Source organism: Kluyvera genomosp. 2 (genome assembly GCF_036759865.1).
Lineage (GTDB): Bacteria > Pseudomonadota > Gammaproteobacteria > Enterobacterales > Enterobacteriaceae > Kluyvera > Kluyvera ascorbata_B.
The window spans coordinates 1-57671 of sequence record NZ_JAPKIA010000020.1; the positions used below are offsets into that span (position 1 = coordinate 1).

The following is a 57671-nucleotide window of genomic DNA, read 5'->3' on the forward strand; positions in this document are numbered from 1 at the left end:
GCGCTCCGGATGAATATGATGATCTCATATCAGGAACTTGTTCGCACCTTCCTTAACGTCCGGGTGAACGGCAAGTAATTCCGGCCAGATATAGCCACTAAAACTTTTGGTTTCAACAGAAGTGTAAATCACTGGAACATTGAATATTTTCCCAGCCTTCGCTAGCGCTACGGTGTTATTTTTCAGCGTCTGACGATCGATATTTGCCACGCCAAAAGACATTTGCGGCTGATGGTCAATAAAGATAAGCGTAGAGTTGGTTGGATTAATCAGTTCCCGAATAGACATAACATACCTTCCTAATCAATTAGTTAGTGGCAATGAGCTGTAACTGCCGTGAGCAGGCGGATCCTGAATCAGAAAGCTTGTTGAGTATAGCGGGAAATTTCTAACGAGTTATTAAAGAAAATTTACCATCCTGTGACGGGATTATTTTCTAATTGTGGAACATCAACATCTACATCAAAAAAATGCGAATGTTATATCTAATTTATTCACTGGCATTATTTCGGCCTATTCGTTAAAACTGACTAATTAATTTTTAAGGATATTTTAAGCTCATGCGCATAAATCTGGATGTTTTGCTGATCCTCGACGCTCTCGACAAATACGGTACTTTCGCCGCCGCCGCCGAATCACTGTTCAAGACCCCAGCCGCGCTGAGCTACATGATCCAGAAGCCGGAAAGCGATCTGAGCATTGAACTGCTCGATCGCTCCGGACACCGGGCCAAATTCACCGATACCGGACGCATGATGCTGGAGAAAGGCCGTCTGCTGCTGAACGCGGCAAAGGATTTGGAAAAACAGGCGCAACAGCTCAGCTCCGGCTGGGAAAAAGAGCTGGCGATCGCCCTGGATGAGTCGTTTCCCTTTTCGGCGCTGCTGCCGCACATCGAGGCATTCTACGGGCTGAACAAGCAAACGCGCCTTAACTTCACCCACCATACGCTGGCCGGTTCCTGGGAAGAGCTAACACACAACGGTGCCGATATTATTCTCGGCGCCATCAACGAGCCGCCCACTTCCGCCGCCTGGTCGTACCGTATGCTGGGGACGCTGGACAATGTTTTTGTCATCTCGCCCAATCACCCGCTGGCTGACGCTCAGGAAGGCTTATCCAACGAACAGCTGTGCCTGCATCGGGCGGTGGTGATAAGCGACAGCGCCCGCCATTGCCACCCGCTGCAAACCAACCTGATGGATGAACAGCCGCAGATTCGCGTTGATGATTTTCACAGTAAAGTGAAGCTGTTGCTCGCCGGGCTCGGCTGCGGTTTTCTGCCGCGCCACATTGTCAGCCCATGGCTGGCGAGCGGCGAACTGGTGGAAAAAACGGTTATCTCATTTCGTCAGAAAGATGTTGCCTACATTGCCTGGCGCAACGGCAGCGATGGGCTAGCACAGCGCTGGTGGCGGGAAACCCTGCTCGCCAGCGCTGAAATTGCGCACCTCTATCAGTGAGTGGTCCACACCGTTGCGGAGATTGCTGCCAGGGTCAGCGTGCGTTCAGCAAGCTGGCCTTCCCCTTCCCGCCGTTGCCAGCCGCTCACGGCGAGCAGCGGTGAATCCGCCAGCGTGACCTCTGCCGCATCGCCACGGTTAATCGCCACCAGCACACGTTCTGCGCCAAGGACGCGCAGGAAAATGACCACATCGCCTTCGGCATACAGCACCTGACACGCGCCGCAGCGCAATGCCGGAGTCACCTTGCGCAACGCCGCCAGCCGCTGATACAGCGCCAGCAGCGCGCCGTCCTGCTGGTGTTCATTCCACGGGAACGGCTTACGGCACATCGGATCGTTATCGCCATCGAGCCCAACCTCATCACCATAGTAGATGCACGGCACGCCGGGCCAGCTGAACAGCCAGACCACCGCCAGCGGTAGGCGCGCCACATCGCGGCCCAGCAGCGACTTAAAGCGCGCGGTATCGTGGCTATCAAGCTGGTTAAACATGCGCAACTGCTGCTGATGCGACAGCCCGGCGCGGTAATCCTCCATCCACGCCATGCAGGTTTGAGCATCGATGTTCTGCGGATCGTAGGAGATATCGGTGTTCGCAAGGAAGCCCCACAGCGGAAAAGTGAAGCCGCGATAGTTCATCGCCGCATCTTCCGCATCCTGCTGTAACCACTGCCGCGCGTCGCCAAAGTGCTCGCCAAAGACAAACGCATCCGGACGCGCCGCTTTCGCAGCCTGCGTAATGGCGGCCACGTGCTGAAGGTTGTTTTTCGCCCCGCCCGCCTCGCCAAGCATATGCACCACGTCGAGCCGCCAGCCGTCCATATTCCACGGCGCTTTCAGCCAGTGGCGCACGATACTGTCCTCATCGCCGTAGATATCCGCTTGCAGCGACGATGACCGATAGTCCAGCTTCGGCAGGCTAGCGTAGCCCAGCCAGTCCAGCGCCCTACCGTCGGCGGAGAAGCTGTAGCGATCGCGCCACGGCGACGTGGCATGGTGGCAGGCGCCGTGGTCACCGCACTGATGGCGGTCAAACCAGGCGTGCGTATCGCCGCTGTGGTTAAATACGCCGTCGAGAATCAGCCGCATCCCCGCACGCTGTGTAGCATGACGCAGGCGCAGCAGCGCGTCGTTACCGCCAAACTGCGGGTCAACTTCGCGATAATCTTGCGTATCGTATTTATGCACGCTCGGTGCGGTAAATACAGGATTCAGATACAGCGCGGTTACGCCCAGCGCTTTCAGGTACGGCAGTTTTTCACAAATGCCATTGAGATCGCCGCCGTAAAAGGTTGAGCCACCCGCCTCTGCGGTCAGCGGTTGGTCCCAGTCGCGCAGGATAATATCGTGTCCAGCGGCGTGATGATGGTAGACCTTATCCTGCTGCGCACCGCGCGCCGCGCCACGGGCAAAACGGTCGGGGAAAATCTGGTAAAAGATCTGATCCGTCACCCACTGCGGCCCTTCATCCGGGCAGTCATAGGCAAACAGCTCCAGCTTCGCCGGCGGAATAGCGCTGAACCCCTTAGGCGCAAACCACAGCTGACGATCATCCCACAGCAGTTTAAAACCGTAGCGGCGACGCGGCTGGCCTTCATGCAGCTTGATTTCCGCCCGCCACTGCACCACATCCGGCGCGGGCGCTTGGCTACTGCGGCGCATCGGCACCGCCATCTCTTCATTATCCACCTCCGAGCGCAGAGTTACCCGCTGCGGCAGGTTATCGCCGCGCAGCCACAGCTTAATAATCAATTTATCCTGCTGGCGTTTTATAAAGGGCGCAACCGGAAGGTGCCAGGCGTTCAACATCATTTTTCCCCCATCATCAAAATGAGCACACCTTGCCATAGGGCTATTTCACCCTACTCATCTTTTAAACTTTTTTATAGGGAGGAGGACGGGGGCGCAGATTTGGGCCATAAAAAACCCGGCGCAAGGCCGGGTTTATCAACGCTATCTTAACGATTAGCGACGGAAGCGAGTTTTAAACACCCATCCCACCAGCAGCAGCAGAATCCATGCAAACCCGACGTACAGCGAGATGCGGGTATCCGGATGGTAGCCAATCAGGCCGATGATGAACACCAGGAATACCAGCCCGATAACGGTGGTCGTCACGCCGCCAGGCACTTTGAACTTCAGCGCCTTCACTTCGTCAGCCGACAGACGGCGACGGAACGCCACCTGCGACAGCAGGATCATAATCCACACCCAAACGGTGGCGAAGGTGGCCAGTGAGGCAATGACCAGGAAGACGTTCTCCGGCATGATGTAGTTCAGATACACCGCGAACAGCAGCGCGATAGTCATCACCATCACCGTGACCCACGGAATGCCGCGGCGCGAGGTTTTCGCAAACACCTTCGGTGCGCTGCCCTGCTCGGCCATGCCGTGCAGCATACGGCCGACGCCGAACACATCAGAGTTAATCGCCGACAGCGACGCCGTCAGTACCACAAAGTTGAGGATGCTGGCCGCAAAGGTGATGCCCATATGCTGGAAGGTCAGTACGAACGGACTACCGTCGGTGCCCACCTGGTTCCACGGGTAAATAGACATAATCACAAACAGCGTGCCCACGTAGAACACCAGAATACGCATCGGCACGGAGTTGATCGCCCGCGGGATGGATTTTTCCGGGTCTTTTGCTTCACCGGCGGTGATACCGATGATTTCAATACCGCCGTAGGCAAACATCACCATTTGTAACGACATCACCATGCCGAGCCAGCCGTTGCTAAAGAAGCCGCCGTTGCTCCACAGGTTATGAATCCCCGTGGGCTGCCCGCCGTTGCCGATACCCCAGATGATGATACCGAAGCCCGCCACGATCATGATGATAATGGTGGCCACTTTGAAGAAAGAGAACCAGAACTCCAGCTCGCCGAACACCTTCACGCTCATCAGGTTGATGGCGCAGATAATCAGCACCACGCTGAGTACCCATATCCAGTGCGGCACCGCCGGGAACCAGACGCCCATATAGATGCCGAACGCGGTCACGTCGGCAATGGCGACAATCAGGATCTCAAAGCAGTAGGTCCAGCCGGTGATATAGCCCGCCAGCGGCCCGAGGTTTTCCTGCGCGTAGCGAGAGAACGAGCTGGCGGCGGGGTTATGCACCGACATCTCGCCCAGCGCACGCATAATAATATAAGCAGCAACGCCGCCGATAATATAGGCCAGCAGAACGCTTGGCCCGGCCATCTTGATGGCGTCGGCGGAGCCATAAAACAGCCCCGTACCAATTGCCGATCCGAGGGCCATAAAGCGAATGTGACGGGTGCTTAGCCCGCGCTTCAGCTTGTTGTTTTCCATCGTTTCCAGTGCCATGTCATACCCATCATCTCCGCGCTGGCGGCATGCCGCAGCACGAACGACTTAGGTGAAAGTACCCAAAATAAAAAACCACGGAACATCACGTTCCGTGGTTAAGACACCGCCTTTGCGACGCGGGTTAGTGCGCGCTTGATGTCACCTGACGACCCGCCGTACGGTCCCAGACAATAGCCAGAACCGCCATGACAACCGTCGGCATCAGCCAAGCCAGACCCTGCTCTGCCAGCGGCAGACGGGCAGTCCATCCTGGCAGTACGTCTGCAAACGCAGAAGCTTTAATACCGTCAAGGATACCAAAAACAAGGCTGATAAACATCGGGGGTGCAATAACGCGGCCCGAATTATGCCACCAATTGCGGGTAAAGCTGAGCACGACAAGTGCGATACACGGCGGATAGATAGCCGTCAGTACCGGAATAGAGATCTGAATCAGGTGGCTCAGGCCCAGGTTCGATACGGCCATCGAGAACAGGCCAAGAATAAACACCAGCGTACGATACGAGAACGGCAGGTACTGCGCAAAGAACTCAGCGCAGGCACAGGTCAGGCCAACCGCCGTCACCAGACAGGCGATGAAGATCAGCGCCGCCAGCAGGAAGCTCCCCGCGCCACCAAAGGTGTGCTGTACGTAGGCATGCAGAATTGCCGCACCGTTGGCATTTTGATCGACCAGCGTCGCGCTGTCGGAGCCCAGACGGAACAGCGCCAGATACAGCAGCGTCAGGCCGACGCCCGCCATCAGGCCAGCCCAGATGGTGTAGCGGGTCAGCAGACGCGCTTCCGTAACGCCGCGAGAACGCGCCGCATTAACAATCACGATACCAAACACCATCGCGCCCAGCGTATCCATGGTCAGGTAGCCGTTCACAAAGCCGTTTGAGAACGGCGCTGTTTCATAGGCTTCCAGCGCGTGGCTGATCGGGCCAGCAGGCCAGATAATCGCCGCAACGGCGAGCACAATCAGCGCAACAATTTTCAGCGGAGCCAGGAAGTTGCCGACGGTATCCAGCAGCTTGCCCGGATACAGCGACACCAGAATCACCAGCGCAAAATAGATAACGCTGTAGATAAACAGCGGCAGTTCGCCGCTGCCGGTTAACGGCGCAATACCCACTTCAAAGGAGACGGTCGCGGTGCGCGGCGTCGCAAACAGCGGGCCCACCGCCAGATAACAAACCGTTGCCAGCAGAACGCCTGCAACCTTGCCGATTGGCGTACTCAGGCTATCAACGCCGCCGCCCACTTTCGCCAGCGCGACCACGGTCAGCACCGGAAGACCAACGGCAGTAATCAGGAAGCCAATCGCGGCGACCCAAACGTGAGGACCGGCCTGCAGGCCAACCATAGGAGGGAAAATGATGTTACCTGCGCCAACAAACAACGCAAAGGTCATAAAGCCCAGAGCGATGATGTCACGCGATTTTAATTGATGGGTCATATGTAACTACTGCCTGTGGATGTGGTGTTGTAAAACAAAATTTGTCTCACCGGAACCTGCGGAATGATACAGAGGAAACCGGCGATAAACTCAGCGGGATATGCTCCCTTCGCGGCGTAGAGAAGAATAGTTTTTTGATTTACCGCGAATACACAGTCCGTTAGGGACCGTATGGGGGCCAATTTAAACGCTTATAACGTTTTAAAGCAACACGGGATCGCAAAACCAGATGATTATATTGATACTCAATCAATAACCAGATTGATTAACTGGTATTAAGAAAAACATCCGGCTAATCATGCGAACAAAAAACAACCAGACGTTCGTTAATCGTCCAGCGAATTGTTGACTGCAAAGCAAACAGACCAGCCGAAGCTGGTCTGTGGAAAGCTATGCTGACAGGCGGGCGATTAGCCGTTATTTTTGGCAATTAAACGTTCCGGCAGTAGAAAACTAAATCGCGACCCTTTCCCCATTTCGCTGGCGATCTCCAGCCGGCTATCGTGATGACTGACCGCATGTTTGACGATAGCCAGCCCCAGCCCGCTACCGCCGGTCTGCCGTGAACGCGCCTTATCCACGCGATAAAAGCGCTCGGTGAGCCTCGGCAGGTGTTCCGGTGCAATGCCCGGCCCGTTATCCTCGACGCTAAACAGCGCGCCGTGCGGCGCGTGCTGCCAGCGTACCGTAATCAGCGTGCCTTCGGGCGTATGGTTAACGGCGTTATAGACCAGGTTCGACATAGCGCTACGCAGCTGCTCTTCGTTGCCCAGCACCTTCAGCGTCTCATCAATCTCAAAATGGAAAGAATGCTTATGCTGGCTGAGCGTTTGCGCCTCGCGCTCCACCACTCTCAGCATCATTGGCACGTCGATTTTTTCGTTCAGCGCCAGCGTCGGCGAGGCCTCAATCTTCGACAGCGTCAACAGCTGGCGCACCAGCCCCTCCATACGCTGGGTCTGCTCGCGCATAGTGTGCAACGCTTTCTCGCGCACGTTACCTTCCAGCACCTGCTCCTGCATCATTTCCAGATAGCCTTGCAGTACGGTGAGCGGCGTGCGTAGCTCATGGCTGACGTTGGCAAAGAAATTACGCCGCGCCCCTTCCAGCTGATGCATCTGAGTGACGTCGCGCGCCACCATCAGCAGCTGGCGATCGGTATACGGCATCACGCGGATTTCCAGATGACGCCCGTTATTCAGCACCAGGTGCAGCGGCTTAAGGAACTCGCGTTTTTTGAGGTGTTGGGTAAATTCGGGGTAGCGCAGCAGGTTGAGGATGTTTTGCCCGCTATCATCGGGCCAGCGAAGACCCAGCAGCTGCTGGGCAAGACCATTACACCAGAAAATGGCTCCCTCTTCGGTGGTTAACACCACCGCATCCGGCAGCGACTCGGCGCCGCTGCGGAAACGTTTGATCAAATTTCCCAGCTCGCGGCGGCGCTTTTTATTACGCAGCTGCATCTGGTTCAGTCCATACAACAGCGGTTCCCAACTGCCGCGCCCCGGCGGCGGGGTCATACTTCTATCGACCCACAGCCACCAGGAAAGGCGCAGTAAATTCCAGAAATGCCACACCAGCAGCCCGGTCACTGCCGCCAGCAAAAACCACGGCAGATAACCAAAAATCAGTCCCAGTATCACGGCCGGGAGACAGCACAACAGCAGCTCCAGGGCCAGCCTTTTCCATGACAGCCGTTCCAGCACGCGTCACACTCCTGTCAAAAATTAGAAACGGGCGGAAAAACGGTAGCCCGTGCCGCGAACGGTTTGCACCATGCGGTCATGACCGCTGTGTTCAAGCGCCTTGCGCAGGCGGCGAATATGCACATCAACGGTACGATCTTCAACGTACACGTTGGTTCCCCACACGTGGTTCAGCAGCTGTTCGCGGCTGTAGACGCGCTCGGGGTGAGTCATAAAGAAATGCAGCAGCTTAAATTCGGTGGGGCCCATATCCAGCGGGTTTTCGCCGGTCATCACCCGGTGAGAGGTCGGATCCAGACTCAGGCCCTGCATCTCGATCACCTCTTCCACGGCCATCGGCGAAATACGCCGCATCACCGCTTTAATACGCGCCACCAGCTCCTTCGGCGAGAACGGTTTGGTGATATAATCGTCGGCGCCCGTTTCCAGACCGCGTACCCGATCTTCCTCTTCACCGCGGGCGGTGAGCATCACCACCGGAATGTCACGCGTTAACGCTTCGCGTTTGATATGCTTGATAAATTGCAGTCCCGAACCGCCCGGTAACATCCAATCGAGCAGGATAAGATCTGGCCAGGGTTCATTCAGTTTGCTGACTGCGCTATCGTAATCTTCGGCTTCTACCGGCTGAAAACCGTTTTGTTCCAGCACGAAACAGACCATCTCGCGAATTGGCGCTTCATCTTCAACGACCAGAATACGTCTTGCCATTATTTGCCCTGTTTTTAGACATCAGTATTATATACGACGTCATTATGCGTCAGATTTATGACAGTTTTATGATAAACATGACCGTTCGATGATCGCACTTAACCGTTTATGACACGGCCACAACGCGCGCATCGACCCCAGCGTAGGTGAATGTTTATAATCAACTTTACGTCACTTCTCACGGAATCGCTATGCGCATTATCCATACCTCGGACTGGCACCTTGGCCAGAACTTCTACAGCAAGAGCCGCGCGGCCGAGCACGACGCCTTTCTGCACTGGCTGTTGACCACCGCCGAGGCGGAACGCGTAGATGCGATTATCGTCGCTGGCGATATCTTCGATACCGGTTCGCCGCCGAGCTACGCCCGCGAGCTGTATAACCGCTTCGTGGTAAATCTGCAGCAAACCGGCTGCCATCTGGTGGTGCTGGCCGGCAATCATGACTCGGTGGCCACGCTCAACGAATCGCGCGATATTTTGTCCTTCCTCAATACCACGGTCATTGCCAGCGCCGGGCATGTGCCGTTTATTTTAAACCAGCGCGACGGCACGCCCGGCGCGGTATTCTGCCCGGTACCGTTCCTGCGCCCACGTGACATCATCACCAGCCAGGCCGGGCTATCGGGCAACGAAAAAGTGCGTCAGGTGCTTGAAAGCATTACTGAATACTACCAGCAGCAGTACCAGCAGGCCTGCGCGCTGCGCGGCGACCGCCCGCTGCCGATTATCGCCAGCGGCCACCTGACTACCGTCGGGGCGAGTAAGAGCGACGCGGTACGCGATATCTATATTGGCACGCTGGACGCTTTTCCGGTGCAAAACTTCCCTCCGGCCGATTACATCGCGCTGGGGCACATTCACCGGGCGCAAAAAATCGGCGGCAGCGAGCACATTCGCTACAGCGGTTCGCCCCTCCCCTTGAGCTTTGACGAAACCGGCAAGACCAAAAGCGTCAATCTGGTCACGTTTGCCGACGGCAGCCTTAGCGACGTCACGCCGCTCACCGTGCCGGTCACCCAGGCGCTGTCGGTCATTAAGGGGGACTTCAACCAAATCAGCGACCAGCTGGCCGCCTGGCGCGACGCGCCGTCGGAGCCCACCACGTGGCTCGATATTGAAATCACCAGCGATGAGTATCTGCACGATATTCAACGCAAAATTCAAGCCATCGCCGATGACCTGCCGGTTGAGGTGCTGCTGGTGCGCCGCAGTCGCGAGCAGCGCCAGCGCATTCTGGAAAGCCAGACGCGCGAAACGCTGAGCGAGCTGAGCATTGACGAAGTCTTCCATCGCCGCCTGGCGCTGGAAACGCTGGAGGACGCGCAGCAGCAGCGCCTGCAAACGCTGTTTAACGAAACGCTGCAAAGCCTTGGCGAGGAGCAACAGCCATGAAAATTCTCAGCCTGCGCCTGAAAAACCTTAACTCGCTCAAGGGCGAGTGGAAAATCGACTTTACCAAAGAACCGTTTGCCAGCAACGGTCTGTTCGCCATTACCGGCCCGACCGGCGCTGGCAAAACCACCCTACTCGACGCTATCTGCCTGGCGCTGTATCACGAGACGCCGCGCCTGAATACCGTCTCACAGTCGCAAAACGATCTGATGACCCGCGATACCGCCGAATGTCTGGCGGAAGTGGAGTTTGAAGTCCAGGGCGTAGCCTATCGCGCCTTCTGGAGTCAAAACCGCGCGCGCAATCAGCCGGACGGCAATTTACAGGCCCCGCGCGTGGAGCTGGCGCGCTGCGCCGACGGACAGATTCTGGCTGATAAGGTCAAAGATAAGCTCGAAATGACCGCGTCGCTGAGCGGGCTGGACTACGGGCGCTTTACCCGCTCGATGCTGCTGTCTCAGGGGCAATTTGCCGCTTTTCTCAACGCCAAACCGAAAGAGCGTGCCGAGCTGCTGGAGGAGCTGACCGGTACCGAGATTTACGGCCAGATTTCCGCGCAGGTGTTTGAAAAACACAAACAGGCGCGCAACGAGCTCGACAAACGCCAGGCGCAGGCCAGCGGCGTCGTCCTGCTGGCCGAGGAGCAGCGGCACGCGCTGGAACAACGTTTGCAGGCGCTTACTTGCGATGAACAGCAGTGGCAACAGCAGCAGGCAACCGCCGTACAGCATCAGCAGTGGCTGGCGCGGCATGGTGAACTTGAGCAAGATGCGCAGAAAACCCAGCTTGCGCTTAACGAAGCTCAGCAGGCGCTGACCGCCGCACAACCACAGCTTGCCGCGCTCAGCCGCGCACAACCCGCTGAAGCGCTGCGCCCGCGCTGGACGCAGGTCCAGGAGCAGGCGGCCACAGTAGCCCGAACCCGCGCCCAGGTACTGGAAGTAAATACTCGCTTACAGGATACCCGCACCCTGCGCGATCGTATTCGCCACGGTGCTGAACGCCAGAGCGCCGCGCTGACGCAGGCCTCTCAGCAGCAGCAGCAGTGGCTACAGGCACATGCCTCTATTCAGCGTTGGCAGGGCGAACTGACCGGCTGGCGCGGGGCATTCGCCCTGCAGGCGCGGGAACGCGAACAGCGGAAAGCACTGGCGCAGCGTCGGCAAGCGCTGGAAACACAGTTGGCCCAGTTGCCACCTTCCAGCCTCACGCTCAGCCAGGAAGAGGTGGCCGCGCAAATCGCCGAACACGCGGCCGCACGCCCGTTGCGCCAGCAGCTCAGCGCCCTGCACGCGCGGTTTATTCCGCTGCAGGCCCGCCGCAGGCAGTTAACGGATGCCCGGGAGCAGAGCCAGCAGCAGTTGACAAACATTACCGCCGCGCTCACCCAGCGACGTCAGGCGTATAAAGAGAAAAAACAGCAACTTGCCGACGTAAAAGCAATCTGCGATCTGGAAGCAACCATCGTCAAGCTGGAAGCCGAACGCGCGCGTCTGCAGCCGGATGCGCCGTGCCCGCTGTGCGGTTCGACTCACCATCCGGCGCTAGCCGAATACCAGGCGTTGACGCCCGATGCTAACCGCGCACGCCGCGATGCGCTGGAAAAAGAGGTCTCCCGGCTGGCTGAAGACGGTGCCGCGCTGCGCGGGCAGCAGGAGACGCTGCAAAAGCAGCAGCAAAAGGATGATGAGGAGTTAATCTCCCTTTCTCAGCAGGAGCAAGTACTTACATCACAATGGCAGGAAACCCAGCAACGCCTGCGTATCAACCTGCAGCCCAGCGACGATATCAGCGGCTGGCTGGCGGCGCAGGACGACGCCGAACAGCAGCGCTATCTGCACAGCCAACGTCTGACGCTAGAGCAGCAAATTCGCGAATTAGACCAGCAACAAACACAGCTGCGCGAGGAGCAAGAACAGCGGGCCGCAGCGCTCACCCAGGCGCTGGCCACTTTCGATCTGGCGCGACCAGACGTGGATGAAGAGAACGGCTGGCTGGCAGCCCGTGAAGCAGAAGTCGCCCAGTGGCAGCAACAGCAGGCGCAGAGCCAGGAAACCCAACAGCGGCTGGCGCAGATCCAGCCGCTGCTGGAAACGCTGCCGCCCGCCCAAAACGCCGACGATGGGCAGCAAACACCGCTTGATGGCTGGCAGCAGGTGCATCATGACTGCGTGTCGCTGGAAAGTCAGTGGCTCACACTCCAGCAGCAGGAAACGCGGGAAAGCCAGCGCCTGCAGGAGGCCGAACGGGCCTTTGAACAGCAGCTCGCCGCATCGCACTTCACCGATCGCCAGGCATTTCTCGATGCGCTGCTGGACGCCGACGAGCGCCTGCGGCTGGAACAGCTTAAACAGACGCTGGAAACCCAGCATCAGCAACGACAGACGCTCGCCGTTCAGGTGCAAGAGGCGCTGCAACACCATCTGACTCTGCGTCCGGAGACGCTGCCGACGACGCTAACGCTTGCCGACGTACAGAGGCAGCTTGAGCAACTGGCGCGGCAGCTGCGGGAAAACAGCGAACATCAGGGTGAACTGCGCCAGCAGCTCAAGCAGGACGAAGTTAACCGCCAGCAGCAGCAGTCGCTGCTGGCCGAAATCGAGAAAGCCAACGCTGAACTGGAAGACTGGGCGCATCTGAATACGCTCATCGGGTCCAAAGAGGGTGACAAGTTCCGTAAATTCGCCCAGGGGCTGACCCTGGATAATCTGGTGTGGCTCGCCAATGAGCAGCTCAGCCGCCTGCACGGCCGCTATCTGCTGCAGCGAAAAGCCAGCGATGCGCTGGAGCTGGAAGTGGTTGATACCTGGCAAGCGGACGCGGTGCGCGATACCCGCACGTTGTCTGGCGGCGAAAGCTTCCTCGTCAGCCTGGCGCTGGCGCTGGCGCTCTCGGATCTGGTCAGCCATAAAACCCGCATCGATTCGCTGTTCCTCGATGAAGGCTTCGGGACGCTGGACAGCGAGACCCTCGACACCGCCCTCGACGCGCTGGATGCGCTCAACGCCAGCGGCAAAATCATCGGCGTCATCAGCCACGTTGAAGCGATGAAAGAGCGCATCCCGGTGCAGATTAAGGTGAAAAAAATCAACGGATTGGGATATAGCCGATTGGATAAAACGTTTGCGGTTGAGTAAACCCTCCACCTAATATAGGCCGGATAAGGCGTAGCGCCATCGGGCATTCCGGTGCACATTGCCGGATGGCGGCTACGCCTTATCCGGCCTACAGAAAATACCAACTCACGCCGGCCACAGCCACGCCGCCCCACGCACCCCGCTGGAGTCTCCATGTAACGCCTTGCGAATCGGCGTTTCACACTCCCCGCCAAATACCCACTCTTTCACCAATTCGGGCACCGTCTGGTAAAGCCGCTCAACGTTACTCATCCCGCCGCCCAGCACAATCACGTCCGGGTCGAGAATATTCACCACGTGGGCCAGCGATTTAGCTAGCCGCTGCTCGTAGCGACTTAAAGCCAGCTCCGCCAGCGCATCACCCTCATCGACAAGCCGCATAATTTCGCCGCCTTTCAATGGGTTGCCACTCAACCGCTGGTAGTCGGTCGCAAAACCCGTACCAGAGATAAACGTCTCAATACAGCCCTGCTTACCGCAATAGCACGGTACCTCCGCGCGATAGTGCAGCTCGTCTTCGTCCATCCACGGCAGCGGGTTGTGCCCCCATTCGCCCGCGGTCCCGTTACCGCCGATGTGTGCACGTCCCCCCATCGCCACCCCTGCGCCGCAGCCGGTGCCAATAATGACCGCAAACACCGTCTGCGCCCCCGCAGCCGCGCCGTCCACCGCCTCAGAAACCGCCAGACAATTGGCATCGTTCGCCAGCCGCACCTCACGGTTCAGGCGCTGGCTCAAATCTTTATCAAACGGCTGACCGTTAAGCCAGGTGGAATTGGCGTTTTTTACCACGCCCGTATAGGGTGAAATGGAGCCGGGAATACCCACGCCGACCGTCCCGGTTTGCCCGGTCGCCTCCTCAGCAAGAGCAACCAGATGCGCAATGTTCTCAATGGTTTGCTGGTAGTCACGCGGCGTCGGCAGACGGTGACGATAGCGCTGCTCTCCACGCTCGCTCAGCGCGATAACTTCCGTTTTCGTTCCACCCAGATCGATACCAATTCGCATTCATCACTCCTGTTTAAAACAATGCAAGGCCAGAGACAATTCGTTATGATTGCACGCTGATTTAACGATAACACCGTGGAAATTATCATGCTGTGGTTCAAAAATTTAATGGTTTATCGTCTCAGCCGCGACATCTCACTGCGTGCGGAAGAGATGGAAAAACAGCTCGCTGAGATGACCTTCACCCCGTGCGGCAGCCAGGACATGGCGAAAACCGGTTGGGTACCGCCGATGGGTTCACACAGCGATGCGCTAACGCACACAGCCAATGGCCAGATCATCATCTGCGCGCGTAAAGAAGAGAAGATCCTGCCCTCTCCGGTGATTAAACAGGCGCTGGAAGCGAAAATCCAGAAGCTGGAAGCCGATCAGGGCCGTAAGCTGAAAAAAACGGAAAAGGATTCCCTGAAGGATGAAGTTCTGCACTCCCTGCTGCCGCGCGCCTTCAGCCGCTTCAGCCAGACGATGATGTGGATCGACACCGTCAATGACCTGATTATGGTCGACTGCGCCAGCGCCAAAAAAGCGGAAGATACGCTCGCGCTGCTGCGTAAAAGCCTCGGTTCACTGCCGGTGGTCCCGCTGACGCTGGAAAACCCGATCGAGCTGACGCTGACCGAATGGGTGCGCTCCGGTTCGGCCGCGCAAAGCTTCCAGATCCTCGATGAAGCAGAATTAAAAGCGATCCTCGAAGACGGCGGCGTGATCCGCGCGAAAAAACAGGATCTGGTCTGCGACGAAATTGCCGTGCATATCGAAGCCGGCAAGCTGGTGACCAAGCTGGCGCTCGACTGGCAGCAGCGTATTCAGTTCGTGATGTGCGACGACGGTTCCATCAAGCGTCTGAAGTTCTGCGATGAACTGCGCGATCAGAACGAAGATATCGACCGGGAAGATTACGCTCAGCGTTTCGATGCCGATTTCATTCTGATGACCGGCGAGCTGGCGGCGTTGATTAAAAGCCTGGTGGAAGGATTAGGCGGCGAAGCGCAGCGTTAATCCAGGCGGTATCCCTTCCTGCCGCAGCAGGAAGGGCACACGTTACAGATAGCGGCACAGATAAGAGGTAGGCTCGGCAACCTGCAGGTTAAACTCGCTGTTGCCCGGCACGTTGAACACTTCCCCGGCGGCGTACACTTTCCATTCGGTTTCACCCGGCAACAGCACGTTCAGCGCGCCGCTGACCACGGTCATTTCTTCCGGCTGCGCGGTACCGAAGGTGTACTCGCCTTCCGCCATCACGCCCACGCTAGCACGCCCGGTGCTGCTGCTGGAAAAACCAATGGATTTCACTTTTCCGTCGAAGTATTCGTTGCTTTGAAGCATAAACAGGCCCTTATTCTCGTGTCGTAAAAAGACCAATATAGGGGGGCGAACAGAAACCTGTCACGCGAAATTCTCTCGTTAACACAATAATTCTGCTGCCAGTCTGGCGACCAGCACATTCGATAATAAAACGGGCACATCCAGCGCCTTTTGTAACAGGTCACGATGGCGCTGATGGTAGCTGAGTGAATCCAGCACCAGCACATCGGCCCCCTGCTCCAGCAGCGAACTGCCGGCGGAGATCAGATGCTGATCGGTATCGCGCATCGGGTTTGCCAGCGCGTAATACGGTGAATTAGGAAGCATCTGCCACTTCTCCTGCTGGGCGTTGAGAATGCCTTCAACAGGCACCAGCACCCCAACCTGATGCCCCTCAACGATAGAGGCGACCAGCGGCGGAATAATACGCTGAGGCTCAAGCAGCATGGCGTTGCGCGCGACCATACTGCGAAGCTTAAACGTATTCAACAGCAAAATGACATCGTAGGACTGGTTATCCAGCACCTCAATAACGGACTGCAGGCTCAGCTCAACCTTCGGGCGGGAAACTTCAATAAACTGGTTATCGCTTAACAACACCAGTAAACGTTCTTCTCCGGGTTCTGGTGCATACTCTTCCATGACAGCGGCACGGCTCATATTACCTAACAGGCTAATGTGGGTGATTTGATCTTCCCTGATGTGCTCGGTCAAAAGCGGCAAAACTTCCCTGACGGGTACAACCCCTATCGTAAGAATCGCCATTGTTGCACTCATGTTATATACCTTCTGCTTTTCTAACAGCTCACTTTACAAATAGCCACCTGGATGGATGCAAAATTCCGCTCAGAAGCGTAGCAGCTGCCGTGAGTGGCGAAATGTAAAGATTCCAGTTATTTCCAGTACTCTCCTGATATGTTTTGATTTTAACTTTTTCATAACATAGAGAATAGATGAAAAATGTGATTTGCGCCCGATATAACCACGAAATAAAAAAGGGTATATCGACAGCGCAATGCACAACATGAGGAAGGTGTGATCGGAAAGCTGAGCGTCTTGTTAACTCACGGTGGCCAGATGCAGAACATCCAGGATTTGTGTCACCACGCGCTCCGGCGCGGTCGAGGCGTCGACGACGTAGTGTGCGGTTTCCCGATACAGCGCATCGCGCTGGGCCAGAACATCGGCCACCTCTTCGCTGATCGGTTTACCGGTGAGCGTCGGGCGCTGATCGGCTTCAGGAAAGGCTTCCAGACGGCCTGCCAGCACGGGCACCGGCGCATTGAGGTAAATCACCACGCCGCTCTGACGCATAAACTCGCGATTCACTGGCGCGAGGATAATCCCACCGCCGGTGGCAATCACCGTCCCCGGCGCCGTCACGGACATTAAGGTTTCCGTTTCGCGCGCGCGAAAGCCCTGCCAGCCTTCTGCCGCGACGATATCCGCCACGCTCAGGCCTGAGCGCTGTTGCAACACCTGGTCGGTATCAACGAATTGGAAATGGCAGGCGCGAGTCAGCGCTTGGCCTATCGTCGTTTTTCCGCAGCCTCGGGCTCCGATAAGAAAAATAGGCTGTGTCATGACCTGGCATTCCCCTTGATGACGCGTAATTGCGGGACGTATGTGTGAAGCGTGAATCATACCACCAAACTAGTACACAAGTAAGTGTAAACTTTAAGTTACAATAACATTCACTCTGAGCGAGCCATTCGCTTTAAGTGCCAATATTGCTCACCGTAAAGCGTAAAAAATATATTCCACAAAGCGTGGCGCTAACAGTACATGAAAGTATCTGGCTTTGACAAGCCGAACGACGCGGCTAACGGTAGCACAATGTGATGACACAAATCCTGTCAGCCTCGTTTCACCGCCAGCAGCCACTTATCCAGCTCGGCGGCAAACTGCTGGCGATCGCGCTGAGAAAGGGCGCTCGGCCCGCCGGTCTGAATGCCGCTGGAACGCATGGTATCCATAAAATCGCGCAGCGTCAGGCGCTCGCGAATGGTGGCGTCGCTGTAGCGCTCACCGCGCGGGTTAAGCGCCGCGCCGCCCTTCTCCAGCACTTCCGCCGCCAGCGGAATATCGGCGGTTATCACCAGGTCGCCAGGCTGACAGAGGCGCACGATCTCATTGTCGGCCACATCGAAGCCTTTTGGCACAACCATGGCGCGGATAAAACGCGACGGCGGGACGCGCAGATATTGATTCGCCACCAGCACCAGCTCAATCTGCGTGCGGTCTGCGGCGCGGTACAGCACTTCTTTAATCACGTTCGGACACGCGTCGGCATCCACCCAAATCGTCATACACACTCCGGTCTACGCGTCGTCTTAAAAGCCGATTATACGTTAAGCACGGCGGAGGACGTAATAAAGTGTAATCCGGGTCACAAAAGTAGATTACCCATCGCCGGGAATGGCCTATAACAGTACACTACAAAAAAACAGATAGAGGGAGAGAGATGATGGACAAGAAAATTGGCTTCATTGGCTGCGGTAATATGGGTAAGGCCATTCTCGGCGGCCTGATTGCCAGCGGGCAGGTGCTTCCTGGGCAGATTTGGGTCTATACCCCCTCCCCGGATAAAGTCGCCGCCCTGCGCGATGAATTCGGCATTAACGCGGCGCAAAGCGCGCAGGACGTGGCACAGATTGCCGATATCGTCTTCGGCGCCGTGAAGCCGGGAATCATGGTAAAAGTGCTGAGCGACATCGCCTCCAGCCTGAACAAAGATTCTCTGGTGGTTTCCATTGCCGCCGGCGTCACCCTCGATCAGCTGGCGCGTGCGCTGGGCCACGACCGAAAAATCGTCCGCGCCATGCCAAACACCCCGTCACTGGTTAACGCCGGTATGACCTCGGTAACGCCGAACGCACTGGTGACGCCGGAAGATATTGCCGACGTGCTGAATATTTTCCGCTGCTTCGGTGAAGCGGAAGAGATTGCCGAACCCATGATCCACCCGGTCGTTGGCGTCAGCGGCTCTGCTCCGGCCTACGTGTTTATGTTTATCGAAGCGATGGCTGATGCCGCAGTGCTCGGCGGTATGCCGCGCGCGCAGGCGTATAAATTTGCCGCACAGGCGGTGATGGGCTCTGCGAAGATGGTGCTGGAAACCGGCAAGCATCCGGGTGAGCTAAAAGACATGGTCTGCTCGCCTGGCGGCACCACTATCGAAGCCGTGCGCGTGCTGGAAGAGAAAGGCTTCCGCTCAGCGGTCATCGAAGCGATGGCAAAATGCATGGAAAAATCGGACAAGATGAGCAAGTCCTGAGTGTACTGGCCCGGCAATCGCCGCCGGGCCAGGCTCGCTTGCCATAAAAGTGAATTTATTTATTTTTCAGACAGGTGCTCATAAAGGTTTTACGCTCGTCGCCTTTGAGGGCCTTCTGACCCGCCTGCGCGTTACAATCCTTCATTTTCTGCTGCTGCGGCGTCATCGCTTTACCGCTGGGTGACACCCCTTCACCTTTTAAACAACTGCTCATGTAGGTTTTACGCTCATCGCCCTTCAGGGTTTTGGCCGTCGCTTGTTGATTACAGCTGCTCATGCGCTGCTGCTGCGGCGTCAGGGTTTTCTCCGGCGCGGCGGCGGTCGTTGCCGCAGAGGCCGCGCTGGCCGCAAACAGTCCACACAGTAGGGTAACCAGTATTGTTGTTTTCATTGCACCATCCTTTTGTGAGTAGAACTCTGTAAGTCTGGTCGCTGGCAGGAATTTTACCAGGCCAGCGGCCGAATTTTTGCCGCTGGCCTGGAGGAGGATTACAGCCCCAGGGCTGCTTTCATGGTGTAGTAGAGGTCGGTCTGGTCGGTCAGTCCCACCACGTTAGCCGCGTGCGGACCATAGGCCGCAATGCGCAGCTGGGTGCCGGTATGTTCCATCGACTCCTCTTCCGAGTTGCCGTAGCTCATCACCATGACCGAGCCGTCTTTGGTATTCAGTGCCTGCGTCAGGCCTGGCGCTTTGGTTTCCGGCGGAATAATCTGGCTGGCATGCGCGTGGTCGGCGGTCACAATCACCAGCGTGTTGCCGTCTTTTTTAGCAAACGCCAGCGCCTTCTGTACCGCTTCATCCAGATCGACCGTTTCACCAATCTGGCCGCACGGATTCGCTGCATGATCCTGTTTATCAATCGACGCGCCTTCTACCTGCAGGAAGAACCCTTTTTCACTGCTGCTCAGCAGCGAGATGGCCTTATCGGTCATCTGCGCCAGCGTCGGCACGCTGGCGTCGCGTTTCGGATTTGGTGCGCAGGTGACCGCAGGTTTATCGAGGTTGCCGTGGAAGGTGGCCTTCGGCCCTTCCCAGCGTACCGGCATATTACCGTCGGAAAACAGCCCCAGCAGCGGTTTGTCCTGGTTAGCCTGGGTAATTGCTGCCAGCGATGTGGCGTTATCGACCAACTGATAGCCGCGCGCCTCAGCCTGCTCGCGCAGGGTTTTACCCTGCCACTCACCGGCAGTGGCGGATTCAGCGAAAGTTTTTGCGCCGCCGCCCAGCGTCACGTCGGCACGGGCGTTAAGCAGCTGTTCAGTGATAGAGCCTTTGCCGCCTTTTTCCAGCGCATTGGTCGGGCATTTTTCGCTGGTGACGCTGGGACCATAGCACTTACGCGAGGTCACATGAGAAATCAGCGCCGCCGGAGTCGCATCCTGCAATTCGGCGGTAGAGACGTTGCCGGTTGCCAGACCAGCGGCCTTCGCCAGTTCAAGAATAGTCTGGTGATCCTGCTCATGAATATCAACGCCCAGCGCGCCGTTATAGGTCTTCACGCCGGTGCTCCAGGCCGTGGCCGACGCCGCAGAGTCCGTCACGTAGTCCGGCTTACCGGTTTTTTTGTTCAGGGAATAATGCGTGTACTGACCGGTGAGCGGCAGCGCGTCAATACCTTTAAAATAACCGCCCGCGCCTTCGGCATAGTTACGTGCGGCGGTAATTTCAGAATCCCCCATCCCATCGCCAATCAGCAGAATGACATTTTTGGCCTGCTTATTATTTAATGAAGCGCGAATCGCTTCGGTCTGATCGGCAGATAAACGACGCGCGCCGCCAGGCTGGGCAATATCCCCCTGCGCGGCACGGTTATCGAGAACGGCAGTGGCGGTTTCCGCCTGCGCCGCAGAAAAGCCCAGCAGCGGTAATAATGCGACAGCAATAGCACGGTATTTCACTTGAGATTCTCCATGTACAAATACTTAAAAAAGGAAACACGGAGACTGTAAGAAAATAGTATGACAGTTTAATGACCACACTTAATAAGCAGGCACCTACCCTTTTTCGGGGGTGCGAAATAACCGTTGTACATGGTTATATAATAATTCGTGATGATGATCGGTGGACGTTTCTGACGGTGCGAGCTTATTCAGCACCACGGCAATGTCGTTATCTAACGCGCCGTCGGGCGTATTCTTCATATGCTGCAATAGCGTGGTTACCACCACTTCCAGCGCATCAACCTGAATACGTAGCGCGTTTGCCTGATCTTCCTTTTCGGCCAGTTTCACCAGCAATTCAGCAATGAAATTTTTCATCGCGCATTTTCCTTGTATGACGGCAATAAGCAGGACGCCAGCCCTGAAAAAAATAAATAGACCAGAAAAACAGACGGTTCTATTCCCCTCTAGCAAGCACGAATAGAATTACAACATCCAGACAATTCTGCAAGTGGAACCCGCAAAAATATAATCCCCATGAATATCATGGTATTAGTTTCTTACGCAGTCAGCGAAACGTTTTGCTCGCATAATAATGCAATGCTACAGCTCAAAGTTGAATAAGAAAAGAATAAAACGAGGGAATAACGCCAGGAGAATAATTCCCTCGTCCGCACAATATTACTGTCGCGTCGGCTGCGCCCGTCGCAGCATTACCGCCAGTTGCCAAAGGTTAATCAACACAATCACCGCGGTGGCCATAAATACCCAACGGAATCCCGCCATAGCAGAAATTGACGCGCCAATTAGCGGCCCGGCCACATTACCCAGGTACATAAACGACTGGTTATAGCCAAATATACGGCCGGTCACACGCTCGCTGATATATTTAAGCAGCAGCGTCTGCACCGCGGGCAGCATCGCGCCATCGGCAAAGCCCAGAATAAAGCGCAGAATGCCCAGCTGCAGCGGCGTGGTCACAAACGACATGGCGAAGAACAGCACCACGGCGAAGGCTAGCGTACCGAGTAAAATACGCGCGGTACCGATACGGTCGCCGAGCTTGCCCAAGCGCGGCGCAGACATCAGCGCCGATACGCCGGGAACGGCAGCGATCATGCCGCTTAAAAAAGCGATATTGGTGCTGTCCGGCGACATTGATTTAATAAACAGCGCCAGAATCGGACTAATCGATCCATTACACAGCTGAATGACCATGGTGGTGACGAACAGACTGATCACCAGCCCCGGATAGGGCAACGAGGCAAACACCGCCTTGCCGCTGAGCTTCTCGCCTTTTTCCAGTACCGGCCGGGCCCCCTCTTTAATCAGGAACAGCGTGACCATAAAGCTCACCAGCAGCAAAAACGCGGTGATAAAGAACACCATCCTCAGGCCGACGTGGTCGGCAAGAAAGCCGCCGAGCAGCGGCCCGCCGATAACGCCGGTGATCTGCGCCGTCGACAGCGTACTGAGCGCCCAGCCGCTGCGCTCGCGCGGCACCTGCGAAGCCACCAGCGCCATGGCGTTTGGGATATAACCGGAGGTTAAACCCATCACGGCGCGCAGGAAAAACAGCTGCCAGACGTTAGTGGCAAACGCCTGCAGTAGAATGGCTACTGCCATCCCCAACGAGGCGCGCAGCAGCATCAGCTTGCGCCCTTTACGATCGGCAAGGCTGCCCCACATCGGCGATACGATGGCCGACACCAGAAAGGTGACGCTGAAGGTCAAGCCCGACCACATGGACAGCGATTCGTGCGAGGTGACCCCCAGCTGCGCCACGTAGAGCGGTAAAAAAGGCAAAATTTGGCTAATCGCCAGCCCGGTGAAAAAACAGCCGAACCAGACGGAGATAAGGTTAACCTTCCAGGATTCCATAAAAACGCGCGTACTTCTGTTAACGAGGACAGACTGTCAGGTTAGCAAGTTGCCCGTCTCACCGTATTGTCAGAGATGCTCAATCGATTATTTCAGAATTTTATCAGTCGATTAGCCCATTTGTGTGATTTATGTCACGAGAAAACCGCCGTTCACTAGTGACTTATCCTTAGCGTCTGCGCAAGATTTACGCCGAACAAGATGGAAAAGGCAGATACCCCGCAGCGCGCGTGGTATGTTATGTGCTTTGCGTTTGGAACGGATGGAATTAGAGAATGGCAAAGTTGCGGGTTGGGATTGTTTTTGGCGGCAAATCGGCGGAGCACGAAGTCTCCCTACAGTCCGCGAAGAATATCGTAGAAGCGATTGATAAAACGCGTTTTGACGTCGTGCTGCTCGGCATCGACAAACAGGGTCAGTGGCACATCAGCGACGCACAGAACTATCTGCTGAACGCGCAGGACCCGGCCCGTATTGCGCTGCGCCCTTCCACGACGACGTTGGCCCATATTCCTGGCCGCGAGCATCAGCAGATGATCGACGCCGCCAGCGGCCAGCCGCTCGATGAAATCGACGTGATTTTTCCGATTGTGCACGGCACGCTGGGTGAGGATGGCTCGCTGCAGGGCATGCTGCGCATGGCGAACCTGCCGTTTGTTGGCTCTGATGTTTTGGGCTCTGCCGCCTGCATGGACAAAGACGTCACTAAGCGCCTGCTGCGCGACGCCGGGCTGTCGATTGCGCCGTTTGTTACCCTGACGCGCCGTAACCGCGACAGCTTCACCTTTGCCGATATGCAGGCGAAGCTCGGTCTGCCGCTGTTTGTGAAGCCGGCGAACCAGGGCTCATCCGTCGGCGTCAGCAAGGTCAACGATGCCGAACAGTACGCCAAAGCCGTGGCGCTGGCATTTGAATTCGACCATAAAGTGGTGGTGGAACAAGGCATTAAAGGGCGTGAAATTGAATGCGCCGTGCTGGGTAACGACGATCCACAGGCCAGCACCTGCGGCGAAATTGTGCTGAACAGCGAGTTCTACGCTTATGACACTAAGTACATCGACGATAACGGTGCGAAAGTCGTGGTACCGGCGGCTATCTCCGCTGAAGTGAACGATAAAATCCGCCGCGTGGCAATTGACGCTTATCAGACCCTGGGCTGCTGCGGCATGGCGCGCGTCGACGTGTTCCTCACCGCCGACAATGACGTCGTGATTAACGAAATCAACACCCTACCGGGCTTTACCAACATCAGCATGTATCCGAAACTGTGGCAGGCCAGCGGTCTCGACTACACCTCGCTGATTAGCCGTCTGATTGAGCTGGCGCTGGAACGCCATCAGGCCGATAAGGCGCTGAAAACATCGATGAACGGCTAACGCCACCGCTGTAGGCCGGATAAGCTAAAGCTGCCATCCGGCAACCTGCGCCATCAGCCTGATGGCGCTACGCTTATCAGGCCTACCCAGCAATGCGGCTATTCTTCCCGACGACGAATAATAAACCCCGCCAGCCAGAAGCTAATCACCCACGTCACCATCCCCACGGCATAGGTTTGCCAACCCTTCGCTTCAAACCCAAGCAGGCCCACAACCCCGTTAAGAATAAAGATAAGACCAATGGCAAACGCATAGTAGTGCCAGTCGCGGCGGATTTTTACAGGCAGGTTCATAACGGCTCCAGCAGAAAAAAAACAGGATGCCATAAACCCGTGACAGCGTCTGTGGTGTGAACGGCAGTTTGCAGATGTTAAATGGATTTAACGTTAAGCAAAAGGGGGGAATCGGCGAATCGGCGGGCAAAACCAGGAATATTCCTGCTCAAAATTTACCATAAATCCGATATTGACAACCGCCGTCTGCTGCCACACTGAACTCAGCAACCCGCAATCGTCCGTATTTATGTCATTCTGGGGGTCCCAATGACAGATTTCACTTTGTCAAAACTCATGTTCAGTGGGAAGAAAAAGGCATCCTCCGCCTCCGGCAATCTGGCGTACGTGCTGTTCGTACTGCTCTGCTTTTCGGTGGGGGCTCAGCTGCTGTCGCTGGTGCTGCACGCGCCCGGTATTTATGAGCACCTGATGCAGATACAGGACAACGGCCGTCCGCGCGTGGAAATTGGGCTCGGCGTCGGCACGCTGTTCGGCCTGGTGCCGTTCCTCGCAGGCTGCGCCATCCTTGGCGTGGTGTCACTGGTGCGCCGTCTGCGCCACCACGATTAGCGGATCGCCATACATCTGGCGCGACGTTCGTCCACCCGTTTAGCAAACCACGCCGTGGTTAGCTGGCGGGTGATTTTCGGGCTTTCCAGCTGAATCCCCGGCAGCATCTCTCTGGCCAGCGGTTTACCGGCCTTCTGCTCGGCAATCTTGTAGACGCCTTTATACAGCGCGGTCGTTTCAAACGCCTGGTTGTCGCCTTTTTGCAGCTGGCGGTGGATCTCGCTGTTGCTCAGTGACAGCTTATCCGCCAGCTTTCTGACCGCCATCTCCGTGCTGCCCGCCTCATCGCTACCATAGAGGATCACGTCGCCGTCCAGCGCCAGCTTCACGCCGGTCGCCTTACTGACCGCGTACTGGAACGCGGCGTTGCGGCTGGCGTACCAGCCGGCGTTAAAGTCGGCAAAGCGGTAAATCGGCGCCGTATAGTTAGCCGGATAATTCAGCAGATGGTATGTACCAAACCACAGACCGCCGCGCAGGGAGAACACTTCCTGGCGTACGGTGCCGCTCATTCTCCACGGGTAGTTGTCCTGATGCTGCTCGGCAAACGCAATGCTGACCTGCATCGGGCCGCCGGTGTGTACCGGGTTCAGCGAGCCAAACAGCTTCTGTCCCATTGGCACCATGCCGATGAAATCATCAAATATCGCGCTCAGCTGCTTTTCGGTTTTCACGTTGTCCAATCGCTCGCTGTAGCTTTTGCCATTCGGCGAGTTAATTTTCAGCGCGGTGTGTACCAGAAAGACCGGAATATGCATCTTCTCTGCCCGCCGGTCGATCTCCTGCCAGGCTATTTTGCTAAGGTTCGGCACCGCCGGGTCGGACTGGTAGTTCGACTCCTGCTGCGCCACCGCCAGCACCGCACAGATGTTTTCTTCCGTAGGTGCCAGCTTCTGGCTGTCGAAGGTTTTCGCCAGCGCCTGCGCCCAGGCATCCCTGTCCTTTACGCTGGCCGGCATTTTTTGCCGCACGACGCTTGCCACATCAACCGGTTTTTCGCCCTCTTTCAGCGTGGGCGCCTGCTGGCTGGTACAGGCGCTTAATAGCGCGGCAGCCAGCAGGGTAAGAGAAAACGAACGGTACCGCGTTGTGGCTATCGCCATGGGCTATCCTTATCAAAAATAAAGGGTTATCGCTTAGCTCTGCGGCTGAACGACTTCATCCGGCAGATCTTTATTATCCAGCTCTCGCTCGAAACTGCGCAGACGTTTGTAGATGGACATCAGTTCCACCAGCGTGGTCCAGGAGCTGATCAGGTACTGGAACGATCCGCGTACCTGACCAAAGACGTTGGTTATCTGCGTCATCAGACCGAGCGTAATCGTACCGGCAACAATCGACGGAAACAGCAGGAACAGGCCGAAAACGTTATCGACCTGCAGGTACAAAATGCGGGCGATGTTGAAGTACATATAGTGGAAATAGAGGCGGAAATAGTTGCGGCGCACCGCGCTGAACAGCTCGCGTACGGTCGGGGGCGTCGCGCGAGTGGCGTCATCTTCACCGTAGACCAGCTCTTTACGATAAGCCGCTTCGACGCGCTGATTTTTAAAGTTCAGCCCTGGCAGCTTAATCCCCACCACCGCCAGCATCCCGGTCCCCATCAGCGACCAGACGATCGCGGCAATCACCAACCCATACGGGACGTGGCCGACAATCGGCAGGTCCGGTACGTGCGCGGAAAGCGACACCAGCACCGGCAAGAAGGCAATCAGAGTCATGATGGCATTGATAAAGCTGGTGCCCATATCCTCCAGCGTCGAGGCGAAGCGCATGGTGTCTTCCTGCACACGCTGGGCCGCCCCTTCAATATGGCGCAGGTGCTGCCAGTGGGCCATGTAGTGTTCGTTCATCGCGGTACGCCAGCGGAAAACATAGTGGCTCACGAAGAAGTTGTTCAGCACGCCAATCACGACGGCAATCAGCGCAATCCCGAGGAAGATACCGATCTCCTGATAGAACTGATTAATCGATACCTTGTTCGGCGAAGCCAGCGCGGTCTGGATCAAATCGTAGAACGGCGCATACCAGGCGTTGATGGCAACCCCCACTTCGACCATAAACCAGGTTACGAAGATAATCAGCGCAGTGCCCAGAATCGACCAGTACTGCCAGCGGTGCGGGCTGCGGATAAACCAATAGCCGGCAAACAGCGCAACGCAAATCAGATAGTAGGCGTAGAACACAAGGTAGTTCAGCGACCAAAAGCGCGCAGCGCTAATCGGCACATCGGCACTTGCGCCGGTGAGACGCAGCAGCCAGCTGCCGCCGCCCGCCTGCCAGAAAATGACCGCAATCATTGCCCAAATAAACGCCGAGAGAAAAAAGGGTCCCGGCTTGGGGAAAAAAGACTTAAACATAGTGCTCTCCTGCTTACTTCTTATGGTTTTGCTTTATGCTGTGACAACAGAATACCGCTACGGATCGTTTTTACCGTAAAGAGGTATTAAGCAATGTAACGTGCTATCAGACCGGAAAATGTCGCCAGAGTTCGCCGGCGGTCGCTGTCACTATCATACGCGCCGGATCACAAAAGTGCGTATTCACTGCGATGAATAATCAGCGTATTTACGCTCGGTTACGTTTTTCCCGCTATCATACCGATTTATGGCGCTGTGCCTGATGCCGATTCGCGGTATTTTTAGTATAAATACGCGTTACTTTCCCATTTCAATTCATGGATGCTTCCGTTGAAACGTAGTCTGTTTTTTTCTGCCGCGCTGTGCGTGGCGTCATTGACCTCGGTGCAGGCTGCGCAACCCCAGCCCCTCACCGCTCCCGCGTTTGCGTCCGATATTGTTGACCGCTACGCCAACCATATTTATTACGGTAGCGGCGCGACGGGCATGGCGCTGGTGGTGATCGACGGCAACCAGCGAGTGTTTCGCAGCTTTGGCGAAACCCGGCCGGGCAACAACGTGCATCCGCAGCTCGACTCGGTGATTCGTATTGCCTCACTGAGCAAGCTGATGACCAGCGAAATGCTGGTTAAGCTGCTCGACCAGGGCGTCGTGAAGCTTGACGATCCGCTGAGCAAATATGCTCCATCGGGTGCCAGCGTTCCAACCTATAACGGCACACCGATTACGCTGGTGAATCTGGCGACCCATACCAGCTCCCTGCCGCGCGAACAGCCCGGCGGTGCGGCGCATCGCCCGGTTTTCGTCTGGCCGACGCAGTCTCAGCGCTGGAGCTACCTGTCGACGGCAAAACTGCACGCCGCGCCGGGATCGCAGGCCAGCTACTCTAATCTCGCCTTTGACCTGCTGGCCGACGCGCTGGGCAACGCCGCGCACAAGCCGTATCCGCAGCTGTTCGAAGAGCAAATCACCCGCCCGCTGGGCATGAAAGACACCACCTTTACGCCGTCGCCGGACCAGTGTGGCCGTCTGATGGTGGCAGAGAAAGGCGCCAGCCCGTGTAATAACACGCTGGCGGCAATGGGCAGCGGCGGCGTTTATTCAACGCCGGGCGACATGATGCGCTGGATGCAGCAGTATCTGTCATCCGACTTCTACCGCCGCAGCAGCCAGGCTGACCGCATGCAGACGTTGGTCTACAAGCGCAACCAGCTGACCCGCGTGATCGGCATGGACGTGCCGGGCCACGCCGACGCGCTGGGCCTGGGCTGGGTCTATATGGCGCCGAAAAACGGTCGCCCGGGTATTATTCAGAAAACCGGCGGCGGCGGCGGCTTTATCACCTATATGGCGATGATTCCGCAGTCTAACGTCGGCGCGTTTGTGGTCGTCACCCGTTCGCCACTCACCCGCTTCGTCAATATGAGCGACGGAATTAACGAACTGGTGACCGAACTGAGCGGCAATAAAGCCGACGTCATTCCCGCCTCTTAATATTCCAAAGGCAAACGCGTGATGCCCACGAGTTTGCCTTTTTCCATCTGGATATAGTCGCCCTTGCGCAGCGCCGCCAGCACCTCGGCAATAACCGATCGCGAAATTCGAGTACGCTGCTGAATATAATTCAGCACACCAATACGTGAGCGTAAATTATCGTCCCAGCCGAGCATCATCAATAACGTCTCGCGGATCTGATGATAATGATTAGCGCCAATCAGCTGCTTATCGCGCAGCTCCAGCAGCCGGGTTTGCCAGGCCATCCAATAAAAGGCTTCTCGCCACAGCTGATAGCGGTCGAGACACTGCAGCGTCTCTTTTGCCGGCAGGGAATAGCCCCGGCATTCGACTTCGGCCGTGAGCGAATAATAATGATGAATCGGGCTAGCCGCCGCCGCGAGACCAAAGATTGACGGCCCCTGGACCACGCCAAAGAGAATCGCGTGGTTTTGCCGATGCAGCGACACCGCGCCTTTTTGCAACACGATCGTCGTGTCGCTCAGCGATTGCTCATCCGACAGCAAGCGCTGCCCCGGCATCAGGTTAAAGCTCACGCCACGCGGCGCCAGATGTTTATCCAGCGTGACAAACTCGTCATGCGGCTTGGTTAAATAAGGCATATTTGCGATCCATGCAATGACACCCATCTTCGTGACGGGCATAGCGTTCTAATCAATACAGAAAACAGTCCGACTCTGTATGCTCAAGGTCCGAAAAAGCACCTGCTCAACATAATAAAAAACTTTCACTCTGAGTACAGTAAAAAAAATCAAAAAAAGGTTTCAGTCAACGTTATTTCTCCCCCAGATAAATAATGCAATAAATATTAAAAATACATTCAGGTGAAGCAATAGATATTAATTATTTATGCTCCGCAAAAGGCGTCAAGGAATAACGTCATGCCTCCGATGCCCGCCGGGCCGTACGTCACGTAAAACCACCACTTTAGTAAAACATCTTCTCCCTGATTCGGTTACAATAGACGTCCTTGTTTCACAAACATCAGGCATACCATGACAGACTTACTCCATCGCCCCCGCCGCCTGCGCAAATCCGCTGCGCTGCGCGCTATGTTTGAAGAGACAACACTGAGCTTAAACGACCTGGTGTTGCCGATCTTTGTTGAAGAAGAAATCAACGATTACAAAGCCATCGAAGCCATGCCGGGCGTGATGCGCATTCCAGAAAAACATCTGGCGCGCGAAATTGAACGCATTGCTAACGCCGGTATTCGCTCGGTGATGACCTTTGGAATTTCACACCATACCGACGATACCGGCAGCGATGCGTGGAAAGAAGACGGTCTGGTGGCGCGCATGTCGCGCATCTGCAAACAAACCGTGCCGGAAATGATCGTCATGTCCGACACCTGCTTCTGCGAATACACATCGCACGGCCACTGCGGCGTGCTGTGCGATCACGGCGTGGACAACGATCTGACGCTGGCCAACCTCGGCAAACAGGCGGTCGTAGCCGCCGCGGCGGGCGCGGACTTTATCGCCCCTTCTGCCGCCATGGACGGTCAGGTGCAGGCCATTCGCCAGGCGCTGGACGCGGCGGGCTTTACCGATACCGCCATTATGTCCTACTCCACCAAATTCGCGTCTTCTTTCTACGGCCCGTTCCGTGAAGCGGCGGGTACCGCGCTGAAGGGCGACCGTAAAACCTACCAGATGAACCCGATGAACCGCCGCGAGGCGATCCGTGAGTCTCTGCTGGATGAAGCCCAGGGCGCCGACTGCCTGATGGTCAAACCGGCTGGCGCATACCTTGATATCCTGCGCGATATCCGCGAGCGCACCGAGTTGCCGATTGGCGCCTACCAGGTCAGCGGCGAATACGCGATGATCAAATTCGCCGCCCAGGCTGGCGCCATTGACGAAGAAAAAGTGGTCCTCGAAAGCCTTGGCGCCATTAAACGCGCGGGCGCGGATCTCATCTTTAGTTATTTCGCCCTCGATTTAGCCGAAAAGAAAATTCTGCGTTAATCCCCTTAACGCCCCGCTTTGCGGGGCGTTTTGTCATAAAACGTCACCAAACCGCCATCTAAACGACATCTCGCGCTTCTACTGTCACAGCAGGACAGAGGAGGAGCCGCTATGTTTAGTCTCGACAACGTTATCGACGACCTGTGGCCGGAAGCAAGGCCTGCCCCCTGGCAAAAGAAAATACTGCGTACGCTGCTGCATGAAGCCGAATTTCAGCAATTCGCCGACCTCCATCGCCACCTGAAGGGGCTGGATACGGTCGAGCAGGTGCTGGAGCACCTCAATATCCACTGCGATATCCCGGTACGTAGCCTGGAACAAATCCCCGAGCAGGGCCCGCTGGTGATTATCGCCAACCACCCTACCGGCACCCTCGACGGCCTGGCGCTGCTCTATGCCGTCTCCCGCGTTCGCCGCGACGTTAAAGTCGTCACTAATCGTATGCTGACCCATCTTGGGCCGCTGAGTTCGCTGTTTATCCCGGTGGATAACATCAATGGCCGCACCGCAAAATCGGCGCTCCAGCAAATGGACAACCAGCTGCACAACGGCGGCGTGCTGATCTTCTTCCCAGCCGGCGAAGTTTCGCGCCTGACGCCTCGCGGTATCCGCGACAAAAAATGGCACTCGGGATTCATCAAACTGGCCGCAAAATACCGCGCCCCGCTGCTGCCCGTGTGGATTGATGCGCACAACAGCGCGCTGTTTTACGTCAGCGCACTGCTGTCTAAAAATCTGCCGCTGCTGCTGCTCATGCAGCAGATGTTCCGGCGGCGTAACAGCCGTCTGCCGGTGACAATCGGCGAACAAATTAGCGGATCTGCGTGGTTTAACGCGCATTCCACCCCGCGCGAGATGACCGAGCGCTGCTACCGTCACGTACAGCGCCTCGGCAAGGGCCTGCCGGGGGTGTTTAAAACCGAAAGCGCCATCGCCCGCCCGGAGCCCCGCGCTCTGCTCAAGCGTGAACTGAGCCAGGCGGAATGTCTGGGACGCACCGCGGACGGTAAGGCCATCTATTTGTGGCAGCGCAACGGCCAGGAAGAGGCGCCGCTGCTGCGCGAGCTGGGCCGGCTGCGTGAGATTGCCTTTCGTGCCGTAGGCGAAGGCAGCGGCAAGCGCCGCGATGTGGACGGCTATGATGATGACTATCTGCATTTGATTCTGTGGGATGAAGACGATCTGGAAATTGTCGGCGCCTACCGCTTTATGCCCACCGCGATGCAGCTGGAAAAGCGCGGCCTGGAAGGCATCTACAGCTACAGCCTGTTCCACTACGATCGACGCATGGACGACATTCTCCAGCACGGCATTGAGCTGGGGCGCAGCTTTATTCAGCCGCGCTACTGGGGCCGACGCGGGCTGGACTACCTGTGGTCCGGCATCGGCGCCTACCTGGCGCGCTACCCGCACTATCGCTATCTGTTCGGCCCGGTATCGATTTCCGGCGGCCTGCCGCCGTCGGCGCGCGATCTGCTGGTGGCGTTTTATCGTCTGTGGTTCCCGGCCACGCATCCGCTGGCCGAATCGCGCCGTCCTTACCCGGCGTCGCTACCCGACGTGCTGGCGCAGTTTGGCGGAGAAGACTACAGCGACGATCTGACGCGGTTGAAATCGCTGCTGGGCAACCTCGGCTGCGCCATTCCACCGCTCTACAAACAGTATTCAGAAGTCTGTGAACCCGGCGGCGTACAGTTTATCGATTTTGGCAGCGATCCGGCGTTTAACAACTGCGTGGATGGGCTGGTGCTGGTGGATTTAACCTATCTGAAGGCGAATCGGTATCAGCGGTATATCGGCGCGCATTTAGGTTTGTAGGCCGGACAGGGCGTTTACGCCGCCATCCGGCACGGTGCCGTATTATGCCGGATGGCGCTACGCTTATCCGGCCGACAATCGGCGCCTGTCAGGAACTCACGGCGCACGATAAAACGGCTTATCTCCCAGAATGGTCGCCCGGTGCATAATGCGTCGCTGCGGCAGATAATCGGCGTTGGCGTAATGCTGCGTGACGCGGTTATCCCAAATGGCCACGTCGTTCGGCTGCCAGCGCCAGCGCACCTGAAACTCCGGCTTCGTCACGTGGGCAAACAGGAAGCCCAGCAGCGCCTCGCTCTCTTTCTCCGTCACATCAACAATTCGGGTAGTAAAGCCTTCGTTAACGAACAGCGCCTGCTTGCCGGTCACCGGATGCGTGCGCACCACCGGGTGTAGCAGCGGTGGGTGTTTTGCCACCGCCTCCAGCCAGCGCTGGTGCTCCTCTTCGTTTTTACGGTATTTGTATTCCTGGAACGATTTACGGAAGTCGTGCTCGGCGCGCAGACCGCTCAGCAACGCCTGCAGCGGCGCAGAGAGCGCCTCAAAGGCGGCAATGCCGCTGGTCCACAGGGTATCGCCGCCGGTAGATGGCAGCTCCTTCGCCGCCAGAATCGCCCCGGCAGGCGGCGTCTCGATAAAGGTGACGTCGGTGTGCCAGTTATCGTTATCCGGCGGATTATCGTCGTGGGTATCCAGGACAATAATCTCTTCCACGCCCGGCGCATGGGGATACACCGGGTGAATATGCAAATCACCGAAACGCTGGGCCAGCGCGCGCTGCTGTTCGGGGGTAATCTGCTGCTCGCGCAAAAAGACTACCTGATGGCGCAGCACGGCGTGGTACAGCTGTTCAAACTGATTGTCGCTCAGCGGGCGGGTAAGATCCGCACCGGAAACCTGCGCGCCGATGTAAGGCCCCAGCGGGGTTATCGCCAGACGTTCACTCATTGTACTTCTCCATGCCAGGGGGTCAGGCGACGCTGAAGCGCACGCAGACCCAGTTCCAGACCAAAAGCGATTATTGCGATAACGGCAATACCTGCCAGCACCACATCGGTCGCTAAAAACTCCCCGGCGGATTGCACCATAAAGCCCAGGCCGCGGGTGGCGGCAATAAGCTCGGCGGCCACCAGCGTCGACCAGCCAACGCCTAAACCAATGCGCAGGCCGGTTAATATTTCCGGCAGTGCCCCCGGTAAAATCACCCACCACAGCACCTGCGCGCGGCTGGCGCCCAGCGACTGCGCGGCGCGGATACGCACCTGCTGCGCACTCTTCACTCCCGCCAGCGCCGACATAGCGACCGGTGCGAAAATAGCCAGATAAATCAGTAAGATTTTCGACGTTTCGCCAATACCAAACCAGATAACCATCAGCGGCAGATAGGCCAGCGGCGGCACCGGGCGATACAGTTCGATAATCGGATCGAGGATCCCGCGTACGGTCGGGCTTAATCCCATCGCGATGCCCACCGGGATCCCGACGATCGTTGCCGCCAGCAGGGCCACCAGAATCCGTCCCAGGCTTGCCGCCAGATGCTGCCACAGCGTGGCGTCCATAAAGCCCTGCGGGCTGGCGATAGTCAGCAGCTTAGTCAGTACCTGTACGGGCGATGGCAGAAACAGCGGGCTTATCAGCTGCGCGGCCGCCACCGCCCACCACACCACCAGCAACACCGCCAGGGTGAGCACGCTCAGGGTCAGATGGCGCGAGAACGGCCAGCGTAGCGCCAGCGCTCGCTGGCGCGGTTTATCGTTAATCACCACGCTCATGAGAAGGCCTCCCGTTGTTCAAACACCCGGCTCAGCACGTACTCGCGCTGTTCAATAAACCGCGGGTCGGATTTAATGCTGCGGCAGGATTCACCGGCCACAAAGCGGCGGGCGAAGTCGAGCGGCAAACGTTCCAGCACGCGACCCGGCCCCGGCGACAGCAGAACCAGCTCGGTTGCCATAAACACCGCTTCTTCAATATCGTGGGTAATCAGCAGCACTTTCTTACCCGTCTCATGCCACAGCCGCAGCAGCAACGTCTGCATCTGCTCGCGGGTAAAGGCGTCAAGCGCGCCGAACGGCTCATCCAATAGCAGCAGCTGTGGGTTGGCGGCCAGCGCCCGGGCTATGCCAACGCGCTGACGCTGACCGCCGGAGAGCTGCCAGATAAAGCGTTTTTCCGCGCCTTCCAGCCCGACCTTTTTCAGCATCTGCGTCGCCGTCTCGCGGCGTGCCTCTTTGTTAACGCCTGCCAGCTGTAGTCCTAATGCGACGTTATCCTGCACATTGCGCCACGGGAGAAGGCCCTCATTCTGAAAGACCACACCGCGATCGGCTCCCGGCCCGCTCACGCGTTTTCCGTCGAGGATGATGCTGCCGTGCTGATACGGCACGAATCCGGCAATCAGGTTCAGCAGCGTCGTTTTGCCGCAGCCGGACGGGCCGAGCACGACCAGCAGCTCCCCGCTGTCCAGCGTGAGATCGATATCCTCCAGCGCCGGTTTACCGCCGTACTCGGCGCTGAGATGCGAGATTTGCAGCATCATGGCCTCCTTACTTCACAAAACGGTCGGTCACATACTGGCGATAATCGCCCGCCACCGCCGGGACTTTGCCCTGCTCTTTGAGGAACTGCGCGGTGTCGACGATGGCTTTGTTGACCGGGCCATTCAGCGCCTGCGCCTGCTGTTCAGCGGTCAGATAGGTATTCCCCTTCACCAGCCCCGGTACGTCCGATGCCGGTACGCCGCTCAAACGCGCCAGCTTGTTGATATTGTCCGGCTGCGCCAGCCATTGTTCTGGGTTATCGATATAGCCGCGCTGGGCGTCAATCGCGCTTTTGGCGAAAGCCTTCACCACGTCCGGGTGTTTCTCAGCAAAATCTTTGCGCACAACCCACACGTCAAGCGTCGGCGCGCCCCACTCGCCGACCTGCGACGAGTCGGTCAACACGGTGCCGTCTTTTTCCAGCGCATTCACCGCCGGTGCCCACACGTAGGCGCCGTCAATGTCGCCACGTTGCCAGGCGGCAATAATCGCCGGCGGCTGGAGGTTGAGAATTTGTACCTGACCAGGCTTGATGCCCCAGTGTTTGAGCGCCGCCAGCAGGCTGTAGTGGGTGGTAGAAATAAACGGCACGGCGATGCGTTTACCGATCAGATCTTCCGGCTTCGTTATCCCCTTTTTCACCACCAGCGCTTCAGAATTGCCCAGCTTTGAGGCCAGCAGGAACACCTCAATCGGTACCTGCTGGCTCGCGGCGACCGCCAGCGGGCTGGAGCCGAGGTTGCCAATCTGTACGTCGCCGGAGGCCAGCGCGCGGACGATGCTGGCGCCGCTGTCAAACTTGCGCCAGTCCGGCTTCGCGCCGCTCAGTTTTTCGAAGGTGTTGTCCGCCTGCGCCGCTTTGGCGGGCTCGGCGGAGGTTTGATAAGCGATGGTGACGTCCACGGCCTGCGCCTGGAAGGCCAACAGTGCCAGCGTAGCGGCGATAACGGTGAAACGCGATGCGATTGCCATAATGTCCTGCTCCCATGTCTTGTTATATGGGCAGTATTTATTGGCGTGGGGTGTTTGATAAAGGAATTAAAAATGCTTGTTAATTCCAATTCGTTTTTAGAAGAAAAATGGCAAAGGATAGTCTGTAGGCGGGATTCACTGTGGTCATGTAGGCCGGATAAGGCTATGCCGCCATCCGGCTATCTGCGCCGGAGCGCCTGATGGCGCTGCGCTTATCAGGCCTACGTGTACTCAGTTCAGCAATGGGCTTTCAGCGCCGCAATATCTTTTGGCGTGGTGCGACAGCACCCGCCAATCAGCTTCGCTCCCGCGGCCAGCCACTGCGGCAGGTAGCCTTCCAGCGTGGCGCAGGCCTCGCCGTGGTGATGCCAGGTTTTGCTCACCGCATCGTAGTGCTCACCTGAATTCGGGTAGACCACCAGCGGCAACGGCGTCTGGCTGTGCAGGTATTCCAGCGCATCAACGGTGTTTTCCAGCGCGATGCAGTTAATACCTACCGCCAGAATTTGCGGATAGTCCGCCAGCAGCGCAATCACGTCACGTATCGGCGTGCCGTCGCTAAGATGCTGCGCATCGCGCAGGGTGAAAGAGAACCACGCCTGAGCCACCGGATACTCCGCCAGCAGCTGCGCCAGAGCGCGAATCTCGTCAAACGATGGCAACGTTTCACAGGCCAGCAGGTCAACGCCCGCCTCCAGCAACGCCTCAACGCGCGGGCGGTGGAAGTCCTGGAATACCTGGGCACTGCGCTGATAATCACCGCGGTACTCCGAACCGTCCGCCAGATAAGCACCGTAAGGCCCAACGGAACCGGCAATCAGCAGCCCTTTCGCCGTCGGATCTTCAGCCTGATAGGCATCGCGTGCCTGGCGCGCCAGCTCGACGCTTTTGGCAATCAGCGCCCGCGACTGGCTTTCATCCAGCCCGCGAGCGGCAAAGCCATCCGGCGTAGCCTGGTAGCTGGCGGTGATGGCCACCTGCGCCCCGGCGCGGAAGTAGTCGAGGTGTACGTCATAAATCAGCTGCGGGTTTTCCATCAGCACTTTTGCCGACCACAGGCTGTCTGCGAGGTCGCATCCGCGCGCCTCCAGTTCGGTGGCCATTGCACCATCGAGCAGTACAAACGGGCGATCGCTCAGAATGGCGGTTAACGGATTATTCAGCGGCATGCTGCGGCTCCTGTTGGGTCTGACGTGAACGCGTTAAGTAATAGGCACCATAGCACAGCGCCACAAATGGAATCCCGCACCACAGCGCAATACGCTGCGACGGGTCAAAGGCCAGCCCCAGACAGGCCACGACGCAGAGCACAAACCCGAGCACCGGTACCGCGGGGTACCACGGCGCGCGATAGTGGAGCTCGCTCAGCGCTTTGCCCTGCTGTAAGTGACGGCGGCGGAAAACAAAGTGTGAGGCGCAGATACTAATCCATACCGCCACCACCGCAAAACCGGAAATCGCCGACAGCGCCACAAACACAGTATCCGGCGCGACAATGCTGGAGAACAGCGCCAGCAGGCCGCCGAGCATACTCACCGACAGCGCCACCAGCGGCACGCCGTTTTGCGTCACCCGCGAGAAGCAGCGCGGCAGCGTCCGTTCGTTGGACAGCGACCACAGCATCCGCCCGGACGCGTACAGGCCGGAGTTGGCCGCCGACAGAATCGCCGTCAGGATCACGAAGTTGAAGATATCCGCTGCGTAAGGAATACCCACTTTCTCAAATACCAGCACGAACGGGCTTTTTTCGACCCCTGCCTGCTGCATCGGGATCAGCGCGGCCAGCACGAATACGGTGCCGATAAAGAAAATAATTAACCGCGCGATGGTGGTGCGAATCGCCACCGGGATCACTTTGTGCGGGTTCTCGGTTTCCCCGGCGGCGATACCGATAAGCTCGGTGCCGGAAAAAGCAAAGTTGACGGCTACCATGGTCATCAGAATCGGCAGCCCGCCGTGCGGGAACCAGCCCTCGGCGGTGAGGTTATGCAGCCCCGGCGCGGGTGAACCGTCCTGCATCGGGATAAACCCAAAGATAGCCGCGCCGCCCAGTACGATAAACGCGATGATGGTAATCACCTTCACCAGCGAGAACCAGAATTCACCTTCGGCAAAGAAGCGGGTCGAGATAACGTTAAGGCCGAAAATCAGCACGCAGAACAGCAGGCACCAGATCCACACCGGCACCTGGGGGAACCAGTACTGCATACAGAACCCGGCGGCGGTAAAGCTGGAACCCAGCGCAACCGTCCACGTCAGCCAGTAGAGCCAGGCAACGGTGTAGCCGGTTGCCGGGCCAAGATAGCGCGACGCGTAAAGGTGAAACGCGCCCGTTTCCGGCATGGCCACCGACAGCTCACCGAGGCACTGCATCACCAGCCAGACCACCAGCGCGCCAATAAGATAGGCCAGCAGCGTACCTGCCGCGCCGGTCGTCGAGATGATATAGCCGGTATTAAAAAAAAGCCCTGTGCCAATCACGCCACCCAGCGACAGCATAATCAGGTGGCGGGTTTTCATGGTGCGCTTGAGCTGCCCACCTTGTTGTTGTGTTGTGTTTTGCATTATTACCTTCTAAACGTATGGACATCTAAACATCCAAATAAGAAGGCAGTTATACAACGATTGTGTGTAAATTGCAAAACGGCCAACGACGATCGACTCAAGCAAACGATGCAATCCATAGAATGGATTGCATCATCAAAATTGAAAGAAAGACAATAATTAAATTATTGATATCCCATTATTACAGGATTGATGGGATATTGCCCCACAAACATATCATAGGGCATTTAAATAAAAGAAAGATGAAAAATAAGCTTCTATTTTCCCTTCATATTATATTTTTATCACCAAGCCAGTATTACTTTAATGAACTCACATCCGTCACCCTCTTTTCAAGATCGGGTTTTACGGGGCTATACGTTTTGACATAATCAATGATTGACTCTGCAGAGGTCGTGCCGCTAATTGTTTTTACATTTTTTCCATTTAAAAATGACTCAAAACCATCGCCGCCAGTCGCACAAAATGAGTGTGTGACAACTCGATAAGTTTTCGTTGATTCTATAGGTTGATTATTAATAGTAAATTTAATCAACCGATCGCCAAGAGGTTTTTTGCTATCATATTCAACATGCACATTTTTTGACACTTGCAAAACACCATTGGTGAGGTTGGTTGCATGAATCATTAAATTGATGAGATCTTTTCCAGTCAGATCCATTTCAACCAGTTCGTTATTAAACGGGAAGGTTGTAATAATATCACCGTACTTTAAATTTCCTTGTGGAAAATCAGCGCGCATGCCGCCACTGTTTTGGAATCCTGCGACAGCATCCGGTGCTTTAGCCATCATAGCATCGAGAACTAAGTTACCAACGGGCGATGATTCCCCATAAGCACGAGTGAATGGCGCGGTTGCCGACCCAATAATCTGGTCAGTGATGTTTTTTAACTTAGTATTCCACTCATCAATCTTAGCTTGCACTTTTGGATCGGGTTTATATTCATCAGCAAACACGGTGATTAATTTACCGCTGTAGCCATCAATTTTTTTCGTCTGAGGGTTAAAATCCAACACTAACTTACCAACATCGGTACCATACGCATCCGTTGACACAACCAGCGTGTTATTGACTTTAATGGGTTCGGGAGTGCCCACATGAGCGTGTCCTGTGATTAGCACATCAATACCTTCAAATTTCTTTGCGGTATCGATATCGGCTTGCAGCATTCTGGCTACGTCTTTACTTCCATAACTGGATTGGCGCGCTGGTGTCCCTTCGTGGATAAGCAGTACAATGATATCAACCTTACCTTTTAATTCATCAAGCCCTTTTTGGATATAAGGCCCTTCATCACGAGCTTCCGAGCCAGCATAGGCCTTAGCCGCGACCGTATCATAAAATGCAAATTTTTGATGCACCCCTATTACGCCAATTTTTATGCCATCTTTTTCGACAATCGTCCAGGGTTTATTCCAGACCGGCTTGTCACTATTCGTATAGAATACATTTCCCAGTAAAATGGGAAAGTTCGCTTTTGATAACTGCTTAACCATGTTATCAACGCCATGATCAAATTCGTGGTTGCCCACTGATACCGCATCAAAAGGCATTGTATTCATTATATCAATAATTGCTTCACCTTTTGTCAGGCTACTGATATAGGGCCCAGTAAAATAGTCTCCCGCATCAAAGAAAAATACATCTTTACTTTCTTTCCTGGCATCATTAACGAGTGTCGCAATATTAGCAAAACCACCTACTGCACGCGCCTTGTCAACGGCAGGAATTTTGCCTGGAGAAACATGAGCATGGAGGTCATTGGTATAATAAATAGTCACATCCTTCGCACAAACCCAAAAAGGTAATGCGAGTAGAATACCGGCAGTCAGTGCCTTTATTTTCATAGCGAGTTCCGTTCAGTTATATAAAGGCTTGTTAATTTACATTCAGAAAGGTTTTTTTATGTGCGGCTGTTCACACATCCAGCCATGAGCAATAAGGTAAAGTCAGCAACCTACCAAAATCGTTGGTGGGCTGCGTCAACTTTATTTATTAATACTGGTAAGACATTCAGCTGCCGTAATTCAGGACTACCGATATCTACATCGGCAGATGCCAACTGGCCAATATAGACTGGGGTATCCTGCATTACACTGCCGAGCGTGCGGGCGCTATTCAGCTCTGTTTGATGAACAGCAATTTAGTGAATGGTTATATCTCTCTTTCGGGGTGAGGGTCCTCCCCTCCCCCCCCGAAAGCCTGGGCTTACTCGTCGAAGAACCAGTAGCCCTGGTTAATCAAATCCGTCAGCTCAGCAATAAACGCCGGGTTCGCCAGCGCTTCACCGAAGTGGGATTTATCCAGTTCGGTATAGCGACACAGCGCATCTGCGGCCTGCGGCGCGCAGGTTTCCAGCTTCTCGCTATTAATAAAAACGCTATCGCCGACATTCAGCACCCGCAGACCGTTGAGGCGACGCAGCGTTTCTCCCGCTTCCAGCGCCGTCGCCACCTCTTCTGGCGTATACGCAGGCTCCGCAGGGGCAATATCCAGCTCATGGCGCGGCGTCGTCACAAAACTGCCAAACCACTGTTTAAAATCGTTCGGCTGGCGGATCATATCGATCATCATCGTGCGCAGACGTTCAAGCTCATGGTCTTCCACTTTACCCACGTGTTCACGGCAGGTGAGATCCGGATCGGTGTAGTATTTCTCGCCCAGATCGTTCTCCAGCACGTAGTCGGCAAAGCTGCTGATCAGCTCGCGACCGTTCGGCCCGCGGAAGCCGACGGAGTAGTTCAGCGTGTCTTCGTAGGTATAGCCGTCGTGCGGGAATCCTGGTGGAATATAAAGAATGTCGCCCGGCGCCATTTCTACGTCGATAATGGGGGTAAACGGCTCAACGTGCAGCAGGGCCGGATGCGGGCAGTGCTGTTTTAACGGCAGCGCATCACCCACGCGCCAGCGACGGCGCCCCATCCCCTGAATGATAAACACATCGTACGGGTCGATGTGCGGCCCAACGCCGCCACCCGGTACCGAGAAGGAGATCATCAGGTCGTCCAGCCGCCAGTCCGGCAGCGCGCGGAACGGGCGTACCAGCTCGGCAGAAGGCTCGTGCCAGTGGTTGACCGCCTGCGCCAGCAGCGACCAGTTTTTCTCCCCCAGGTGGTCAAAATCTTCAAACGGGCCGTTACTCGCCTGCCATTTGCCGTCAATATGGCTCACCAGTCGGCTGTCGACTTCCATTTCCATGGCCAGACCGGCCAGCTCGTCAGGCGTAATCGGGTCGACAAAATTCGGGAACGCATTTTTTAACACTACCGGCTGCTTCTGCCAGTATTTTTCCAGAAACTCCGGCCAGTTAAGGTTGAGTTGATAAGCCATATTTTCATACCATCAGTAGAGGGGTAGCCCTGATTATAAAGAGGGCTACCCGGCATCCGCCTTGTGATGAATCAACTGTGGATGCACACATCGCCGATGTCTTTGCGCGCATAGCTCTCGCGGCTTATGCCACCGCCACCCGGTTCCTCCCCTGCTGTTTGGCCCGGTACAACGCCGTATCGCTGCTGCTGATTAGCTCGGCGGCAATATCCGCAATTTGCTGAATGCTGCAGACAAACTGCGGAGAGTCCCAGGTCATGACGCCGAAGCTAATGGTCAGCACCCCGCCAATCGGGCTGGTTTTGTGATCGATGGCCAGCGCCATGACCCGCTCACGCAGCCGCTCGGCCACCGCCTGTGCGCTTTCTCGCGTGGTATTCGGCAACATAATCAGAAACTCTTCACCGCCGTAGCGGCTGACGCAGTCATCGGGCCGCAGACCGCCCTTCAGCGCTTCGGCGACGGCTTGCAGTACCCGGTCTCCGGCCTGATGGCCGTAGGTGTCGTTATAGCGTTTGAAAAAGTCGATATCCGCCATACACAGCGACAGCGTGGTGCCTTCTCGCTGCGCACGGGTGATTTCATCGCTGAGCCGGGCGTCCATATAGCGACGGTTGAACAGGCCGGTCAGATGATCGCGCTCGGCGTATTGCAACAGCGTCTGGTTGGCACGCGCCAGCTGCTGCTCCGCCAGCTTGCGGTCAGTAATATCCATCCACGCCAGAGAGACGCCCACCACGTTGCCATCCGCATCGTTCACCGCCATGGGTTTAATGTAGAAATAGCGGCCCCGGAACAACACCTCTTTACTGGAAATCGCCTCGCCGGCGTCAAGCTGCATAAGATCCTGCTGCAACAGCTGATACCCTTCCGGCATAAATGCGCTGAGATTCGTGCCGATCAGCGCCTCTTCCGGCGCACAGAGCAGCGCCCCCATCGCGCGATTGGCTTTCGTCAGCATGCCGTTACGGTCAACCACGCACAGCGCCAACGGCGTATTCTGATACAGTGATTCGAGCTGCAGCACGCGTTCACCCAGCCGGGAGATGTCGCGATCGATACCGCGATAGCCGGTGAGCTTGCCCTGGTCATCAAACAGCGGCATCCCGCTGGTTTCAATAATCACGATACTGCCATCCGCCCGCTGATTGCGGTTTATCAGGCCTGAGAAGGGCTTTTGTGACGCAAAAATATCGCTTAACGTTGCCGTTAGTCTCTCCCGCTCAACGGGCGCAATGAAATCGAGCGGCGTACGTCCCAGCACCTCTTCAGGCCGATAGCCAAGCAGGCGGGTCACCACCTCGGAGACCCACACATAGCGCCCCTGCGCATCCACTTCCCACACCCAGTCGGTGTTATGATTGAGGAGATCGGCCAGTTTGCCGTCATCCCTCTGATTCTGCTGCACGGACGGCTTCGCCATTGTCATTCACGCTTCTCCCTTGGTGCATTCGGTTGATAAATTGCTCAATAATTAATCATCGCGTCAACCAAAACATAATGACTTGTTATTTAATCGCCCCTAAGACTTTAACGATTCGTGCGCCTGCATTATTTTATAACAAGAATAAAGGAGCCGAGCCTGTGATTTCAATTCAATATTTGTGCCCAAAATGCGCCGGTATCACGGAAATGACTAACATTGATAAAATTAAAAACGCAGAAGATCAACATCCAATGCGTTGCCATCACTGCGATGCCCCATTTAGTAAAGATGCGCTTATCAAATTTGCCCGCCAGAAAGCAGAGGAAATGATCGGTGAAGCATTAATGCAGTTAAAAAATGTATCTATTCATAAAGATAAGTAAAAACCAAAGCGCTTTTACTCTGGTCTATTAATATTAGCCATCATACTCAAGAAATATTTGTATTTTTCTGGTCAGACCGGCATACCCTATTTTTGATAATAAACAGTGTTCTCCTTCACATAATGTAAAAAAAACGGATGGCATTATCTGCCACCCGCCGGGATATATAAGAGTCAAAAATGCTTATGCCAGCGCATCCGCCTCCATCATCACCGGATGAAAACGGCGTTTGAAATAAATAAGCCCGTGCCCTTCTTCTTCGGCCAATGCAATATGTTGAATTTCCACCAGATAAACCAGATGGCTACCGATGGTCTGCACCTGGCGAATTTCTCCTTCCAGGCTCGCCAGCGCGCCCTTCAGCACCGGCTGTGCCAGCGGGCCACGCTGCCAGCCGGCCAGACCAAAGCGTTCGTCCATCGCCATGCCGGTCATACCGGCAAAATGGCGCGCCATGATCTCCTGCTCGTGATTGAGCACGTTAACGCACAGCCTGCCGTTGCCCTGGAATACCGGGTTCATGGCGCTGTTAGCATTAATGCACACCATCACCGACGGCGGCGTGTCCGTGACCGAACAGACGGCGGTGGCGGTGATACCACAGCGACCGGCCTCCCCCTCGGTAGTCACGACGTTAACGGCGGCCGACAGGCTGGCCATGGCATCGCGAAAACGCAGGCGTTGTTCATCTAATTGCATTGTGACCTCCCGCTGCGAATTACTTCAGCAGCTTATCCAGCAGATTAATATCAGCGTTATTGTGCAGGTGTGGCACGGTCCAACCGTTCTGATCGTATTCAGACAGGCAGCGATCGACCATCGCCATCATTTTGTCCATGTTGCCGGAGGTCTGCGCCTGACGCAGACACTGCAGGCGAATCTCATCCTGGCTACCGGAGTAGTTAATTTCATACAGCTCGTGACGGCCACCGAACTCGCTGCCGATGGCGTCCCACATCAATTTGAGGATCTTGATACGTTCAACGTGATCCATACCGTTAGATCCGCGCACGTATTTCGCAAGGTACTGGTCGATCTGAGGATTATTCAGATCCCGCGCGCTCGACGGCAGATAGATCAGGCCGCTGGTGACGTTACGCTCGATAATGTTTTTGATTTTGGCATAGGCCATCGGCGCCATGACGCGGTAGGTTTGCAGCGCCGCGTGATCCGGCAGATACGCGCCGTTGACCCACGGCGTGGCTTCTGAACACATAGAGTCACTCAGCGCCCAGAACATATTGCGCCACGCGACTACCTCACCGAGATCCGCCTGTACGCCGCGGAATTCAGAGGTACCGGTGCACTCCAGCGATTTTTTCAGCAGGCCGGTGATAAAGTCGAGCTTCACCGCCAGACGCACGCACGCTTGCAGCGGGTACATACGGGCGAAACCGCCTTCCATCGTCCAGCGACGACAGCGATCGAAGTCACGGTAAATCAGCACGTTTTCCCACGGGATCAGCACTTTATCCATCACCAGGATCGCGTCGTTTTCATCAAAACGGCTGGAGAGCGGGTAGTCGTAAGGCGAACCGGTCGCCCCGGCAACCAGCTCGTAGGAGGCGCGCGAAATCAGCTTCACCCCTTCGGCATCCATTGGCGCCACGAACATCAGCGCGAAGTCCGGGTTTTCGCCCATCACCTGTGCGGAGCCAAAGCCAATCATGTTGTAGTGGGTCAGCGCGGAGTTGGTCGCCACCACTTTCGCGCCGCTGACGATAATCCCGGCGTCGGTCTCTTTTTCCAGCTTGATGTAAACATCTTTCACTTCGTCAGCCGGCTTATGGCGGTCGATCGGCGGGTTAACGATAGCATGGTTAAAGTACAGGCCAGTTTCCTGAATGCGGGTGTACCAGTTGCGCGCATTCTGCTCAAACTGGCCGTAAAACGCCGGGTTAGCGCCCAGCGCGCTGCCAAAGGCCGCTTTATAGTCCGGGGTGCGGCCCATCCAGCCGTAGCTCAGGCGCGACCACTCGGCAATCGCATCGCGCTGCTGGCGCAGATCGTCGGCGCTTTTTGCCACGCGGAAGAATTTATGGGTGTAACCACCGCTGCCGGTATCGGTGTTCCAGCACAGTTTGTCCTGCATTTCGGGTTTGTGCAGCGCATCGTACAGCTGGGCGACGGATGCCGCCGCATTGCGGAAAGCCGGATGCGTGGTCACGTCTTTGACACGCTCGCCGTAGATGTAGATCTCACGGCCATCCTGCAGGCTCTTCAGGTACTCTTCGCCGGTTAACGGGCGTTTGGCATCTGCACGGAAATCTTCAGGTTTCATAAGGGTACACTCCAGTCTTCGTCGGATTTGTTAAATTTATGTTTTGTTTTTGTGTGTTAATTGAAGCGTCTAAGCACGGATCGGTGAAGAGACTTTTAGGTCAACGGCAGGTACTTTTCAGGCGGGGGTTGGTTCTGTGATCTGGGTAGGGTTTAGTGCTGTTCCCGGCGGCGCTGTAGGTAAAAACCGCACGGTCGGTCCCCTCTCCCCGATGGGGAGAGGGTTAGGGTGAGGGGCAACTACGACACCGGTACTTTCTGCGCGCGAAACGCGCTCGGCGAGCAGCCGACTAACCGATTAAAAAAGCGGGCAAAATAAGCGGGATCTTTAAACCCTAGCTGCCAGGCAATGTTATTCACCGCATTGTCGGAAAACAGCAACAGCCGTTTCGCTTCACGCAGCTGACGGTCAAAAATCAGTCGCTTTGGCGGGCGGTTAGCAAAGCGCCGGCAGATATCGGTCAACCTCGATTCGGTAATATGCAGTTCCGCCGCATAGTCCGGCACGGTCCAGTGCTGATGAAAATGGCCGTCAATCATCAAATTAAACCGCTGGAACAGCTTAAGCTCCCCGCGTATCCCACTGGCTGCATGGTCGTCGAGCGGCGCATTACGCAGCAGCAGAGTAAAAACGGCCTGCGCCAGCAGCGTCAGGGTGTGCTCTCGCCCGGGTAGCTGTGCCAGCGATTCACGCTCAATCAGCCGCCAGTAGTGTTCCAGCGCCGCCAGTTCCTCAGGCTTATCCGCCAGCGACAGGCAGATCCCCGGCAGGCCGAAAGCCTCGCGGGTTCCGGGGTAAAGCACTTCCAGCAGCGGCCAGATCAAGTTTTCATGTACCGTGAGCACGTGGCCATCCGCGTCAGATTCGGTAATAAAAGCGTGCGGCACCGATGGTGGCGTCAGCACAAACAGCGGCGCTTCAACGGAGTAGCGGTGATCGTCCAGCTGAAGCTCAATTTGCCCGGTAAGCAGAAAATGCATCTGAAAATAGCGCTCGTGGCGATGCGCCTGCATATCGCGGCCAAAAAAAGCCGCCATCCGCGCAAAAGACTGATAGTGCACATCATCCGTGCCCAGGCTTTCATCATATTCACTGCTGATATCAATGTTATAAATCAGGTTCTCGCACATTTTCAGCCCCTACGGCGTAGCGCGCGGACGTGACGATTTCATCGGAATCAGCCAGATAATCACCGCCCCCACCACCAACAGCGCGGCAACAAACCACAGGCCGCTGTTAAAGCTGCCGGTGATGTCCTTCAGCCAGCCGATCATAAACGGGCTCAACGCCGAGCCGATATTGCCGGTGGCATTGATCACCGCAATGCCAATCGCGCGGGCGCGCAGGCTGATGGATTGATCCGGCGTGGTCCAGAAGATCGCCATCGCGCTAAACGAGCCGGTCGACGCCATCACGATCCCCAGGAGCTGGATCAGGCTATGATCGGTGGCGGAGGCCAGCAACCAGCCGGCGGCGGCGAACAGAAACGGCAGCGCGGTGTGGTGCTTGCGCTCCTGATGCTTGTCGGAATGACGGCTCCAGTAGATCATGCCGAGAATAGTACAAATTTGCGGCACCGCGGCCAGCAGGCCGATGGTGATATTGCTGCTGCCCTCGTTAAAGCTTTTCAGGATCTGCGGCGTCCAGATGCTGATCGCGCTCAGGGTATTGGTCAGGCAGAAATAAGCCAGGGTATACATCAGCACAATCGGCGTAAACACCTCGCGCCACAGGCTACGCTGCTGCATGGCATGGTGGCTAATGGCCCCCTCCGGCTGCACCAGCGTCAGATGGTCGTTATCCATCATTTGCTGGAGGCATTTTTTATCCTCGTCGGTCAGCCATTTGGCCTTCGCCGGGGAGTCGTCCAGCCAGTACCAGACCATAATGCCCAGCAGCACGGACGGGAATCCTTCCAGCAGGAACAGCCACTGCCAGCCGTGTAAATTCAGCAGGCCGTCCATCGACAGAATATAGCCGGAGACAATCGACCCCAGCGCCGTTGTCACCGGCATCGCAATCATAAACAACGCGTTGGCGCGCGCGCGGAAAAAGGCCGGGAACCAGTAGGTCAGGTAGAGCAGAATGCCCGGCAGAAATCCGGCTTCGGTAATCCCGACCAGCATACGCAGCACGTAGAGGCTTTTTGGCCCGACGGCAAACAGGGTGGCGGTCGACGCCAGTCCCCAAAGCACCATGATGGTAGCAATCCAGCGCCTGGCCCCGACAATGCTCAGCATAATGTTGCTGGGAATGCCGAAAATCACATAGGTCGCGTAAAACAGCGTGGTGGCAAGGCCGAACATGGTCGCGTTCAGGCCGAGATCCGCCCCCATCGTCAGCCCGGCAAAACCAATATTAATCCGGTCTAAAAATGAGAAAATAAACAGCACGAAAAGAAACAGCACCAGACGACGAAACAGCTTGTTGATCACCGTCTGCTGCCCCGCCGTCAGCTGCTTGTGCTGTTCGGCAGGATTATCTTGTTGCGGGATGGCAGGTGATGTATCGCTCATGATCCTTTCCTCTGATGGGAATTTGCGTAGGGTAAAGCCGGTTTTGCCCGGGGCGCTTTGCTTGCCGGGCCTACGGGTAGGCCGGATAGGCGCAGCGCCCTCCGGCAGGGGTTAATACACGCCGGACGAACCCAGCGAGGTTTTCTCCGCCCCAAAGCGCGCCGCTAGCGCCTCCGCGCCGCGCGCCAGCAGGGTCGTATCGACGCCGACGGCGACAAACAGCGCGCCCAGCTCCAGATAGCGTTTCGCCAGCGTTTCATTGGCCATCAGAATGCCCGGCGCTTTGCCCGCCGCGCGGATCTGCACAATGGCTTTCTCGATGGCTTCCTGCACTTGCGGATGCTGCGGGTTTCCGGCAAAGCCCATATCGGCACTGAGATCCGCCGGGCCGATAAACACGCCGTCCACGCCGTCAACGTCGAGGATTTGCGCCAGATTGCTCATCGCCTCGCGGGTTTCGATTTGCACCAGCACGCACATGGCGTCATTGGCCTGCCGGAGATAGTCCGGAATACGGTTCCAACGCGACGCCCGCGCCAGCGCGCTGCCAACGCCGCGAATCCCCTGTGGCGGGTAACGCGTTGCGGCTACGGCGGCGCGCGCTTCTTCAGCGTTTTGCACCATCGGCACCAGCAGATTTTGCGTACCCACATCCAGCAGTTGTTTTATCTGCACCGCATCGTTCCACGACGGGCGCACCACCGGCTGACTGGGATAGGGTGCAATCGCCTGCAGCTGCGTCAGCACCGTCTGCACATTGTTCGGCGCATGTTCGCCGTCAATCAGCAGCCAGTCAAAACCGGCCCCCGCCAGCAGTTCAGCGCTATAGCTGCTCGACAAACCCAGCCACAGGCCGATCTGCGGGCGGCCAGCCTTCAGCGCCTCTTTAAAACTGTTTTTCATCATCGTCTCTGTCCTTATACAAACCGGCAGGTGATCGCACCCATGTTGCCGTAGTCGACGTGGAAGGTGTCGCCCTTACGCGCCGGCACCGGGCGGGTGAACGATCCGCCCAGAATGATTTGCCCCGCTTCCAGCTGGACGTCGTACGGCGCCAGCTTATTTGCCAGCCACGCCACGCCGTTGGCCGGGTGGTTCAGTACGCCCGCCGCCACGCCGGTTTCTTCTATCACACCGTTGCGATACAGCAGCGCGGAGATCCAGCGCAGGTCCAGTTCATCTGGCTTAATCGGGCGGCCGCCGAGGATCACACCCGCGTTAGCCGCGTTATCGGAGATGGTGTCGAACACCTTACGCGGGCGCTGGGTTTCCGGATCGACGTTGTGGCAGCGCGCGTCAATCAGCTCCAGCGCCGGGATCACGTAGTCGGTGGCGTTATACACATCAAACAGCGTGCAGTTTGGTCCGCGCAGCGGTTTGGCCAGCACGAACGCCAGTTCCACTTCAATGCGCGGCACGATAAAACGGTCGGTCGGAATATCGCTGCCGTCGTGGAAGAACATGTCGTCAAGCAGCGCGCCGTAGTCCGGTTCGCTAATCTGCGAGCTGGCCTGCATCGCTTTTGAGGTCAGGCCGATTTTGTGGCCTTTTAGCGTCCTGCCTTCGGCAATCTTCATCGCGACCCATTCGCGCTGGACGGCATAGGCATCTTCAAGGGTGATGTCCGGGTAATCCAGCGAGACGGCACGGATCTGCTCACGCTGTTTTTCGGCCTGATTGAGGCGCTGGGCAATCAGGGTATGAGTGTGTTTATCGAGCATAGTGATTCCTGTGGCTGTGTTTTCTCCCTCTCCCAAAGGGGCGAGGGGACTGACCGTGCCAATGTTTTATTTAAACAACGCGTGCACGTTGTTCTGTTTGTAATTGAGCGTTGGGTGCAGTTCGTCTATCTCAAACGACAGCGCCAGATAGCGGCTGTCCATCAACGCGGCGAAGTGGGTTTTAATCAGCCCGAACAGCATCTCCCCCACTTCCTGGCGGCTCTCCAGACTGCGGCCGGCGCCGATTTTCAGCGTCATATGCACAAACGCGTAATCCTGCTTGCCGTCAGCCATCTGCCAGGTATCCAGCCACAGCGCGCGGCTGCGGATGCCGCCGAGCGGGAAAATCCCGGTCGCGGCCAGCGTCTCGTTAACCTTGCTAAACAGACCCGGTAAGTCGGCCTGTTCGCGGATGTTGTCGGTGCATTCAGCAATAAAGTGCGGCATGGTTACTCCTCAGGCTGGCAGCGGGAAGACGGCGTTGACCTGGCCGGTACCGGAACTGGCAAACAGATCGGTAATAAACTCCACCTTACCGTCATATTGATCCCAGCCCAGCATTCCCAGCAGCATCACGGTGTCGTGCATGTTGCCTTCGCCGTAGCAGTAGTCGGCATACTCCGGCAGCATGGTGCAAAACGCTTTGAAGTTGCCCTCGCGCCACAGCTTGACCACGCGCTCGTCCATCTGATGGTCGAACTCGCGGGTGTAGCTGTTCATCCCCTCTTCCGCGCGCTGGTCGTCGATAAAGCGGTGCGACAGTGAACCGCTGGCAAATACCGCCACGGTGCCCTCGTATTTGTCGATGGCCTTTAAAATGGCCTCACCCAAACGGCGGCTGTCGGCAAAATCGTGCACGGTACAAAACGCGGAGATCGACACCACCTTGAAGTGCTTGTCCGCGTTCATGTAACGCATCGGCACCAGCGTGCCGTACTCCAGCTTCAGGCTGGGAATGTTGTGCGCTTTGGCACGCACGCCCAGCGCAACGGCTTCGTCGGCGATCAGGCGGCCCAGCTCAGGGTTGCCGTCATAGTCGTAGGTCATGTCACGGATAAAGTGCGGCAGCTCGTTGCTGGTATAAACACCCTTAAAATGATCCGCGCAGTTAATGTGGTAGGCACTGTTCACCAGCCAATGGGTATCAAACACGATAATCGTATCGACGCCCATTTCACGACAGCGCTTGCCAATCTCTTTGTGCCCGTCAATCGCCGCCTGGCGGCAGCCAAAATTTTTCCCCGGAATTTCTGAGAGATACATAGACGGTACGTGGGTAATTTTTGCTGCTAACGCTAACTTGCCCATATCACACTCCCCATTTCGGAATCGGGTGGTCGCCCATCGAGATGCAGACGTTTTTCATCTCGGCGAACACTTCAAAGCTGTACTCACCGCCTTCACGCCCGGTGCCAGAAGCCTTCACGCCGCCGAACGGCTGGCGCAGATCGCGCACGTTCTGGGTGTTAACGAACACCATTCCCGCCTCAATGCCACGCGCCAGACGCAGTACTTTGCTGACATCCTGGGTCCAGATATACGAGGCCAGGCCGTACTCTATGTCGTTGGCCAGACGCAGCCCTTCCGCTTCGTCTTTGAACGGCAGCAGGCAGGCTACCGGGCCGAAGATCTCTTCCTGCGCTACGCGCATGCGGTTATCGACGTCCGCCAGCACCGTTGGGCGCAGGAAGTTGCCGTGCTTAAGATGCGCAGGCAGGTCGGTCGGTTTTTCCGGGCCACCGGCCAGCAGGGTCGCGCCCTCTTCGATGCCGAGGCGGATATAGCCGGAGACTTTTTCCCAGTGTGCCTTGCTAATCAGCGCGCCGACCTGAGTATTCGGGTCGGTCGGGTCGCCGACGCGCAGACGGTTGGCGCGCTCGGCAAAGCGTTTAACGAATTCGGGGTAGATGCTCTGCTGGATAAAGATGCGTGACCCCGCGGTGCAGCGTTCGCCGTTGATCGAAAAGATAGTGAACAGCGCGGCGTCCAGCGCCCGTTCAATATCGGCATCTTCAAAAATCAGCACCGGCGATTTACCGCCCAGCTCCATCGAGTATTTCTTCAGCCCGGCGTTTTTCATGATGTTGCGCCCGGTGGCGGTGCCGCCGGTAAACGACACCGCACGCACATCGTGATGGCGCACCAGCGCATCGCCTGCGGTTGCCCCGTAGCCCTGCACCACGTTCAGCACGCCCGGCGGAATACCCGCCTCCAGCGCCAGCTCGCCCAGACGTTCAGCCGTGAGCGGCGACAGCTCAGACATTTTCAGCACCGCGGTATTGCCCAGCGCCAGGCACGGTGCCACCTTCCAGGTGGCGGTCATAAACGGCACATTCCACGGCGACACCAGCGCGCACACGCCCACCGGTTGTACCAGCGTGTAGTTGAGCATCTTGTCGTCGACCGGGTAGGTTTTACCGTTCATCTGCTGGCACACTTCGGCAAAGAACTCAAAGTTGTGCGACGCGCGCGGGATCAGCACATTTTTGGTCTGGTGAATCGGTAGACCGGTATCGGCGGTTTCCATCGCCGCAATTTCCGGTACGTTCTGGTCGATCAGATCTCCCAGGCGACGCATCAGACGCGCGCGCTCTTTCATCGGCAGGTTAGCCCATTTCGGAAACGCCTCTTTTGCTGCCGCCACCGCCTGATTGATCTCCGACTCGCCGCCGGAAGCGACCTCAGCCAGTACCTCACCGGTAGCCGGATTGGTGGTCTGGAAAGTCTCCTTGCTGGCAACATTCTTGCCGTTAATCCAATGGTTAATCTTTTTCATTTTGCAGATTCCTCGCTGACAATTCGGTTTACCAGTCGACCCACACCCTCAACTTCCACCACCACTTCGTCGCCTGGCACCACGTCGGACAGCCCTTTCGGCGTGCCGGTGGCGATCATGTCGCCCGGCTGCAGGGTCATAAATTCGCTGAGATAAGAGACCAGGAACGGCACGCTGAAGATCAGATCCGCCGTGGTGCCCTGCTGACGCAGTTCACCGTTAACGTAAGTGCGCAGCGTTAAGTTATGCGGATCAGGAATGGCCGCTTTCGGCACCACATTGGGCGAAATGGGCGTCAGACCGTCGCGGCTTTTCACCCGCAGGTTCGGGCGATAGTAGTTTTCCAGATAGTCGCGCACAGCATAGTCGTTACACACGGTGTAGCCGGCGACGTAGTCCATCGCATCGGCCTCGGCTACCTTGCGCGCCGTTTTGCCGATCACCACCACCAGCTCCGACTCGTAGTGCATATATTCCACGTTGTTCGGACGTACTGAGGTTTGGTTATCACCGGTCACGGTGTTAGGCGCTTTGATAAATACCAGCGGCTCTTCCGGCGGCTTAAAGTCCAGCTCGCTGGCGTGGTCGGCGTAGTTCAGCCCCAGCGCGAACAGCGTGCCGTGCTCGTGGGGGCGCGTTACCGGCCTGGCCACCGCATCTTCAACCACCGGGTTTTCCAGCGGTGGGAAGCCCTCCGCCAGCACGCGTACGCGGTCGCCCGGACGCAGCGCCACGCGGTGGTGCGGAGTTCCCAACAGAATGGCATCGCCAGGGTTGAGCGTGGCAAATTCGCTCAGGGCGCTCAGCAGTTCGGCGGCGCTGCGCTGGAGATCGGCGGTGTGCCACTGGTCGGCGTGCCGGCCGTTAATTTCGGTCACGATGGTCAGGTTATCAACGCTGTCGACATTCACCACCTCGCCCAGCGGGCAGAAGCCGTCGCGGCATTTGGCCTTAATTGCCGGGCGATAGAAGCTCTCCTCTGGCAGACTGACTTCGTTGGCCAGCGCATAACCCGCGATGAACTGCGCCGCGTCGTCAACTGACACTTTACTGGCGACTTTACCCACCACCAGCGCCACCGTCGCGCCGCTTAACACCGTCTCGCCGGCCGGAAAAGGAATCGGCTCACCGCTACAGGTGACGGTATTGTGCGGCTTAATAAACCAGACTGCCGTTTTCGGCGGTGCGTTATAGGGGGCCTGCTCAAAGGCTTCGCGCCAGGCATCCAGCTGGCTACGGTGGTTGAGCGCCACGGCGAAAACGGTACCTTTCATTTACAGCTCCTTAGCGACAGTGCTTATTTCATTAATATGTTAATGATCTGTTTTATGCCTCCTCTGTTCATTTAGCAAACACAAGTGATTTTTTTGTGATGACATTAACAATAATTTTACAAAATAAAAATATAAACCTTATATAACAGTGCATTACAAAAACACCATTGATCTAACCGCGGCTTTCAGAGAAAATGCGCTGCTGATAAAAGCAACATCGCTTTATTGTTCATATATTAATGATGAGGTGTGCGAGGAGGCATAATGCACGATTCTTTAACCATCGCCCTGATGCAGGCGCGCGAGGTCGCAATGGGTTACTTCCGCCCGATTGTGAAGCAGCACGGCCTGACGGAGCAGCAGTGGCGAATTGTCCGCGTGCTGGTCGATAACCCCTCGATGGATTTTCACGATCTGGCCGCTGCGACCTGCATTTTACGCCCGAGCCTGACCGGTATTTTGACCCGCATGGAGCGTGATGGTCTGGTTCTGCGCTTGAAGCCGGTTAACGATCAGCGCAAGCTATACGTCTCGTTAACCAAAGAAGGGTATGCGCTGTATGAACGCGCGCAGGCAAAGGTGGAAGAGGCCTACCTGCAAATTGAGCAGACGTTTACCCCCGAGAAAATGAAACAGTTGACGGCGCTGCTGCACGATTTTATCGCGCTCGATAAATAACCTATTCTCTGCCTGTTTTTACAGCCATTCAGGCAGACATTCCCGCCTCGAGGGCGCATGTCCGTGCGCTCACCTTCATGACACTTAAGTGGTACACCATCTTAATAATTTTGAATTAGATCACAAAAAATTATGAAACATGGGTTTAGTATTCGAAAAAAATGTGACACGGATTCACTCTATTTCATAAAAGGACCGCAGTTTGCCGCCGCAGCACCACCCGGCAGCACGATTGATCTTCTCTCTGTATGACCGCCGTTGCGCCTGTTACGCAGGCCACTTCCATTCTAAGAATTAGAGGAAAGTTTTATGCGCACTACTGGTCATACGCGCTGGTTTATGGTGGCTCTTGTCACCCTTGGCACCATTTTATGCTACTTAACCCGCAACACGATTTCGGCCGCCGCGCCCACGTTGCAGGACAATCTGCACATCACCACCCAACAGTACTCATGGATTGTGGCGACCTTTTCCGCCTGCTACACCATTGCTCAACCGGTTGCTGGCTATGTCCTTGATACGCTTGGCACCAAAGTGGGCTACACCCTGTTCGGCGCGATGTGGGGTATTTTCTGCATCGGCGCGGCTTTCACCAGCAGCTGGCAGGGTCTGGCCCTGTGTCGTGGTCTGGGCGGTTTTGCCGAAAGCGCGATGATCCCCGCCGGGCTGAAATCCGTCACCGAATGGTTTCCGGACGACGAACGTTCCGTCGCCGTCGGCTATTTCAACGTCGGCTCCTCAATGGGGGCGATCATTGCGCCGCCGATGGTCGCATGGGCTATTTATATTCACAGCTGGCGTCTGGCCTTTATCATCGTCGGTATTGCCAGCGTGATTTGGGCGCTGGGGTGGTATCTGGTGTATAACCGCCCGGGCCAATGTAAAAGCCTGAGCAAAGAAGAGTACAACTACATCACCGCCGGTCAGCCGGAGAAAAAAACGGTAGATAAAGTGCATATCGGCCAGCTGCTACGCCAGCGCAAATTCTGGGGTATTGCGCTTCCCCGCTTTCTTGCCGAGCCGGCATGGGGGACCTTCAACGCATGGATCCCGTTGTTTATGGTGCACACCTACGGTTTTGATCTGAAGGATATCGCCATGTTCGCGTGGATCCCCATGCTGTTCGCCGACATGGGCTGCGTCATTGGTGGCTACTTACCGGGGATTTTCCAGCGCGCCTTCGGGGTCAATATTGTGGTGTCGCGTAAGCTGGTGGTGACGATGGGGGCGGCGCTGATGATTCTGCCGGGAATGGTCGGACTGTTCAGTAGCCCGTTCGTTGCGATTGCGCTACTGTGCGTCGGCGGTTTTGCCCACCAGTCGCTTTCCGGCGCGCTGATCACCCTTTCAGCCGATCTGTTCGACGCCAACGAAGTGGCGACGGCCAACGGCTTCACCGGGATGGCCGCCTGGACCGCGAGCACGCTGTTCGCGCTGGTCGTCGGCGCGCTGGCCGATACTCTGGGCTTTAGCCCGCTGTTTGCGGTGCTGGCGGCCTTTGACGTCATTGGCGCCGTCATTCTGTGGGCGCTGCTGAAATCGCCGCAGCCGCAGCAAGAAGTAAGCCCGGCCTGCTAAGCCGGGCCCGCGGTTACGGCATCAGCAAACTTTTTTTGACCTTCACGACCGCTTTTTTCAGCTCGCGGCGGTGGTCAGTGAGTATCCCCGGCTTATGCGGCTCGCCGGGGAGAAACACGGCGAACATACCGGCACGTAACGTTACCGACTGCGGGTTATCAATGGCGTCGCACAGCTGATAATCCTCGTCCGTATGCCACACATCACATTCCCTTGCGCTGTCGGCCACGCCAAAATCAATGCGCTCCTCCCCCACCAGCAGGATTTGTATATCGATAAATTCCGCGTGCAGCTCGGCCCGTTTCTCCGCCGCTGGCTGGGTCATAAACTGCATAACGTTCATATAAATATCGTCTCCCTGCAAAGGGTAACGGCCCGGCTCACGCTGCTGTGGCTGCGCCTGTAAAGCCAGCGTCAGAGCCGTGTGTAGAGCGGAGGGTAGCCCGGCGCAATCCGGGTAACGGCTATCGCCAATAATCATTATGCTTCCTCTTCTGCCAACAGCGCGGCGCCAAGCAGGCCCGCATCATGCCGGTGATGTGCGGCCACCACGGCCGTGTGAAAGGGGGACGGTTCCTGCGCCAGAAAGCCGGTCACCAGGGATAAGTAACCCTCCGCCAGGCCGACGCTGCCACCCAGCACCACACATTGGCAGTCATAGCTGGCTTTCAGGTCAGCAATCAGACGGGCCAGGGTTCGTGCCGAGCCCGTAATCAGGCGCGTTGCCTGCGGGTGCCCGCTCAGATGCTGCGCATAAATCGCCCGCGCATCCAGGCCAAGCAGGTCATCCTCGGCCTGAGCGGCAATGCCACGACCGGAAGCTATCGCCTCAACGCAACCGCGTCGGCCACAACCACACAGCGGCCCGTGCGGGTCCGCCAGCGTATGCCCAATATGCCCGGCGAGCCCCTGATGGCCGGTTATCAGCTTACCGTTGCCGATAATGCCGCCGCCGACGCCGGTTGACACCGTGATAAACGCCATATCACGAACGGTAACCGGCAGCGCGCGATACTCGGCCCACGCCGCCGCCTGCGCATCGTTCACCGCCAGACACGGTAGCCCGGTTAGCGCGGTGAGGGTATCCACCAGCGGAAACTGCGCCAGCCCCCCCAGATTATCCGGGTTAAGCGCCGTTAACAGTCCGCTGCGAATAATGCCCGTAGAAGCCACCGCCACGCGCTGCGCACGACCGATAAGCGG

Annotated in this window: 52 protein-coding genes and 2 pseudogenes (1 of these 54 running past the window's edge); 14 read left to right on the forward strand and 40 right to left on the reverse strand. The window is 56.6% G+C overall.

The genetic code is table 11. From position 1 onward, the window contains the following. Positions 1-51 precede the first annotated feature (51 nt). A pseudogene (locus tag V6942_RS19505) lies at positions 52-288 on the reverse strand (hydrolase); the annotation flags it as partial. A 272-nt stretch (positions 289-560) separates the two neighbouring features. Between V6942_RS19505 and V6942_RS19510 the strand changes: the two are divergent. Continuing rightward, on the forward strand, positions 561-1463 hold the full coding sequence (locus V6942_RS19510; protein ID WP_333501691.1) for a LysR family transcriptional regulator: 903 nt from the start codon (positions 561-563) through the stop codon (positions 1461-1463). Here the strand turns inward: V6942_RS19510 and malZ are convergent. From malZ to phoB, 5 genes are all read right to left on the reverse strand, one after another. Beyond that, on the reverse strand, positions 1457-3277 hold the full coding sequence (gene malZ / locus V6942_RS19515; protein ID WP_333501692.1) for a maltodextrin glucosidase: 1821 nt from the start codon (positions 3275-3277) through the stop codon (positions 1457-1459). The genes V6942_RS19510 and malZ overlap by 7 nt on opposite strands. 153 nt (positions 3278-3430) lie before the next feature. Beyond that, on the reverse strand, positions 3431-4783 hold the full coding sequence (gene proY, locus V6942_RS19520) for a proline-specific permease ProY (RefSeq protein WP_333501731.1): 1353 nt from the start codon (positions 4781-4783) through the stop codon (positions 3431-3433). Between the two features lie 139 nt (positions 4784-4922). Beyond that, positions 4923-6242, reverse strand: a complete 1320-nt coding sequence (brnQ, locus tag V6942_RS19525) for a branched-chain amino acid transporter carrier protein BrnQ (RefSeq protein ID WP_106928066.1) — start codon at positions 6240-6242, stop codon at positions 4923-4925. Positions 6243-6652: 410 nt separating this feature from the next. Beyond that, a complete protein-coding gene (gene phoR, locus V6942_RS19530; RefSeq protein ID WP_106928068.1) occupies positions 6653-7948 on the reverse strand; it encodes a phosphate regulon sensor histidine kinase PhoR in 1296 nt (431 codons plus the stop codon). A gap of 21 nt (positions 7949-7969) precedes the next feature. Further along, a complete protein-coding gene (gene phoB, locus V6942_RS19535; RefSeq protein WP_106928070.1) occupies positions 7970-8659 on the reverse strand; it encodes a phosphate response regulator transcription factor PhoB in 690 nt (229 codons plus the stop codon). Positions 8660-8850: 191 nt separating this feature from the next. Between phoB and sbcD the strand changes: the two genes are divergently transcribed. Continuing rightward, complete coding sequence (sbcD, locus tag V6942_RS19540; RefSeq protein WP_333501693.1) at positions 8851-10053, forward strand: exonuclease subunit SbcD; 1203 nt, start codon at positions 8851-8853, stop codon at positions 10051-10053. Further along, entirely contained in the window at positions 10050-13190 is a 3141-nt protein-coding gene (sbcC, locus tag V6942_RS19545) for an exonuclease subunit SbcC (RefSeq protein WP_333501694.1), read from the forward strand. Before sbcD ends, sbcC begins: the two co-directional genes overlap by 4 nt. A gap of 105 nt (positions 13191-13295) precedes the next feature. Here sbcC and mak read toward each other — a convergent pair whose 3' ends face one another. After that, a complete protein-coding gene (gene mak, locus V6942_RS19550; protein WP_106928076.1) occupies positions 13296-14198 on the reverse strand; it encodes a fructokinase in 903 nt (300 codons plus the stop codon). An 87-nt stretch (positions 14199-14285) separates the two neighbouring features. Here mak and rdgC point away from each other — a divergent pair, with 87 nt between their 5' ends. Further along, a complete protein-coding gene (gene rdgC / locus V6942_RS19555) occupies positions 14286-15197 on the forward strand; it encodes a recombination-associated protein RdgC (RefSeq protein WP_106928078.1) in 912 nt (303 codons plus the stop codon). A 42-nt stretch (positions 15198-15239) separates the two neighbouring features. On the opposite strand, the gene ppnP is transcribed toward rdgC, so the two are convergent. From ppnP to V6942_RS19575, 4 genes are all read right to left on the reverse strand, one after another. Continuing rightward, positions 15240-15524 (reverse strand): pyrimidine/purine nucleoside phosphorylase, encoded by a 285-nt coding sequence (gene ppnP, locus V6942_RS19560; RefSeq protein WP_106928080.1) that lies wholly within the window; start codon positions 15522-15524, stop codon positions 15240-15242. A 78-nt stretch (positions 15525-15602) separates the two neighbouring features. Continuing rightward, positions 15603-16280 (reverse strand): AroM family protein, encoded by a 678-nt coding sequence (locus V6942_RS19565; RefSeq protein ID WP_106928082.1) that lies wholly within the window; start codon positions 16278-16280, stop codon positions 15603-15605. A 282-nt stretch (positions 16281-16562) separates the two neighbouring features. After that, positions 16563-17087, reverse strand: coding sequence for a shikimate kinase AroL (aroL, locus tag V6942_RS19570; protein ID WP_106928084.1), 525 nt, complete (start codon positions 17085-17087; stop codon positions 16563-16565). 272 nt (positions 17088-17359) lie between these two features. Beyond that, positions 17360-17812, reverse strand: a complete 453-nt coding sequence (locus V6942_RS19575) for a YaiI/YqxD family protein (RefSeq protein ID WP_064547826.1) — start codon at positions 17810-17812, stop codon at positions 17360-17362. Positions 17813-17970: 158 nt separating this feature from the next. Between V6942_RS19575 and proC the strand changes: the two genes are divergently transcribed. Then, a complete protein-coding gene (gene proC, locus V6942_RS19580) occupies positions 17971-18780 on the forward strand; it encodes a pyrroline-5-carboxylate reductase (RefSeq protein WP_106928199.1) in 810 nt (269 codons plus the stop codon). Between the two features lie 55 nt (positions 18781-18835). On the opposite strand, the gene V6942_RS19585 is transcribed toward proC, so the two are convergent. The 4 genes from V6942_RS19585 to V6942_RS19600 form a co-directional block, all read right to left on the reverse strand. Next, complete coding sequence (locus V6942_RS19585) at positions 18836-19171, reverse strand: PsiF family protein (RefSeq protein ID WP_106928086.1); 336 nt, start codon at positions 19169-19171, stop codon at positions 18836-18838. Positions 19172-19269: 98 nt separating this feature from the next. After that, complete coding sequence (gene phoA / locus V6942_RS19590) at positions 19270-20679, reverse strand: alkaline phosphatase (protein WP_333501695.1); 1410 nt, start codon at positions 20677-20679, stop codon at positions 19270-19272. Positions 20680-20775: 96 nt separating this feature from the next. Next, positions 20776-21039, reverse strand: coding sequence for a sigma-S stabilization anti-adapter protein IraP (locus V6942_RS19595; RefSeq protein WP_182934666.1), 264 nt, complete (start codon positions 21037-21039; stop codon positions 20776-20778). 303 nt (positions 21040-21342) lie between these two features. Further along, positions 21343-22542: a multidrug efflux MFS transporter gene (locus V6942_RS19600; RefSeq protein ID WP_106928092.1), complete on the reverse strand. Its 1200-nt coding sequence runs from the start codon at positions 22540-22542 to the stop codon at positions 21343-21345. Between the two features lie 275 nt (positions 22543-22817). Here V6942_RS19600 and ddlA point away from each other — a divergent pair, with 275 nt between their 5' ends. Continuing rightward, positions 22818-23918, forward strand: coding sequence for a D-alanine--D-alanine ligase (gene ddlA / locus V6942_RS19605; RefSeq protein WP_106928094.1), 1101 nt, complete (start codon positions 22818-22820; stop codon positions 23916-23918). A gap of 98 nt (positions 23919-24016) precedes the next feature. Here the strand turns inward: ddlA and V6942_RS19610 are convergent, their stop codons facing one another. After that, on the reverse strand, positions 24017-24211 hold the full coding sequence (locus V6942_RS19610) for a DUF2754 family protein (RefSeq protein WP_106928096.1): 195 nt from the start codon (positions 24209-24211) through the stop codon (positions 24017-24019). Between the two features lie 249 nt (positions 24212-24460). On the opposite strand from V6942_RS19610, the gene V6942_RS19615 reads away from it, so the two are divergent. Next, on the forward strand, positions 24461-24763 hold the full coding sequence (locus V6942_RS19615) for a DUF2755 family protein (protein ID WP_106928098.1): 303 nt from the start codon (positions 24461-24463) through the stop codon (positions 24761-24763). Here the strand turns inward: V6942_RS19615 and V6942_RS19620 are convergent. Beyond that, positions 24760-25866, reverse strand: a complete 1107-nt coding sequence (locus V6942_RS19620; protein ID WP_333501696.1) for a DUF1615 domain-containing protein — start codon at positions 25864-25866, stop codon at positions 24760-24762. The two genes, V6942_RS19615 and V6942_RS19620, sit on opposite strands and share 4 nt — an antisense overlap. A 33-nt stretch (positions 25867-25899) precedes the next feature. Then, positions 25900-27123 carry a peptide antibiotic transporter SbmA gene (gene sbmA, locus V6942_RS19625; protein ID WP_182929409.1) on the reverse strand — a complete coding sequence of 408 codons (1224 nt, stop codon included), beginning with the start codon at positions 27121-27123 and terminating at the stop codon, positions 25900-25902. 330 nt (positions 27124-27453) lie between these two features. Between sbmA and ampH the strand changes: the two genes are divergently transcribed. Next, the gene (gene ampH, locus V6942_RS19630) at positions 27454-28617 is read left to right on the forward strand and encodes a D-alanyl-D-alanine-carboxypeptidase/endopeptidase AmpH (protein WP_182929408.1); all 1164 of its coding nucleotides are present in this window, start codon (positions 27454-27456) and stop codon (positions 28615-28617) included. Here the strand turns inward: ampH and V6942_RS19635 are convergent. Next, entirely contained in the window at positions 28614-29240 is a 627-nt protein-coding gene (locus V6942_RS19635; protein WP_106928106.1) for a helix-turn-helix domain-containing protein, read from the reverse strand. The two genes, ampH and V6942_RS19635, sit on opposite strands and share 4 nt — an antisense overlap. A 393-nt stretch (positions 29241-29633) precedes the next feature. Here V6942_RS19635 and hemB point away from each other — a divergent pair, with 393 nt between their 5' ends. Together hemB and V6942_RS19645 are read left to right on the forward strand one after the other, a co-directional pair. Then, positions 29634-30608 carry a porphobilinogen synthase gene (gene hemB, locus V6942_RS19640; protein WP_065357864.1) on the forward strand — a complete coding sequence of 325 codons (975 nt, stop codon included), beginning with the start codon at positions 29634-29636 and terminating at the stop codon, positions 30606-30608. A 111-nt stretch (positions 30609-30719) separates the two neighbouring features. After that, entirely contained in the window at positions 30720-32426 is a 1707-nt protein-coding gene (locus V6942_RS19645) for a lysophospholipid acyltransferase family protein (RefSeq protein ID WP_333501697.1), read from the forward strand. Positions 32427-32522: 96 nt separating this feature from the next. On the opposite strand, the gene tauD is transcribed toward V6942_RS19645, so the two are convergent. The 7 genes from tauD to V6942_RS19680 all read right to left on the reverse strand — a co-directional run bounded on the left by tauD (position 32523) and on the right by V6942_RS19680 (position 40352). After that, positions 32523-33374: a taurine dioxygenase gene (tauD, locus tag V6942_RS19650; protein ID WP_182929406.1), complete on the reverse strand. Its 852-nt coding sequence runs from the start codon at positions 33372-33374 to the stop codon at positions 32523-32525. Further along, positions 33371-34198: a taurine ABC transporter permease TauC gene (gene tauC / locus V6942_RS19655; protein WP_106928113.1), complete on the reverse strand. Its 828-nt coding sequence runs from the start codon at positions 34196-34198 to the stop codon at positions 33371-33373. The genes tauD and tauC overlap by 4 nt, the downstream gene beginning before the upstream one ends. Further along, a complete protein-coding gene (gene tauB, locus V6942_RS19660) occupies positions 34195-34962 on the reverse strand; it encodes a taurine ABC transporter ATP-binding subunit (RefSeq protein ID WP_333501732.1) in 768 nt (255 codons plus the stop codon). Before tauB ends, tauC begins: the two co-directional genes overlap by 4 nt. Positions 34963-34972: 10 nt before the next feature. Continuing rightward, positions 34973-35938: a taurine ABC transporter substrate-binding protein gene (gene tauA / locus V6942_RS19665; protein ID WP_333501698.1), complete on the reverse strand. Its 966-nt coding sequence runs from the start codon at positions 35936-35938 to the stop codon at positions 34973-34975. Between the two features lie 236 nt (positions 35939-36174). Continuing rightward, complete coding sequence (gene mmuM / locus V6942_RS19670; RefSeq protein ID WP_106928119.1) at positions 36175-37107, reverse strand: homocysteine S-methyltransferase; 933 nt, start codon at positions 37105-37107, stop codon at positions 36175-36177. After that, positions 37094-38503 carry an S-methylmethionine permease gene (gene mmuP, locus V6942_RS19675; RefSeq protein ID WP_106928121.1) on the reverse strand — a complete coding sequence of 470 codons (1410 nt, stop codon included), beginning with the start codon at positions 38501-38503 and terminating at the stop codon, positions 37094-37096. Before mmuP ends, mmuM begins: the two co-directional genes overlap by 14 nt. A 298-nt stretch (positions 38504-38801) precedes the next feature. Further along, complete coding sequence (locus tag V6942_RS19680; protein WP_333501699.1) at positions 38802-40352, reverse strand: bifunctional UDP-sugar hydrolase/5'-nucleotidase; 1551 nt, start codon at positions 40350-40352, stop codon at positions 38802-38804. Positions 40353-40436: 84 nt separating this feature from the next. Between V6942_RS19680 and V6942_RS19685 the strand changes: the two are divergent. Then, positions 40437-40662: pseudogene (locus tag V6942_RS19685) on the forward strand (hypothetical protein); the annotation flags it as partial. 51 nt (positions 40663-40713) lie between these two features. Here V6942_RS19685 and V6942_RS19690 read toward each other — a convergent pair. Together V6942_RS19690 and V6942_RS19695 are read right to left on the reverse strand one after the other, a co-directional pair. Next, entirely contained in the window at positions 40714-41835 is a 1122-nt protein-coding gene (locus tag V6942_RS19690) for a cupin domain-containing protein (protein ID WP_106928125.1), read from the reverse strand. Positions 41836-41959: 124 nt separating this feature from the next. Then, positions 41960-43264, reverse strand: coding sequence for a sensor domain-containing diguanylate cyclase (locus tag V6942_RS19695; protein ID WP_223878944.1), 1305 nt, complete (start codon positions 43262-43264; stop codon positions 41960-41962). A gap of 71 nt (positions 43265-43335) precedes the next feature. Between V6942_RS19695 and V6942_RS19700 the strand changes: the two genes are divergently transcribed. Then, the gene (locus V6942_RS19700; protein WP_146145723.1) at positions 43336-43644 is read left to right on the forward strand and encodes an ECs_2282 family putative zinc-binding protein; all 309 of its coding nucleotides are present in this window, start codon (positions 43336-43338) and stop codon (positions 43642-43644) included. 183 nt (positions 43645-43827) lie between these two features. Here the strand turns inward: V6942_RS19700 and V6942_RS19705 are convergent, their stop codons facing one another. From V6942_RS19705 to hpaG, 10 genes are all read right to left on the reverse strand, one after another. Then, positions 43828-44343 (reverse strand): 4-hydroxyphenylacetate 3-monooxygenase reductase subunit, encoded by a 516-nt coding sequence (locus tag V6942_RS19705; protein WP_106928129.1) that lies wholly within the window; start codon positions 44341-44343, stop codon positions 43828-43830. A 19-nt stretch (positions 44344-44362) separates the two neighbouring features. Beyond that, positions 44363-45925: a 4-hydroxyphenylacetate 3-monooxygenase, oxygenase component gene (gene hpaB / locus V6942_RS19710; RefSeq protein ID WP_182934663.1), complete on the reverse strand. Its 1563-nt coding sequence runs from the start codon at positions 45923-45925 to the stop codon at positions 44363-44365. Between the two features lie 239 nt (positions 45926-46164). After that, on the reverse strand, positions 46165-47055 hold the full coding sequence (gene hpaA / locus V6942_RS19715; protein WP_106928133.1) for a 4-hydroxyphenylacetate catabolism regulatory protein HpaA: 891 nt from the start codon (positions 47053-47055) through the stop codon (positions 46165-46167). A 9-nt stretch (positions 47056-47064) separates the two neighbouring features. Continuing rightward, the gene (gene hpaX, locus V6942_RS19720) at positions 47065-48441 is read right to left on the reverse strand and encodes a 4-hydroxyphenylacetate permease (RefSeq protein WP_182934662.1); all 1377 of its coding nucleotides are present in this window, start codon (positions 48439-48441) and stop codon (positions 47065-47067) included. Between the two features lie 111 nt (positions 48442-48552). Then, the gene (hpaI, locus tag V6942_RS19725) at positions 48553-49344 is read right to left on the reverse strand and encodes a 4-hydroxy-2-oxoheptanedioate aldolase (protein ID WP_106928203.1); all 792 of its coding nucleotides are present in this window, start codon (positions 49342-49344) and stop codon (positions 48553-48555) included. A gap of 14 nt (positions 49345-49358) precedes the next feature. Then, positions 49359-50162, reverse strand: coding sequence for a 2-oxo-hept-4-ene-1,7-dioate hydratase (gene hpaH / locus V6942_RS19730; protein WP_106928137.1), 804 nt, complete (start codon positions 50160-50162; stop codon positions 49359-49361). Positions 50163-50228: 66 nt separating this feature from the next. Next, positions 50229-50609 carry a 5-carboxymethyl-2-hydroxymuconate Delta-isomerase gene (locus tag V6942_RS19735; RefSeq protein ID WP_106928139.1) on the reverse strand — a complete coding sequence of 127 codons (381 nt, stop codon included), beginning with the start codon at positions 50607-50609 and terminating at the stop codon, positions 50229-50231. 9 nt (positions 50610-50618) lie between these two features. Next, positions 50619-51470 (reverse strand): 3,4-dihydroxyphenylacetate 2,3-dioxygenase, encoded by an 852-nt coding sequence (hpaD, locus tag V6942_RS19740; protein ID WP_182934661.1) that lies wholly within the window; start codon positions 51468-51470, stop codon positions 50619-50621. A gap of 1 nt (position 51471) precedes the next feature. Next, positions 51472-52938 (reverse strand): 5-carboxymethyl-2-hydroxymuconate semialdehyde dehydrogenase, encoded by a 1467-nt coding sequence (gene hpaE, locus V6942_RS19745; protein ID WP_333501700.1) that lies wholly within the window; start codon positions 52936-52938, stop codon positions 51472-51474. Further along, positions 52935-54212 (reverse strand): 4-hydroxyphenylacetate degradation bifunctional isomerase/decarboxylase, encoded by a 1278-nt coding sequence (gene hpaG, locus V6942_RS19750; RefSeq protein WP_333501701.1) that lies wholly within the window; start codon positions 54210-54212, stop codon positions 52935-52937. The genes hpaE and hpaG overlap by 4 nt, the downstream gene beginning before the upstream one ends. A 264-nt stretch (positions 54213-54476) precedes the next feature. Between hpaG and hpaR the strand changes: the two genes are divergently transcribed. Together hpaR and V6942_RS19760 are read left to right on the forward strand one after the other, a co-directional pair. After that, positions 54477-54890: a homoprotocatechuate degradation operon regulator HpaR gene (gene hpaR, locus V6942_RS19755; RefSeq protein ID WP_106928147.1), complete on the forward strand. Its 414-nt coding sequence runs from the start codon at positions 54477-54479 to the stop codon at positions 54888-54890. A gap of 309 nt (positions 54891-55199) precedes the next feature. Next, a complete protein-coding gene (locus V6942_RS19760) occupies positions 55200-56468 on the forward strand; it encodes an MFS transporter (protein WP_333501702.1) in 1269 nt (422 codons plus the stop codon). A gap of 13 nt (positions 56469-56481) precedes the next feature. Here V6942_RS19760 and nanQ read toward each other — a convergent pair whose 3' ends face one another. Further along, on the reverse strand, positions 56482-56949 hold the full coding sequence (gene nanQ / locus V6942_RS19765; RefSeq protein ID WP_106928151.1) for an N-acetylneuraminate anomerase: 468 nt from the start codon (positions 56947-56949) through the stop codon (positions 56482-56484). Beyond that, on the reverse strand, positions 56949-57671 hold the 3' portion of the coding sequence (gene nanK, locus V6942_RS19770) for an N-acetylmannosamine kinase (protein ID WP_333501703.1). 150 nt of this gene lie beyond the right edge of the window; 723 of the gene's 873 nt are visible here — the last part of the coding sequence; the start codon falls outside the window, past its right edge — the gene reads right to left on this strand; its stop codon occupies positions 56949-56951. The genes nanQ and nanK overlap by 1 nt, the downstream gene beginning before the upstream one ends.

Coding starts and splice junctions, on each gene's coding strand:
- V6942_RS19510 (WP_333501691.1), top strand. CDS start 561: ATGCGCATAAATCTGGATGTTTTGCTGATCCTCGACGCTCTCGACAAA.
- malZ (WP_333501692.1), bottom strand. CDS start 3,277: ATGATGTTGAACGCCTGGCACCTTCCGGTTGCGCCCTTTATAAAACGC.
- proY (WP_333501731.1), bottom strand. CDS start 4,783: ATGGAAAACAACAAGCTGAAGCGCGGGCTAAGCACCCGTCACATTCGC.
- brnQ (WP_106928066.1), bottom strand. CDS start 6,242: ATGACCCATCAATTAAAATCGCGTGACATCATCGCTCTGGGCTTTATG.
- phoB (WP_106928070.1), bottom strand. CDS start 8,659: ATGGCAAGACGTATTCTGGTCGTTGAAGATGAAGCGCCAATTCGCGAG.
- sbcD (WP_333501693.1), top strand. CDS start 8,851: ATGCGCATTATCCATACCTCGGACTGGCACCTTGGCCAGAACTTCTAC.
- sbcC (WP_333501694.1), top strand. CDS start 10,050: ATGAAAATTCTCAGCCTGCGCCTGAAAAACCTTAACTCGCTCAAGGGC.
- mak (WP_106928076.1), bottom strand. CDS start 14,198: ATGCGAATTGGTATCGATCTGGGTGGAACGAAAACGGAAGTTATCGCG.
- rdgC (WP_106928078.1), top strand. CDS start 14,286: ATGCTGTGGTTCAAAAATTTAATGGTTTATCGTCTCAGCCGCGACATC.
- ppnP (WP_106928080.1), bottom strand. CDS start 15,524: ATGCTTCAAAGCAACGAATACTTCGACGGAAAAGTGAAATCCATTGGT.
- V6942_RS19565 (WP_106928082.1), bottom strand. CDS start 16,280: ATGAGTGCAACAATGGCGATTCTTACGATAGGGGTTGTACCCGTCAGG.
- aroL (WP_106928084.1), bottom strand. CDS start 17,087: ATGACACAGCCTATTTTTCTTATCGGAGCCCGAGGCTGCGGAAAAACG.
- V6942_RS19575 (WP_064547826.1), bottom strand. CDS start 17,812: ATGACGATTTGGGTGGATGCCGACGCGTGTCCGAACGTGATTAAAGAA.
- proC (WP_106928199.1), top strand. CDS start 17,971: ATGGACAAGAAAATTGGCTTCATTGGCTGCGGTAATATGGGTAAGGCC.
- V6942_RS19585 (WP_106928086.1), bottom strand. CDS start 19,171: ATGAAAACAACAATACTGGTTACCCTACTGTGTGGACTGTTTGCGGCC.
- V6942_RS19595 (WP_182934666.1), bottom strand. CDS start 21,039: ATGAAAAATTTCATTGCTGAATTGCTGGTGAAACTGGCCGAAAAGGAA.
- V6942_RS19600 (WP_106928092.1), bottom strand. CDS start 22,542: ATGGAATCCTGGAAGGTTAACCTTATCTCCGTCTGGTTCGGCTGTTTT.
- ddlA (WP_106928094.1), top strand. CDS start 22,818: ATGGCAAAGTTGCGGGTTGGGATTGTTTTTGGCGGCAAATCGGCGGAG.
- V6942_RS19610 (WP_106928096.1), bottom strand. CDS start 24,211: ATGAACCTGCCTGTAAAAATCCGCCGCGACTGGCACTACTATGCGTTT.
- V6942_RS19615 (WP_106928098.1), top strand. CDS start 24,461: ATGACAGATTTCACTTTGTCAAAACTCATGTTCAGTGGGAAGAAAAAG.
- V6942_RS19620 (WP_333501696.1), bottom strand. CDS start 25,866: ATGGCGATAGCCACAACGCGGTACCGTTCGTTTTCTCTTACCCTGCTG.
- sbmA (WP_182929409.1), bottom strand. CDS start 27,123: ATGTTTAAGTCTTTTTTCCCCAAGCCGGGACCCTTTTTTCTCTCGGCG.
- V6942_RS19635 (WP_106928106.1), bottom strand. CDS start 29,240: ATGCCTTATTTAACCAAGCCGCATGACGAGTTTGTCACGCTGGATAAA.
- hemB (WP_065357864.1), top strand. CDS start 29,634: ATGACAGACTTACTCCATCGCCCCCGCCGCCTGCGCAAATCCGCTGCG.
- V6942_RS19645 (WP_333501697.1), top strand. CDS start 30,720: ATGTTTAGTCTCGACAACGTTATCGACGACCTGTGGCCGGAAGCAAGG.
- tauD (WP_182929406.1), bottom strand. CDS start 33,374: ATGAGTGAACGTCTGGCGATAACCCCGCTGGGGCCTTACATCGGCGCG.
- tauC (WP_106928113.1), bottom strand. CDS start 34,198: ATGAGCGTGGTGATTAACGATAAACCGCGCCAGCGAGCGCTGGCGCTA.
- tauB (WP_333501732.1), bottom strand. CDS start 34,962: ATGCTGCAAATCTCGCATCTCAGCGCCGAGTACGGCGGTAAACCGGCG.
- tauA (WP_333501698.1), bottom strand. CDS start 35,938: ATGGCAATCGCATCGCGTTTCACCGTTATCGCCGCTACGCTGGCACTG.
- mmuM (WP_106928119.1), bottom strand. CDS start 37,107: ATGCCGCTGAATAATCCGTTAACCGCCATTCTGAGCGATCGCCCGTTT.
- mmuP (WP_106928121.1), bottom strand. CDS start 38,503: ATGCAAAACACAACACAACAACAAGGTGGGCAGCTCAAGCGCACCATG.
- V6942_RS19680 (WP_333501699.1), bottom strand. CDS start 40,352: ATGAAAATAAAGGCACTGACTGCCGGTATTCTACTCGCATTACCTTTT.
- V6942_RS19690 (WP_106928125.1), bottom strand. CDS start 41,835: ATGGCTTATCAACTCAACCTTAACTGGCCGGAGTTTCTGGAAAAATAC.
- V6942_RS19695 (WP_223878944.1), bottom strand. CDS start 43,264: ATGACAATGGCGAAGCCGTCCGTGCAGCAGAATCAGAGGGATGACGGC.
- V6942_RS19700 (WP_146145723.1), top strand. CDS start 43,336: ATGACTTGTTATTTAATCGCCCCTAAGACTTTAACGATTCGTGCGCCT.
- V6942_RS19705 (WP_106928129.1), bottom strand. CDS start 44,343: ATGCAATTAGATGAACAACGCCTGCGTTTTCGCGATGCCATGGCCAGC.
- hpaB (WP_182934663.1), bottom strand. CDS start 45,925: ATGAAACCTGAAGATTTCCGTGCAGATGCCAAACGCCCGTTAACCGGC.
- hpaA (WP_106928133.1), bottom strand. CDS start 47,055: ATGTGCGAGAACCTGATTTATAACATTGATATCAGCAGTGAATATGAT.
- hpaX (WP_182934662.1), bottom strand. CDS start 48,441: ATGAGCGATACATCACCTGCCATCCCGCAACAAGATAATCCTGCCGAA.
- hpaI (WP_106928203.1), bottom strand. CDS start 49,344: ATGAAAAACAGTTTTAAAGAGGCGCTGAAGGCTGGCCGCCCGCAGATC.
- hpaH (WP_106928137.1), bottom strand. CDS start 50,162: ATGCTCGATAAACACACTCATACCCTGATTGCCCAGCGCCTCAATCAG.
- V6942_RS19735 (WP_106928139.1), bottom strand. CDS start 50,609: ATGCCGCACTTTATTGCTGAATGCACCGACAACATCCGCGAACAGGCC.
- hpaD (WP_182934661.1), bottom strand. CDS start 51,470: ATGGGCAAGTTAGCGTTAGCAGCAAAAATTACCCACGTACCGTCTATG.
- hpaE (WP_333501700.1), bottom strand. CDS start 52,938: ATGAAAAAGATTAACCATTGGATTAACGGCAAGAATGTTGCCAGCAAG.
- hpaG (WP_333501701.1), bottom strand. CDS start 54,212: ATGAAAGGTACCGTTTTCGCCGTGGCGCTCAACCACCGTAGCCAGCTG.
- hpaR (WP_106928147.1), top strand. CDS start 54,477: ATGCACGATTCTTTAACCATCGCCCTGATGCAGGCGCGCGAGGTCGCA.
- V6942_RS19760 (WP_333501702.1), top strand. CDS start 55,200: ATGCGCACTACTGGTCATACGCGCTGGTTTATGGTGGCTCTTGTCACC.
- nanQ (WP_106928151.1), bottom strand. CDS start 56,949: ATGATTATTGGCGATAGCCGTTACCCGGATTGCGCCGGGCTACCCTCC.